Origin of the sequence: Aquamicrobium sp. NLF2-7 (assembly GCF_022359935.1) — a bacterium.
Classification (GTDB): Bacteria; Pseudomonadota; Alphaproteobacteria; order Rhizobiales; family Rhizobiaceae; genus Mesorhizobium; species Mesorhizobium lusatiense.
Genome location: NZ_JAKSED010000008.1, coordinates 1 through 46,743, shown reverse-complemented (window position 1 = coordinate 46,743; position 46,743 = coordinate 1). Strand labels below are relative to the sequence as shown.

The window sequence follows — 46,743 nt, the reverse complement described above, 5'->3', positions numbered from 1 at the left end:
TCGCCGGCGACGATGAAGACCGCATCCCGTTCTTCGTCAAGCCAAGACAGGGCGACCGCCGCGCGCCGATCTGTCTCGTCGCCTCCACAGCAACCTACCTCGCTTATGCCAACCTGAACCCGGTGCCGTTCCCGATCGCGGAGCTTCTCTCCAGCCGGGTGATCGTGCTGCACAAGGCTAATCTGCTGATCGATGAGCATCCCGAATGGGGTCCGTCGCTCTATGACGTCCATTCGGACGGCAGCGGGGTCTGCTATTCGTCGCGCCTGCGCCCCATTCTCAATTTCCGCCCCGGCTACATCAGTTCCTTCGGGGCGAAGGGCTCGAACCTGCGCGAATTCAATGCCGATACCCACATTACCGACTGGCTCGAAAGCCAGGGGCTCGACTACGACGTCGTCACCGACGATGATCTACATGCGGAAGGCTTCCGTCTTCTCAGCCAGTACGCCACGGTCGTCACCGGTTCCCATCCCGAATATTTCTCGGCCGAGATGTGGGAGGCGACCAAGAGTTATGTCGATGCCGGCGGACGGCTGGCCGTTCTCGGAGGCAACGGCTTCTACTGGCGCATCGCCTACCATCCGGTGCTGCCCGGGGTCATGGAAGTACGGCGCAATGGCCCGGCGATCCGCACCTGGGAGACGCAGCCCGGGGAGGAGTTCCATTCCTTCGACGGCAAGCGCGGCGGCCTGTGGAGGGCGCATGGACGGCCGCCGCAATCCATCGGCGGTGTCGGTTTCATCTCGGAAGGTTTCGACCTCTCCGCCTTTTATCGGCGGACCGCTGCCAGCGAAGACCCGCGCGCAGCCTTCATCTTCGACGGTGTCGACGACGAGATCATCGGCGATTTCGGCTTGCAGGGTGGCGGGGCGGCAGGCATCGAGATCGACCACGCCGACACCAGCCTTGGCACGCCGGTACATGCACTCATCCTCGCATCGTCCGAAGGCCACACCGAAGCCTTCCGCCTGGTCAACGAGGAAATGAGCATCACCGTTCCGACCGTTACGGCGCCTGTCGAAGCGCGGATTCAAGCCGACATGGTTTTTTTCGAAACGGCAGGCGGAGGCGCGGTCTTCAACGTCGGCTCGATCGCTTGGCCCGGCAGTTTAAGCCACAACAATTATGACAACAATATTTCGCGCATTACGGGCAACGTCCTGCGCCGGTTCGTCGACCCAACCCCCTTCGTCCACAATTGGCTAACTGCTGGAGATAACAAATGAAATCCGACATCGCCGAAGTCGAAGCCGTCGTCTGGCGCTACCTCCATGCCCTCCATGTGGGCGACGTCGATGCCCTGCGCCAGGCCTTTGCACCGGGTTCGGCGCTCTACGCGGCCATCAATGGAGAAGCGACCGCTCTTGCCGTCGAGCCTTGGCTCGAACGGGTTCAAAATCGCAAATCACCCGAGGCGAGCGGCTTCAAGAGCCAAAACCGAATCCTGTCGATCGAGGTGGAGGGCGACATGGCCATGGCGAAGGTGACGTCGGCCTTTCCGCCGAAAAGGTTCGTCGACTATCTGAGCCTGGTCAGAACCGTCTCCGCATGGCGCATTGCGGCCAAGACCTATCACGCCGAAGACATACCGGCCGCATAGAACACACGGCGGCCCCCGTCGAAATCTGCTTAAGACAAGGATACATGCGAATGTCACGAGCGGTTGGCCCGCGCCGATCCGTCCTCTATGTGCCGGCAGCCAATAAACGGGCCATGGCGAAGGCCGTGCGGCTTGCCTGCGATGTCGTCATTTACGACCTGGAGGATGCGGTCGCCGCGGATGCAAAAGCCGAGGCGAGAGCCAGTCTGCTGGCTCATTTCGGCGACACCGCGCGCCCACCGGCGCAGGAGCAGGTGATTCGGATCAATACGTTTTCCGGCAGGCCGGACGCGGAGGACATGCGCGCTGCGGTGCAATGCGAACCCGATGCGCTGCTTCTTCCCAAGGTGGAGGGGTCCGAGATATTGCTTGCCGCCCGGCGGTTTCTGGACGCTTCTGGAGGCCAGGACATACGCCTCTGGGCGATGGTCGAGACGCCCTTCGGCATCGTCAACCTGCGCGAAATCGCGCAGGTTGGAACAGCGGATGGAGTCGGACTTGATTGCCTCGTTGCCGGCGTCAACGACCTGGCGAAGGAGACAAACCTGCCTCTGCCGGACGGCCGCCCAACCATCGAGCACTGGCTGAGCCTGATCGTGATCCATGCGCGCGCTTTCGGCATGGATGTGCTCGACGGCGTCTACAATGACCTGCGCGACATGGACGGTTTTCTCGCCGAATGCCGGCAAGGCGTGCTGGGGGGCTTCGATGGCAAGACCCTTGTCCATCCCGACCAGATCGCTGCTGCAAATACCGCCTTTTCGCCGACGGAAGCCGCCCTTTCGGAAGCGCAGGCAATCGCCGCGGCCTTCGAGTGTCCCAGCAACGCCGGAAACGGGGTCTTGGTCGTCAACGGCAGAATGGTCGAGCGGCTTCACGCAGACATGGCGCGCAGGCTGATTGCGCGGGCGACGTGACGCGGGGGGGATGTTGTCACGGTATTGAAGCTTCCGATATATGACCCAGGAACTACAATATACTGGTTGACCAACATTAAGCGCCGAACGATGTCAGGCTCTGACGCTCCTGGCGGCCCGCCTTACCGCCGGCTCCGTCGATGAGGACATCGTTTCCAGTTCCACCATTTAGGAGACCTGTGCGGGGGACGCGTTTTGCGTTGATTTTGTTTGATGTTGTCGGCTATCGCGGCGATGGACGGGAAGATATCAGCGCCAACGTAGTTGGCTGTGGCTTTTAGCGCCCTTGTGTGAGCGCCGGTGGTGTTTTTGCCCGCTATCCAGCCATGGCGATGATCTTCAGACTGCGTTTCATATTGTAGGCGATGGCGGTGAGGCGAATTTGAACGCCTGCCTTGGCAAGCCCTCGCCATCGCATCCGACGAAGACCATAGCTTCGTTTCCATGTGCCGAAGATCTTCTCGATCCGACCACGAATGCGGTGGATCGGCCGGTTCCAGGCCTCAAGCCGCTTGAGCGTTTCAGCCTCGTTACGGCCCCACATGCCGGTGGCGACAATACGCGGCGTGCCGCCCTTGGCACGGACCGCATCGCCAAAATGATTACCGCGATGGGCGCTGTCGGCAAACACCTCGCCGGGATCGTCGGGCAGCGCATCAGGACCGGCCTTGCCATCGTTGATGTTGGCGGGCGTGATGGCAATCTCCTCAACCAGAGCCGTATCGGCGTCGGCACCCACATGGGCCTTGAAGCCATGAACCGCTGGTCGGCCCTTATGTTTGACCCAAGGGCCCTCTTCATCATCCTCACTGGCCGAAGCGATGATTGTCGCATCGACAAGCGTACCGGTCTTAACCTGGATCGCCTTGGCCTTAAGCTGACGGGTGACCTCGTCGAACAGGGTCTTGTCCATTCTATGTGCCACAAGGGCTTTTCGAAAACGCACGAAAGCCGTTCGCTCAGGTGTCGGCTCTGAAGCCGAGAAACCGCAGAACCGCCGGAACGATCCTCTGTCGTCCAGCGCTTCGGCAAGCTTCACGTCCGATAGGTCGTACCAGATCGACAGCAGCATTGCCTTGAACAAGGCCAGTGGCGGCCAGGCAGGCTCGCCCTTGGTTGCGCAGGAAATAACGGCCAGATGGCGCTCGATCGGTGCCCAGTCAATCAGTCCGGCAAGCTCGTCCAAAGACGAATGCTGGCCGCGATCAACGACAAAGCCAAACTTTTCCTGACCAATGCGCCAGCGTGACATCGCAGCCCTCTATCCATTGTCCAGATTGAGAGAATCACAGATCAACACGCTGGTCCAGGCACCCGCGCACACGTCTCTTTAGACCGGTTAGCATTTTGATTGAATCGGGATTGCCAACGGAAGGCAAATCAGATTCGATTCGCTGACCGTTGGAGGTCGAGCAGGATGTCGAAGCCGGGCTCTGAGTAGCAACGGAACAGAAAACTCACATAAGCGGCCGGGGTGAGCTTTCCGGCACGGCGTTAGCTCCAGCGATCCAACTCCTTGATCGTTGACCTGTGGCATTTGAGGTGATGCTTCATCAACCGGATATCGTGGGGGTAGTCCTGCTCCGGCCGGAATTCGTAATCCGGATCGATGTGGAAGTGGTTGCGGGTAAAGCAATCGATCAGATTGATGCCGTCCCAGGTGTCGATGACCTGTTCGAGGCTTTTCGCCAGATGATGCAAGGGTGAACCAGGCTCGTCCTCATCCCTCATCTTATGAAGGCGCATATGGATGTGCTGCAGCATGTCGGTTCGCATGTAGCTGTTCAGGAGCATGAGCGAGTGGGCCGGCGTCTTCGGCACGGCAAAGCCCATCTTGTCTTCCGGCGGCAGATCCGGAAAATTCGGGCAGTGGTCTGTGTCGATCATCGCAACAAACCTGAGTTTGATGTGAAAATGGGAGCACGTACCCGAACAACCGTTTTTGATCCAGAAAATTCACATAAACCCGTCCAACAATCTATCGACAGCTAACCCCCCGTGGGCAAACAAGCCTATGTGGGTTTTCTGTTCCGTTGCTACTCAAAGCCCGAAGATGAAGCGTTCGGGATTGGATTGGATGAAGATCTCGCCAGTGCGCTGGAATTCATCCAGGACATCAGTGACACCCGGTCCTTTGCAATCCTCGACGATCCAGATCGGGCGGGCGAATTTCGGGAGTTGCTTTCCCGCATCGACAGGCGAAACGCCCTTTTGGGCAGGACGTTCAAGCGGCAGAAGGTGAACGAGCGCCTGCGGCGAGATGAGACCAGCGAGCAGTTCCAGCGCCTGATGGAGAGCATGAGGATTTGTGTGGCGGTGCCGCCCTGGGGTAAAATCGGTATAGGGTGGGCGGTGATTTTCACCGAGGCCAGCCATCTTGAAACCACCGCGTCGATCGAGCCGGCGTTCGTCATCAAATTCCGAGGGTGCTCAGACGCCGGACACGATGCCGACGGTCCTGCAATTCCGCTTCTGGCTGAAGGGGCTGAGCCCGATGGTGTGGCGGCAGGTGCAGGTGCCGGCGACCATGACCTTGCGCGAGTTTCACGGCGTTCTTCAGGTCGCGATGGGCTGGGAAGGCATCCATCTCTACCAGTTTGTCGTGCACACGGTCCGCTATGGCTCATGGGAATTGAATGCTGAATCGCCGGACATCGGACTTGACGCATTGAAGCTGCGCACCGGAAGTCGGTTTCTGTATGAATACGATCTCAATGTTCCGTGGGACCATGAGGTACGGCTGGAAGAGCGGCGCGCTGCCAAACCGCAAATCCATTATCCCTGCTGCATCGGCGGTGCCGGCACTTGCCCGCCGGAGGATAGCGGCGGGCCTAATGCCTGGATCCGGCAGGAGGATGAAGCGTTCGGGATTGGATTGGATGAAGATCTCGCCAGTGCGCTGGAATTCATCCAGGACATCAATGACACCCGGTCCTTTGCAATCCTCGACGATCCGGATCGAGCGGACGAATTTCGGGAGCTGCTTTCCCGCATCGACAGGCGAAACGCCCTTTTGGGCAGGACGTTCAAGCGGCAGAAGGTGAACGAGTGCCTGCGGCGAGATGAGCATCTCACCCTCATGCATCAGCAGATGTGACTTCACCATTCGAACCGCGACCGCTTGCCAGCAAATCGGCGGCGAGAAGAGCGGCGGCTTCACCGCGGTCGTGCTGGATGCCGAAAAGCAACGATCGTGCCGCTGGTGCGGTAACCCGATCGAATTTCCGGCGCAGGGTCGCGGCAGTCGTTTCGGCGTAGTGCCGTGTCGTAGTGATGTTCTCGTGGCCGAGGAAGCGCTGCACGTCGGTAATATCCATGCCGAGCGCCAACAGTTTCGTCGCCATGGTATGGCGCAGCAGATGCGGATAGACCCGCTTGGTGATCCCGGCCTGATGGGCGACCTGCCGCACGATCTGGCCGATGCGCTGGCGACTGTAGGTATAGGGCAGCGGACCGTTGCCCCGTTCACGGCTCTGGAACAGGGGACCGGCACGTCTTGTGCCGATATGAAGCCTCAGCATCTGCGCCAGTTCCCGCCGGATCGGGACTTCGCGGCGTTTCGATCCCTTGCCGCGCATGACGATGATCACACGCTCCGCCAAGCTGACATCCTCGACGCGCAGGCGGGTGAATTCGGAAACGCGCAAGCCGGTTTCCAAAAGGGTCTGAAGCAGCAGGCCCGTCGCTCCACTCTCTTCGTAGGCATGGTCGATAAAGGTCAGTTCGTCCTCGATCGTCAGCCTGTTGATCGACGTTCGCTTTTCCGGCGGCGCCGACAGACCGGCTTGGGCGCGGGCGCGTTTGATGACCGCCTTGCTCTGCAGATAGTCGATCCCTTCACGGATCAGGATAGTGGCGATGGCATTGGCGGCACGATCGATCGAGGTCATGACGGTTTACCAGATGATTTCCGGATTGCTAACTGGTGAGAGTTATCACCGTTGCCGGCGAAAGCGGAGAGCAGAAATGCGCCGGTCGGGCGTGACGAGCTTTCCACTCCGCCCGTTCTGGAAAACCTGGCAAGGAGATGGCATGAAGGTTCGGATCATCATGGAAATCACCGGTGACGACGGCGAGGAGATCGGTCGGGAGATCATCGCCGACCTGACAAAGATCACAACGGGTGCGGAGGATCTCGGCCTGTCGCTCGCCGAGGGCAAAGCCCTGCTTGCCGGGCTTCAGCAGAAGATGGTGGAGACGCAGGTGGACCTATGGCTGACGGAAAACCGTGAGACGAACGGCCGCCGGTTGCGGCACAAGGGATACTATCCTGTCACCTTCCACACCCTGTTCGGCGACGTCCGGCTCAGAAGTCCGCGATACGCTCTGCCGGAAAGTGAAGGACGCAATGGGCCGGGCACGGTGTCGCCGTTGCGGCGACTGATCCCCGACCACATCGCGCCCGAGCGTCTGTATCTCGAAACGCGCTGGGCTTCGCTCGTGCCGTATGCAGCCGCGGCGGAGCTGCTGGCCGATGTGTTGCCGATCGCCTGCGGGATCAACGCCACAACGGTGCGGCAGCATGCGCTGAAAACGGCCGCCCGAATTGAGCAGGAGCTGACGGAAGAGCGCGTCTCTTTCATGCAGGATTCCTGTCCGCGCGACTGGATGAACCTGCCCATCCCCGACGGCCGCATCGTCATTGGTCTTGATGGCGGCTATATCCGGGATCGTGACGACCGGAAGAAGAATTTCGAGCTGATCGTCGGCCGCTCCCTGCCCGAGGACGGTGAGCCGCGCTATATCGGCTTCGTTCATGGTTACGACCGCAAGCCGCAGCGCCGAATCCTCGACCATCTTAAAAAGCAGGGCGTGCAGGCCAATCAGGATATCACCTTCATCACCGACGGCGGCGAGGAAGTTCGCTCGCTCGCCGAAATGATCGCCCCGGCCAGCGAGCATGTCCTGGACTGGTTCCACATCACAATGCGCATCACTGTGATTCGCCAGTTCGCCCAAGGCCTTCGCCATCATGACAAGGAAGCCGGCAACGGCCTGCTGGACATGCTGTCCCGGATCAAATGGTACCTGTGGCATGGCAACACCTACCGGGCGCGTGAGGAGATCGATTGGCTGCTCGACGATGCCGAAGCCACGGAAACCGACTACCCGAACATGAAAAAGTTTCTGACAGCGATCGGCGAATTCCGATTCTATATCGGATCAAACCACGCCAGCCTGATCAACTATGGCGAACGCTACCGGTCCGGAGAGCGGATATCATCCGCTTTCGTCGAGGCGACCGTCAACGCCGTCGTCAGCAAGCGTTTCGCCAAGAAGCAGCAAATGCAATGGAGCCGGACAGGCGCGCATCTTCTGCTGCAAACCCGAACGCAGACCCTCGACGGCTCACTGCGCTCGACCTTCGAGACGTGGTATCCGGGCATGGCAAACGATAATCACCGAAACACTGGCAACCAAGCAGCGGCGTAACTGCCACACGATTCCTCATGCTCTCCAAATCGCCCTCGCCGCCATCCTGCACCCGCTCCTTGCCAAGGTGTTTTATGACGGTTTCGCCTTCGGGCGCACGGAATCCGCCATCGAGGTCAGCGGGCAGCGCCGTGACCTTGCCCCCTCGATCAAGGAACCGGACGCCTGCCGCGCCCTTGTTGAATGGACCAACATCATGGAGACATGGGCCGATCATATCCCCGGCAATCCCGGCGATCTTTGGGAATGGCTGCTGGAACAGCCGACCGAACGGCTTACCGACCTTCTGGCCTTCGTCACGGCGGCGAACCTCAACGCGGTGCGGGCCAAGCACGACCATAGCCGCGAGCGGTTGCAACAGGCCGAGCAGATCGCCGTTGCCGTCAATCTCGACATGCGCCAGTTCTGGACCCCGGAAGCGGTGTTTCTCTCCCGGCTGTCCAAGGCGCAGATTGCCGAGGTGATGCAGGAGGCCGGTTGCTCGAAAGACGCTATCAAGGCGGTCGGGAAGGCACCGAAGGCCGAGGCGGTCGCACAGGCCGAGACTGCCTTGCAGGGAAAAACATGGCTCCCTGCCCTGCTGCGCGCGCAACATGACGATGAAGCCGACGACGCCGAGGCCATGGCGATCGCGGCGGAATAGACTGGAGCGGGCCGCAAGGTCCGCTCTCACCGATCGCTAGAAAACCCGGTGCGGTGACGCGCCGGGTTTTTTGCTGTTGATCGCGCTAACCTAGGATTCCGCCCCATGCTGCAATGGCCCTAGCTGGTTCCGGTCGGGATCGACCCACCCGAAACCAGACGAGGGGAGCCCCAGGCCCCTCCCCTCGAACTCCCCGCCCGCCCTGGCGCTGCGCGCTGGATCTCGCCGGAAATTGCAACACGGCATGGCCGATTCGTGGGTGAGTCGGAGCGATTTGCCTTCGCCGTTCCTGCAATGTGACAGGCAAAAGCACGATATTTCAGTGCCTTAACCATAAGGGGTTGCAGAATCGGACAAAACGCCGTTTCCTGTAACGATGACTCATGTAGAGAAAACAGCAACCCGCGACAGAGTTTCCGCTCATAGAGAGCGATTGCGAGCTGCTGGGCGTGTCTATGTGAATACGGATCTTCCTCACGATCTGATCGAGATGATTGATCAGACAAAGGAAGCAGAGGGAGTGCGGGGACGCACGCCCATCATCGAACAAGCCTTGAGGTTTTATTTCGAGAAGAAGCGCAAGGGCATAAAATGAAAAACCCCTAGCCGTTACCAGCGGCAAGGGGTTTTTGGATTTCGGAAACGACCGTGTTGGGCATCTCCCTAAAACTGATCCCAACATAGTCGAGTAGAGCCGGCCCCGCAAGAGTGAGTCTTGCGGGAAACGGCGAAGCTATGTCCGCCGTCCACAGGACATGCCCTCCCATGGACGGAGGACGAAAAGACCATGTTTGAATCTTTAGGGGCGGTGCTCGCAGGAGCGCCGACCGAACGGGAACGTACGCCCGTTCGAAGGCATAGCCGCGCCGCTGGACGGTGCGAAGGTGTATTCTGGCGGCGCACGGATCGAAAGCAGGTTCGCCAGATCGTGCTGGCGGCACGACGCTATGAACTGGCAAACAAACAACCAGGCGCTCGCAATGGACCTCTAGGCGGCGTGGCGATCGAGTTGGTCGAGCTGTTCGCCAACATGGTGAACTTCCGCACCGGACAACTCGACCCATCAATTGAAACCCTCATGCGCCATCTCAGGCGGTCGCGTGACGCAATCGTGCGCGCACTGAAGGCGTTACGGGCGCACGGCTTCCTCGACTGGCTCCGGCGCTATGTGCCGACCGGCAATGAGGGACGTGGCCCCCAGGTGCAGCAGACCAGTAATGCCTATCGCTTGTCCTTGCCGCAGCGGGCCTTGCAGTTTCTTGGCCGTTGGGGCGAAGCCCCTCCCCCACCGGATGATTACGCACAGGCCGAGGCCGAGCGCGTGGCCGAAGTGGAAGCGTATCGATCCAGCCTCCCCATGGACGAGCTGGCTTTGTTCGATGTTGGTGATAACCCGCTCGGACAGGCCCTCGCCAATCTTGCTCGTTCAATGAAACTACGTGAGTCCGCCAGACAGACTGAATCCCCATCTAGATCTCTTAAAGATAGAGAAAGATAACCGGACGTCGCCGTTCGGGCTGCTAACGCAGCCCTGCGACGGTGCCGGCCCGCGTAAAGTGCGGGCCGGTCCGGCACCCACAAAGAAAACCCCGCAACGTTCGCGCCCGCGGTCACCATCGCACGGCTTTTGAAAGAAAGCCTCGGCAAGAGCAGCACTAGAACTGATAGCAGATTACTAACATCTAGCTATTTATAAGCCGCTAGTAAGCGGATAATTAATGGCTTATAAAGCTCATGCAGCTAGCATGCTGCTGGTCATCAGATAAAAGGGGGGGACGTATGGCGGTCATATCATTTGTTTCGAGCAAAGGCGGGGTCGGGAAAACGACTTCGGCCGTTGTCCTCGCCGGCGAGTTGGTGGCAGCCGGCCGCAAGGTCGCGTTGATCGACGCGGACCCCAACAGGCCCCTTGAAGCCTGGTCGCGGCTTCGCCCGGTTCCCGAATTTCTGCGCCTCATTGTCGATGACTCAGCCGAAACCATCATAGACACGATCGAAGACGCCCGCGCCGAGGCGGATTTCGTCATTGTCGATCTGGAAGGGACTGCTACCGACCGCATCGGTTTCGCCGTTGCTAGGACGGATTTGGTCCTGATCCCGCTGCAAAGCTCAGTTCTGGACGCGGCCGAGGCCGCGAAATCGGTCAAGCTGGTGCGCCAAATGTGGAAGGTAGCGAACCGGGAAATCCCATATCGTGTGTTCTTTACCCGCGTACCGCCCGCGATCCGCGAGCGCACGGCGCGCGACATAGAACAGCAGTTTTCCGGCGCTGCGGTTCCGATGCTGCCGGCGACTTTGATCGATCGGGCGGCCTATCGGACTCTGTTTTCTCTGGGCGGCACACTGCACGAGCTGGAAAAAGCCGATGTGTCCGGGCTGGAAACCGCCAAGGAAAACGCCCGCGAATACGCGCAAGCCGTCATCAATGCCATCAGGGGAGGGGGTGCATGACCGCCGACGACAAGAAACGCGCCACGCTCGACTTTGGCGACGAGTTGGATAAGCCGCCAGTGCCGCCCGTCGATCCGAACGAGGTCAAGGCCGCCGCCCGCGCTGCGGGCTTCCGCGAGACGCCGAAAGCGCCTGAGCAGGTCCCGTCATCTCCTGGGCGGCCGGCTCGCCGTACACGGCGCAAGACAGGTCGCACGGAGCAGTTCGCAACCCGGCTGCGCGCCGACACCATCGAGGCGATCTATGCCTATGCCGACCGCCACGAGATCACCCTTGCCGAGACGATCGAGCGGGCAATAGCGGCTCTCGGGGGCGATGCGGAGTGAAACCCTTGAAGTGTAACGCTAGGTGTTATACATTGATAGGCGAGGAAGTCGCGTGAGGATTTTCAAAGCGAGCCGGTTTCACAAATTTGCCCGGAAAGAGAAAATCTCCGACGCGATGCTTTGTGAAGCTGTAGAGCGCGCCGAGCGTGGCCAGATAGATGCCGATCTAGGAGCCGGCCTCATCAAGCAGCGCGTGGCGCGGCCCGGCGCTGGCAAGTCTGGCGGGTTCCGAACGCTGGTTTTCTTCCGGACGCAGACGAGGGCGGTTTTCGCGTTTGGGTTCGCCAAGAGCGACATGGCGAACCTCGATGATACGGAAGAAGCCTACTTGAAGAAGGCTGCAAGGCTGGTGCTGGGATTTACAGATGCGCAGATGGACGCGGAAGTCTCTGCGGGTCGAATGCTAGAGGTGAATTGTGATGGCCAAGACTTACAAGAGTGAGGCTCTGGCAGCCGTCCATGAGATGATGGAAGGTTTCTATGAGTCCGGCGCGATCGACAAGCAGACGATGCGCGAATTTGACGAGGGGTGCCTGACAGCGGTTGAGCCGCTAACCCCCGAGGAAATCCGTTCCATTCGGGAGCGCGAGCATATCTCGCAGCCGGTTTTTGCCCGTTATCTCAACGTGAGCAAGGGGCTTGTGTCCGATTGGGAGCGGGGGGTGAAAAAGCCCGGAGGGCCGGCGCTGCGCCTACTGACCGTTGTTCAGAAAAGAGGGCTTGAGGCAATCGCTTGAGCCATTAGCTAGTAAAAAGATAGCTGCTTGTCAGCAGATTGTTTGCGCTCTGCATCCCGCCCCGGCCGGAAAATGGGCGCTCCATTGATGCCGTGGGCGCGGCGATCGCTGCGCCGGCCCAAAGGGGAACGCGCTCCCTCATTGCGCCGAAGTGAGCCGGAGGGCCGCCAGAGACAAAGCCCCGGCGCGTAGCGTCGGGACCGCCTTCATGTTGTGTGTAGTTCGCGGCCGTCGAGCCGTTCGGTGCTGATCGTGGCGACGGTTTCTTGCAGTACCTTCACGCGCTCGACCAGCCAAGCTAGTTCCTCGCCGGTGATTTCGTAATGGGGCGAGTAGCGCGCGCCGACATAGGCACGATCGAGGCGGGTAAAGGTCATCATCCACAATAGGCCCGCACGACGCGGCCGGTGGCCGGACTGGTTTCGATGGTGACGCGGGCGTCGGTGTAATCCTGCTGGACCGGCTGTCCCGGCGCGATCTGGCGCACGATGCTTGCGCCGGTCAGGCGCATGGCTTCGGCGTCGGTCATTTTCGCGTGGCCGGCCAGGCGCTCAGTGGCCGCCTGATCGCAGACGCCCGAGGCCGGCGCTTGCGCGGTTCCGCCTGTCGTGCAGCCGGCGAGTGCCAGCAGCGCGGCGAGCGCGGCGGCGGCAATGGTTAGGGTAGCAGATTTCTTAGGCTCATGGCGCATCGAAAAATCCTTTGAATTCCGGATCGGCATAATAGCGTAGCTTGCCGGCGACGATCGGGCGTTGTCCGGCGAGGAACAGAAGTTCGACGCCTTCGGGCAGGTTGCGGACCTCATCAGAGGTCATGAGGGGGCGGCCGACATGCTGTTCGCCGTAGGAGATCCCCGACTTGTCGGCATCGAGGGCGCGGCTCATGGTCTGGAACACAACGGTTTCCTGTCCGAGCAGATCGGAGACGAGGCGAGCGCTGTCGTGATCGTTGACGCCGAAGACCTGCAGGACGCCGGCATTCGACAGGAAGGTGCCGGCGCGCTGCCCGTAGGTGGCGCGGAGCTGGTGGACGTCCTGCAGGATCGGCCAGAGCTGGACGCCATAGCCGGCCATGAGGCCCATGGCGCGTTCGACGGGAGCCAGGTGGCCGAGGGCGGCGAATTCATCGAGCAGGTAGAGCACCGGCACGGCGGGTTTTTGTGGATCGCGGGCCATGTCTGTGAGGCTTTGGGAGACGAGCAGGCGCAGCCAGCGGGAATAGGCCGACAGCCGATCGGGCGGCAGGACGAGGAAGATGGAGACGTTGCGGCGCTTGAGATCGGCAAAGCGGAAATCGGAGCGACCGAGCACGGCGGTCATGCGGGGCGAGTCGAGGAAATGGGTATGGCGCTGCGCGGCCGACAAGACGCCGGCCGCCTCACGGTCGGATTTGCCGAGGTGGCGGTTTGCAGCGCGGGCGATCAGGCCGGAGGCGGCTGTTGACGCCTGCATGTCCTTCAGCAGCGCGGCGAAGGCTTCCGGGGCGAGCGTCAGGTTCTCGCGCAGGGTAGCGAGGTTTCGCCTGTCGCGCGGTTCCACGGCGGCGATATAGAGGATCAGGCCGCCAATCAGCGCCTTGGCTTCCTCGTTCCAATGGGCCTCGCCGGCCATGCCCGGTTCATCGAACACGAGAGCGTCGGCCAGGGTGCTTGCATCTTCCGCGATATCGAGGCCGGCCGGGTCGAGCTGGTCGAGCGGATTGAAGGCGGCCGAAGGCAGGCCGGTGACGCCGAAGGGATCGAGCACATAGACCGGCCCGAACTTTTCGCGGGCGCGGCCGGCGATTTTTGCATTCTCGCCTTTGGGGTCGATGCAGATCACGGAGCGGTCGGCGGTGAGCAGATTGGGGATGATGGTTCCCACGCCCTTGCCGGTTCTGGTCGGTGCCATCGTCAGCAGATGGGCCGGGCCGTCATAGCGCAGCAGCTTTTTTGACAGGCCGTCGCGACCGATCAGCAGGCCGGTATCGGCGCGGGTAAGGGGAGCCACTTCCTTCTTCGTAGCGAAACGGGCCGAGCCGTGGGTTTCGCCATCCATGTCCCCGAAATGGATAATCAGCGGATTGGTGATGAAGCGGAAGGCGAGCGCTGCCAGCACCAACAGCGTGACGAGATCGAGCGTGATGAACGGAATGCTGCCGGGGCCGAAGCCTTGTTGTTCAAGAAAAAAGCGGCCGCCGAACCCGATTAGGTAGAGCACGATAATGAGGATGAACAGAACTTTCAGTAGCGTTTGCCAGATGCGGAAGGGTAAGCCGATCAGGGCAACAATGGCCCATAGCGGATCGCGGGCGGCAGCGCGCAGCATGTTCTTGAAGGCGGCCCATGCAAGTGTCGCCTGGTTCACGATCCAGCCTCCCCGGTGCTCCCTTGCGTTTCTCCGGTTGCCGTCGCGCCGAGCAGATCGGCAAACAGTTCCTTGTCGCCGTCGCGTGTAAGGAAGCCGGGCAGTTCGCGCTTGAGCCATTCGCTCAGGCGTCGGGAAAATTCCTCATCCTTGCCATTTTCCAACCGATGGAGAACGAGCGCGCCAAGCAGCACCTTACGACGTGTATCGTTGGCGCGTTCTTGTTTTCCTAATCTAGCCTTGAGCGTGGCCCGCTGCGCATCCAGTTGGGCCAGCCGCTGTTCAATCGTTTTGCGCGCCATTGCTCAAATCCTCATTCCGGTTGCCGTAAAACTATCAGTTCAGGATGCTTTTGCCAGTTGTTTGCCTGCTTCGGTTGAAAACTCGCCCGATCTGTGCGCAAATATCGAAGCTCCTATTTGGCTTGAACAGCTCCACAAGCGCCACACCGAACGACGAAAGAGCGAAGCGATTGAGTTGTGAAGGGCGCACTTACGAGTTGCTGCGCAACTCAGCGCGTAATCGGCTGATAGGCCGGATGGATTTGCCGAAACGGTATCGGAGCAATTGCGTTGGCGATTTACCATTTGAGCATGAAGCCAGTTTCGCGGGCGAGCGGCCGTAGCGCTGTCGCCTCAATGGCTTATCGTGCCGGGGAGAGGCTGACCAACGAGCGCGACGGGATCACGCACGACTACACGGCCAAGCAGGGCGTGGAACATGCGGAGATCGTCTTGCCCAAAGGCGTTTCCGCCGATTGGGCGAGCGATCGTTCAACCTTGTGGAATGCAGCAGAGTTTGCCGAGAAGCGGAAAGACGCCCGCGTTGCCCGCGAATTCGAAATCGCCTTGCCGCATGAGCTTTCGGCCGAGCAGCGCCTAGAGGCAACGCGAGAGTTCGCGCAGGATGTGGCGAACCGCTATGGCGCTGCGGTGGACTTCGCCATTCATGCGCCGCACTCCGCCACTGGTGCGACCAGCCCGGGCGACGTTCGAAATCACCATACTCATGTGATGATGACGACGCGGCAGGTTGGCGAGAGCGGGCTAGGGGAGAAGACCTATCTTGAGCGCGAAAACAAATGGCTGTTGTCGAATGGGCTTGCGACGACCGACATGCAACTTCGCGACCTTCGCCAGAGGTGGGAGGGGATTGCCAACGAGCGCCTGGCAATGGCCGGGCTTGATATTCGGATCGACCATCGTTCGCACCTTGAGCGCGGGCTTGAGCTGACACCGACCGAGCATATGGGCGTCCATGCCACGCAGATGGACAGGCGCGGCCTCGACGTGTCGCGGGTACGGCTGGACGAGGACGCGGCGCGGCGCAATGCCAAGCTGATCCGCGAGAAGCCGGAGCAGGTGCTGACGCTCATCACCGGGGAAAAGAGCGTGTTCGATCGGCGCGATGTTGCGCGGACGCTGCATCGCTATATCAACGACGACCCGCAAGAGTTCCGGAACGCCTTTGCGACCGTGATGGCGTCGCCGGCCCTGGTCGAGTTGCAGCCCGAGCGCGCCCACGTAGTGGGGGACCAGGCCACGGGTGAGATCGAGCTTGCCCGGTATTCGACCCGCGAAATGGTCGAGATCGAATCCGGCATGGTCGAGTCAGCGCAGCGGATGCATGCGGCGTACAATCATGGTGTTGATCGGCGGCATGTCGAGCGGGCCATCGGCGCGCAGGATGCTGCCATTCAGCGGAGCAACGGCGATGTGTCTGCCGGATTATCGGCCGAGCAACGCAGCGCGATCGAGCATATCACCGGGCCGGAGCGGATCGCGGCCGTTGTCGGTTTCGCCGGCGCAGGCAAGAGCACGATGCTGGCGGCCGCGCGCGAGGCATGGGAGGCTGAAGGCTACACGGTCCACGGCGCGGCCTTGTCGGGCAAGGCGGCCGAGGGGTTGGAGGAAAGTTCCGGCATCCAGAGCCGCACGCTGGCGTCATGGTCCCGCAGTTGGGAAAACCCACGTAGTGGGGACCGCTACAAGCTCAACCGCGGCGACGTGTTCGTGATCGACGAGGCGGGCATGGTCGGGAGCCGGCAGCTCGCCCGCTTCGTTGGCGAGGCCGAGGCGCGCGGGGCGAAGATCGTGCTTGTCGGCGATCATGAGCAGCTACAGGCGATCGGGGCCGGTGCTCCGTTCCGAGCGATCACGGAGGAAATCGGCCATGCCGAGCTGTCCGAAATCCGCCGGCAGCGCGTGGACTGGCAGCGGGAGGCTTCCGTCGCGTTCGCCACGCACCGGACGGCCGAAGGCCTGGCCGCCTATCACGAGCATGGCGATATTCGGTTCAGCGAACGCCGGGAGGATGCGCGCGGCGAGATCGTGCGCGATTACCTTGCCGATCGTGACGAGCGGCCGGACGGCACGCGCGTTGCGATGGCGCATCGCCGGGCCGATGTTCGCGCCATCAATGACGCGATCCGGGCCGAGCTACAGGACCGGGGTGAGCTGGCGCGCGTCAAGGAAGCCGGCGACGTCGCCCCCGAGGTCGATCATTGGCGGGAAGGGCCGGGCCGAGCGCTGACCTTCCAAACCAATGACGGCAAGCGGGAGTTCGCCCCCGGCGACCGCATCGTGTTTTTGGAGAACAATCGCGACCTTGGCGTGAAAAACGGGATGCTCGCGACGGTCGATCATGTCGAGCCGGGGCGGATCGTCGCCACGCTCGACGGCCGAGGCGACAGCGTTTCCGTGTCGATGGGCGACTATCAGGCGATCGACCACGGCTATGCTACTACCATCCATAAAAATCAGGGAGCGACGGTCGATCGGAGTTTCGTGCTGGCGTCGGGCACGATGGACCGGCATCTGACCTATGTCGCTATGACGCGGCATCGGGACGGTGCGCAGCTCTATGCCGACAGGCAAGAGTTCGGCAATTCCGGTCCTGGCCGTCAAGCCGGCCAAACGTTGGCTTCGGGCCGCCTGGTCGAGCATGGGGCCGCGCCCTACGAGCATAGGGAAGGGAACAGCCAGAGCTATTTCGTGACGCTGGAAACCGACAAGGGGCAGCGGAGTACCATTTGGGGGGGCGATCTTGAGCGTGCCATAAAGGAGCGCGCGCCGGAGATCGGGCAGAAGATCGGCCTTGAGCATACCGGGTCGGAGCCGGTTCGGCTTCCGGACTGCCAGACGGTCGAGCGCCATTCGTGGAAGGTGCAGGACGCTGGCGAGCTGGCCTACGCTCAGCTTGAAAATCGGCTGTCGCGGTCGGGCGCGAAGGAAACGACGCTGGATTACCCGCGCGATTTTGCCGAGCGGCGCGGAATTGCCGAGCAGATGGGCATCCGCAGCGAGATCGAGCTGCGCCCGGAGCGGGAGGCGGTGCGCGAAAGTGTATCGCTTGGCGAAAGATCAGTCCCGGCCGCCGGGGGGACGTTGGGTGATGGCGACCGGGACCATGTTCATGCCCCCATGAACCTTGCCAAGGTGCGTCACGACGTAGCTGAAAACAAGGGCGAGGATCTCGCGCAGGATCTCCGTGTAGATCTTCGCAAGGATCTCGCCGCCGATCATGGTGAACGGCGCGTTAGCGAGCGTCAGCGTCGCAATCCATTCGAGGGCCTGAAACTGTCGCGGAGCGCGGCGGCCGAGGGGCCGCAGCAGGACCGCGCCGCCGAAAATGGTTCGCAGATCGAGCAGAAGCCGCCAGAGAAGGCCGAGCGCCAGGTTACCCGCAAAATGGGGCGCAGCATGTTCGACGGCTTGAAGCTCAACGCTGGTTCCGGGGCACGTCCCGAGCCTTCCCAGGATCGGGGCGAGGCATCGCGGATGCAGCGCCAGCCGGAAAGGGAAGGGAGCTTACGGCCGGCGCCGATGCAAGACCGGCTGACCGAGCGGGTGCGGCGTCAGTCGCCGCTTGAGATGGCCGTTGACCGCTATGCACGGGCCTATCAGTCGGCGGATCAGCACCAGCGCGGGGGCTTGCCGGTCCTCGACATGCAGCGGCAGGAAATGCGTGCGGCCGGGCAGCAGCTCGACCAGGTGCAGCCCGGCATGAAAGACCTGATGCGCTCGACGCTGCAAAACGATCCGGAGACAGCGCGCGCCATGACCGAGCTTACCGGCCGGGAGCGTGTCGCGCAGGTCATCGGAGGGATGAAGCACGAGAACGCGGCGCTGCAAGACCCCAATGTCAGGGCCGAGCGCTTCGTTGAACAGTGGCAGGATTTGAAAGCGCAGCGCCAGCAGCTACGCGGCTGGCAGCACGACGAGGCGCGCGGCAAGGTCGAAAGCCAGATGAATGGCCTCGCCAAGAGCCTCGAACGCGACCCGCAGGCGGGTTCCATCTTGCGCAACCGCCGTCAGGAACTCGGGATAGGCGAACATTTGCGCAAGGGGCAGAGCATCGCCCACGAGCTGCAAGAGGAATTGACACGCGGACAGCGCCTTAGCCGGGGCATCGGTATGGAAAGGTAGGCAGGGAGATCATGACGGAACTGGACGACGACAGGGAAGAATTCGCGCGGCAAGTATCGGCTGACGAGGCCGGCGATCCGGCCGCTGCCTTCGACGCGCTACGGCAGACGGTCGAAGGTCTTGCCAGCGACCTCGCGCGGGAAATGACCACGATCCGCAAGGGCGTGGAAGCCGCATTCGAGGAATTTGACCGGCAGGGACCGCCACAGGACTACAAGCCCGAACTGGCGCAACTCGTGCAGCAGCTCGCCCATGTCGGAGAGCGCCTGCAAGGGGTGGAGCAGTCGCCCATTCTCCGGCAGGGGGCGGAGCATTACGCACGCGCGCTCGAGCGGAGCGGCGAGAGCCTGGTGAGGACCGCCGCGCAGCAGTTCGAAAACGAGAGCCGGGATTTCCAGAGGGTCGCGCGCGATCTCGCCGAACACGTCGCCGGTGCACGCCAGCGTCATGTTCAGAACCGGTTCTTGTGGATCGTCGGCGGGGCCGGCGTCCTGGCCGGCATCATATTGACGCTGTTCCTGCCGGCGCTGCTGCCGTTTTCGGTTGCGCCCCGTGTTGCCAGCTTCATCATGGCGGAAAGGCCGTGGCAGGCCGGCATGATCTTGATGGAGTTCGCCGACCCGAAAGCCTGGAACCGGGTTGCTGATGCCGACCGGCTCATTGAGATCAACGCGGCCGAGGTGGCAGCCTGCCGTGAGGCAGCGGGCAGGACCAGCGAGGCGCAGAACTGCACGATCACCGTGGTAGCACCGGCGCAGCCGCCGCAATGATTGTTATTCGCTCCGGCCGATCACCCGGCAATGGATTCGACAAGGGCAACGATCTTTCTCCGCACGGTTAGGGAGCTGATCCGGGCAAAGGCAATGTTCAGGTCGCGACCTTCATCGCTAGCGCATTTCGCAATTAGGTTGACTTGTATCCGGCGTTTTCGACGTAGTTCCTGCGCTCTTTGGGGGACGGCGTGGAGGCCGTTTGCGGTGCTGTCAGATTGTTTAGCGATAGGGCGCAGAAGGATCGAGCTTTCAGGTTCAGGCAAGGAGCAAGGCCATGGCGTTCCATTCAGCCATGACTTTGCGTCGATGGGCTCGGATCTGGGCAGCGGACCTGATGGAATGGGCTGGAACAAAGAGGTTTCGGACGGCGGAGAAGATTGACACGAAATGCTGGAGTGAACCGGCAGAGCGGAATCCCTGGCGCGTTCGCTCCGCTTTCGAAACGGCAGGTGGGAATTCTCCGCCCGGTTGTTCAAGCCCTTATGCGAGCGGTGCTCGACACCTGGCATGACCTGGCGCTTGGCCACCCCATAGGAACGCAGCTTGTCGGTGACCATGCGCTTCGGCGCAAGCCCCCGCTTCTTCAGCAACCGGGTCTGCAAACGTCTGGCGGCCTTGGTGTTGCGGCGCGTCTGGACGATCTCATCATCGGAGCCGTATGTCCGGCACCAGCGGCGGATAGCCCCATAGTCTCGTGGGAAACGACGATGCCGCGTTCGAGCATCATTTCCTCGACCTCACGCAGGCTTACATTGAACCGAAAATAGAGCCAGACGGACCGAGCAACAATCTCGATTGGAAAGCGATGGTTCTTGTAGGGCGCAGCTGTGCCAGTCATGACGCCCTACTACCGCAAATCAATCGATAAAAACAATGTGACAGCACCTGAAGGATGCCTCCTTCTCATAGGTGTTTCTAACACCTACCTTGGCACGTAAATGCCGCCGGGGCGCGTCCACCCCATCAGACGACGGACACTCTTTTCAGGAGGACGGTACGGGCTGGCAAGATTGAATCAACGACGCTTTGCGTGATGCCGCGAATAAATAATCGGCAGAATTCGCACCTACCGCTGCGAAAGCGGGCGCGGATGACGCAAGCATTTAGATCATTGGGAAACCTCCGATGTTTCCCTCGGCTTTTTCGCAGTCCGTCATCCGATTGCGGCTCTACGTCCAGTGCGCGCTGGCCAAAGCCGTTTCTGCAAAGGCCATAGAGAAAATGGATGGCCTAGTCACATCTCTCTATTTCCAACATTACCCTTTGCCATTGTAAGCCGGTGGAACGAAAAGGTTGATCACATGACACAAACCGGCATTCTCATTGACAATCAATGGCGGGGTTCGCAGAGCGGTCGAATGATCGACGTTCTTGCGCCGGCCACCGGCCAGGTGTTCACGCGCATTGCAGCCGGCGTCGACGTCGATGTGGATGCGGCCGTGGCGGCAGCCAGGCGGGCAGTCGAGACCGGCGCCTGGGGGCGAATGAACGCCGCCGAGCGCGGCCGTCTCCTGTCGCGCATGGCCATCGTCGTAGCAGACAATGCCGAAGAGCTTGCCCAACTCGAGGCGTTGGATACCGGAAAGCCTATCAAGCAGGCGCGCAACGACATCGTGGCGGCGGCCCGCTACTTCGAATTCTACGGCGGCGGCGCCGACAAGGTCCACGGCCACACGGTTCCCTTCCTCAACGGGCATTTCGCGACGACGGAGCGGGTGGCGCACGGGGTAACCGCGCACATCATCCCGTGGAACTACCCGGCGCAGATGTTCCCCCGGTCCGTCGGCCCCGCCCTGGCGATGGGCAATGCCGTGGTCATGAAGCCGGCCGAGGACGCCTGCCAGACGCCGCTGCGCATGGCGGAGCTGATGGTGGAGAACGGCTTTCCCGAAGGGGCGATCAACATGGTCACCGGCTATGGCCACGAGGCCGGCGCCGCGCTCAGCAGCCATCCGGACATCGATTTCATCTCCTTCATCGGCAGCAATCAGACCGGCGTGCAGATCCAGACCGCCGCCGCCCGCAACCATATCGGCTGCACGCTCGAGCTCGGCGGCAAGTCCGCCCAGATCGTGTTCGCGGATGCCGATCTCGACGCGGCGCTGCCCTCCCTGGTCAACGCCATCGTCCAACATGCCGGCCAGACCTGCTCGGCCGGTTCCCGGCTGCTCGTCGAACGCTCGGCCTATGAGCGCATCGTGGAAAGGGTCGCCGAACGTTTCTCGACCGTCCGTGTGGGCACCCCGGAGATGGACCTCGACCTCGGTCCGGTCGTGAACAGCAAGCAACGGGACCGCGTGATCGGCTTTTGCGACCGCGCCGCAGCGGACGGCCTGCCGTTGATCGCCGAGGGTCGGATGGCTGCCGATCTTCCGGAAGGCGGCTTCTTCGTCCAGCCCAAGCTGTACGGACCTGTTCCGCGCACCAACAGCCTTGCCCATGACGAGGTCTTCGGGCCGGTCATGGCGGTGCTGCCGTTCGAGGACGAGGCTGATGCGATCGCGCTCGCCAACGGCACCGCCTATGGCCTGGTCGCCGGCATATGGACGCGCGACGGCAGCCGGGCGGTCCGGGTGGGTCGCAAGATGCAAGTCGGCCAGGTTTTCGTGAACTGCTACGGCGCCGGCGGCGGAATTGAACTGCCTTTCGGCGGCATGAAGAAATCCGGCCATGGCCGCGAAAAAGGCTTTGAGGCGCTCTACGAGTTCTCCGCCGTGCGCACGATGGTGATCAAGCACGACTGAGCGGCCGGTCCCTCGGCGCGCTCGCACAAGAAAAAGGCCCGGCCAGCTTCTTTCGGCGTTCAGCGCGCCACGGAAGCCTGCCGCGCCTCGATCATATCGGCCAGTTCGACGAGTTCCCGCACGCCGCGCACCGAGGCAATGTCGATCATGTTTCCCTCGAAATTGATGGCGCCTTCACCACGCTCGCGGGCCGCCGCATAGGCGTCGGCCATGGCGCGCGCCCTCACCACCGTGGCCGGGTCCGGGGAGAAGATCGTTTCCGCTAGCTCGATCTGCGAGGGATGTATCGCCCATTTGCCGGCGAATCCCAGAAGTGCCGCGCGGCGGGCTTCCTTCCGATATTTGGCCGGATTGCGGAAATCCGCATAGGGGCCGTCGACGGCGACGAGACCGTTTATCCGCGCCGCGATCGCCACGCGGTTTCGATGATAATGGAAGAGGTCGCCCGGATAGTCGTCGGTTTCGCCCACGCCGGACACGCGCATGCCCTGGCTGGCCGCGTAATCCCCCATGCCGAAGATGAGGCCCTCCAGCCGCGCCGATGCGCCTGCGATCGCCTCGACGCTGGCGATGGCCTCCACCTCCTCGATCAGCACCTCGATGCCGATGCGCCGGCCGATTTGGTGGCGGGCCTCCAACATGCCGAGCAAGCGGTCCACGAACTCGACATCCCGCGGTCCCATGACCTTGGGAACCACGATGACGTCAAGCGCCGCGCCACAGCCCTCCACGAGTGCGGTGAGGTCGTCATAGGCCCACGGGCTCGACAGGTCGTTGATGCGCACGGCGATCGTCGGCGCGCGGAAGCGGGTATGGCGGATCGCCTCTATCACGTTGGTGCGGGCTTCCGCCTTGCGATTCGGCGCAACCGCATCCTCGAGATCGAGGAAAATATAGTCGACCTCTATCGTGGCCGCCTTGGCCAGCATCTTGTCGCTGGAGCCCGGCACTGAAAGCTGGCAGCGGCGAAGGCGTTTTGGTTTCACCGGACCTCTCCTGTCGTTATTGCACTTTTCTTGGCGGTGCGGCGGGCGCTCTTGAATTGCGCGGCGACGAATTCCGGGATGCCTGCCAGCCCGCGCGGGAAGAAACGCAGGATGAGGACGATGAGGACAGCCGTCACGAGGTAGCGGCCCGGACCGAGCGGCGCCATCAGTTCCGACAGAACGGTGAACACGAAGGCGCCCGCGATCGGCCCCCAGATCGTGCCGGTGCCGCCCAGCAGCAACATCGACAGGGCAAGCGTCAGGAACGAGAAGCCGAACATGTCCGGGCTGGCGGAGCGGACATACTGCGCATAGACCGCGCCGATCGCGCCGGGGAAGATGGCGCTGAAGGCGAATGTGGCGAGGCGGGTCCTGGCAAGGGGCACGCCGCGGCTGACGGCATAGGGCTCGTTGTCGCGCAAGGCGAGCACTCGCCAGCCGAACCGCGAGCGCGCGAACCAGGAGACGGCGGCGACCGTGACCGCCAGGATCGCCAGCGCCAGGTAGTAATAGCCGGCGTTCTGGTAATCCCTGAAGGAGAACCCCCCGATCTCCAGCGGCGGGATCGAGACCAATCCGAAATTGCCGCCGGTCAGTTCACGCTGATTAAGCACGATTTGCAGGCACAACTGGCCGAAGGCGAAGGTGACGAGGATCACATAGATCCCCTTGAGCCTCAGCACCGGCAGACAGACGAGCACGCTGGCCGCCACCGATGCCGCAATGCCGATCGGCATGCCCCACCAGGCAGAGAAGCCGAATGTCTTGGTCAGGATGCCGGTAGCGTAGGCCCCGACGGCGAAGAAGGCCATGTGGGCAAAATTGAATACGCCGCCATAACCCAGCGAGATGTTCCAACTGGAAACCAGCACCGCGTACATAATGGCGATGATGCTGATATGGCGCACATAGGAATCGCCGTTGACCAGCGGCAACAGCAGCAGGACAAGGAAGAATAGGGTAACCGAGCCGTTTTTCATAGATCGCTCCATCGTCACTGCTTTCCCATCAATCCGTTGGGTCGCAGGACAAGGAATGCGATGAAAACCAGGAACAGGATCGTCTGCGTCCAATAAGCGCCAAGAAAATAAGTCGTGGTCGCCTCACCGAAGCCCACCACATAGGCCCCGAGCACGGTTCCGGGCATGCTGCCCAACCCGCCGAGAATGACGACGATCAGCGCCTTCAGCAGAGGCTCGCCGCCCAGGCCCGGCGTGATGAAGCGGATCGCACCCAGCATGATCCCGGCGAAGCCCGCCAGAGCGGCCGAGATGGCAAAGGCGATCGAGTACATGCGCTTGACGCGGATGCCGTTCAATTCGGCAAACTCCCGATTCTGCGCAACGGCGCGTATGGCGCTGCCGGTCCAGGTGAAGCGCAGGAAGGTCCACAGCCCGATCATCAGAAGGGGTGCGACGACGATGATGATCGCCTCGTGGCCTGAAATCGCAGTGCCTGCGATCCTGACATTGCCCTCGACGAACTTGTCCAACTGCTTGATGCGCGGCCCCCATAGCAGCAGCGCCGAGTTCTCGATGAAAAAAGCTCCCGAAAGCGTCGTCATCACCGCCAGGAGAACGATCTGCTTCTGGCCGAGGAAAGGCGTCACCAGCAACACGTTGATTAGATAGCCGATGGCGGCGGCGGCAAGCACCGCCACAACCACGCCGACGGCGAGCCCCAGGCCCAAGCCGCGCGGGTCGGCCACCGTCCATGCGATGTAGGCTGCGGCGGCCATCAGCGCGCCATGAGTGAAGTTGAAGATGCCGAGCGTGTTCCACACGAGTGCCAGGCCGGCGGCCATCAACACGTACAAGGAAGCCAGAACGAGCCCGCTGGCGAAGATTGCCTGGAAGGCAATGAGGAAAGAATCAAGCGTGGCCAAAATACATTTCCACGATACGTTGATGTTCAAGGCCGCCACTGTCGGCGATCTCGGCGCGAACGACGCCCTCGCTGACAAGGAGTAGGCGGGTCGTCAGTGTCTGCAAAAACTCCGGGTCCTGCTCCACGATCACCGTCTGGACGCCCGAGGCGACGATGGTCTCGATTGCGTCGCGCAACTCGGCCTTGAGCTTCGGTGACAGCCCCAGCGTCGGCTCGTCGAGTATGAGCATCTTCGGCAGCCCCATCAATCCGCAGCCTATCGTTACCATCTGGCGCTCGCCGCCACTTAGCGTACTGCAGCGCTGGCCGCGTCGCTCGGCGAGCCGGGGAAAGATCGAGAACACCTGCTCGATCGTCCGCTTGCGTTGCGCACGCGGCCCCTTCACGAAAGCGCCGAGCCACAGATTTTCCAGCACGGTAAAGTCGGGAAACAGCTTGTTGCCCTGAGGAGCATGGATCAGCCCGCGCTCGACGATCGAGGCCGGGGATTTTCTCGTTATATCCTCGCCGAGGAACCGTACCGAACCCGACCAGGCCGGGACCAGGCCGGACAGAGTCCGAAACAGCGTGGTCTTGCCGTGGCCATTGGGACCGATCAGACCGATATTTTCGCGCTCGGCGATGCTGAACGTGATGTCGTGCAGGACGGGGACACGACCATAACCCGATCTTAGCGCGGTGACGTCGAGAATGGGATCAGACATGGGCGGCCGCCGATCCTAGATACGCTTCGATGACGCGGCGATCGCGAATGACGTCCTGCGGCGTGCCTTCGCATAGCATTTCTCCGAAATTCAGCACCAGCAGGCGGTTCGAGACGGAGACGAGCAGCGAAATGATATGCTCGATGACGACGATCGACACGCCGCCTGCGTTGATGCGCCGGATCAATTCGATCATTTCCGCCACCTCGGGGCGGGACAGGCCAGCCGCCGGTTCATCGAGAAGGAGTACTTTCGGCCGGGATGCGAGCGCTGTTGCAATCATCAGTTTCTTGCGGTCGTAGACGGTGATTTCCGAGGCGATCCGATCGCCCTGGCCTTGCAGGTCGACGGAAGCGAGCAGTTCCATGGCATGCGTTTCGGCCGCCTGCCTGCCGTCGCGGAAATCCCCATCCGGCATCGATACGAGGAGGTTTTCCAGTACAGTCAACGTTTCGAAGTCCGTCTCCGTCTGGAAGGTACGGGCCAGGCCGGCCTGGACGATCTGGCGGGGACTGGAACGGTCGAGCGACTGGCCATCCAGTGACATCTCTCCACGGTCCGGCCCGAACGGTATCCTTGTCAGGATGTTGAACAAGGTACTCTTGCCGCTGCCATTAGGGCCAGCGATCCCGAGAATTTCCCCGCTCCCCAGCGAGAAAGAAAGATCACGAATGGCGCGAAGAGCGCCGAAGCTCTTGCTCATCCCTTTGACGACCAAAATGTCTGCCATGCGTTTGTCCAGGAAAGTATGGGGCCGACCTCAAGCCGGCCCCTCCTCGATTTACTTGATCCAGGGCGGTGTTTGGCTTTTGCCAGTAGCGAATTCCTTCGGATAGACGGTAATCCGCTCGCCGTCCCAGATCTGGTAGAACTGGATCGGCAGATAGCCGTCTCCCTGTATGGAAAGGTGCGTGGCAGGGTCGAATTTGACGCGACCATGAACCATTTCCTTGTCGGTCGCGGCAAGTTCCGCCGAAGCCTTGGCGTAGTCCTTCGGGTCACCTGTCTTCTTCAGGATATCCGCATAGAGGTAGACCATCTCGTAGCAGATATAGCCGTAGATGCTCGAATCGTAGCCGTACTCAGCCTTGTATTTGTCACCGACTTCCTTGGTGCGCGGCCGCACCGCAGCGCTGATCGGACCACCGAGCATGTTGTAAAGAACCCCCGTCGAGTTCTTCTTCGACAGTTCCACGAATTCCGGCACCGACGGCGCGTATTGGATGAAAAGCAGCGAGTTGGTCGGATCTTCCATGAACTGGTTCATGAAGCTCGCGGCATTCGAGGAGGATGCCTCGGTATTGATGATGACCGCCGGCGGTTTCTGCCGGATCTTGTTGAGGATGACGCGCCAGTCGTTGATCTCGACAGCAGGGACAACGTCGTCGAACGTCATCGTCCAGCCCTTGGCGTCCATCGCCTCCTTCAATCCCGCATATATCGGCATGCTGTAGGGATTGTCGGATCCGATGATCGCGTAGGTCTTTTCGGCAGGCGTGAACGAGCCGTCAGCGATCATCTGGTCGATTACCACCGGCAATTCCGTCTTGTAGGCGTCATAGGAGGGAGCCAGCGACCAGACATTCTTGAACTTGTCGGGGTCGGGCTGGATGATGGAGCGATACTGGTTCGAGTTCGCGGCCACCATGTAGGGCACGCCGATATCGGCGACGTAGTCCATTTCGAAACCGGAGAGGCTGCCGAAAGGCGTCACGATCGCGCCGAGGTCGGGGGTTGCTTTAAGACGCTCCACCGCCGCCAGCACGGCGTCCGGCGTCATTTCCTTGGTGTCGAACTGCTCGACGTTGAACTTATATCCGTCAATCCCGCCGGCGGCGTTGATCTCCTTGGCGGCGAGCATGGCGCCGTTGTAACCCTCGACGGCGTCCGCCGCGAAAGGTCCTGCGAACGCGCCGAGTACGCCAAGCGTTACCGTCTTGTCCTGTGCGCTGGCCGACGTCGCGACAAGCGGCGTCAGGGCGATGCCGAGCGCCGCCGAAGCGGCCGTCAGCAAGCTGATTGTTGATCGCATGGGTCACCCTCTTTGTGCATTCTGAGCTTGTTTGTGGCATGAACACGCAATTCCACCACACGAAACCTACTGACCCAAGACGATGCGACAAGCGTCCAAATAAGCATAGCGCGATAAGTTTGCTTTATATCCCACTTTCCTTCAGGAGCTCTCCCCGCCAGCGGTCGTCAGCGACGAGCCCGCCGGCGACCTCGAAAAGCAACCCGGAGATAATTTCGGCAGCGCGCGAGCGGGGCCAGCCCCGGGCGGAAGCGAGATAGACCTTGCGCTTGATCTTCGGCTTCTCGATCCGAACCGCATGGAGGACGCCGGCTGCGCACTCACCCTGTATCGCGCCCCAGGGCAGGATGGAGTGGCCGTAGCCTGATGCGACCAGTTGTTTGATTGCCACCAGCGAGTCAATCTCCGTCTTCACGTCGAAGGCAATACCATTCTCATGACGGTCGATAGCATGCCTCAAGCCGTGGCTCGCGCCGGTCAATATCAGCGGCGTGCCGCTTATTTCATTCAGTTCGATGGATTCGCGTCCGTCGATGAAGCTTCCCGGCGCGGCAACAAAATAGAGATGCTCTTCCATCAGCGGCTTTAAATCGAATGGGGATGCCGGATCGATATCGAACAGAACCCCCATGTCCAGGCGCCCGGCAAGAATCCACTCCGACAGAAATCCGCTGTGGTTCTCAATGATCTTCAGAGTGATGGCCGGATAGCGTGCTTCCACCGCGTGCAACAGCGGTACGGTCAGGCCGATCGAAATGCTGGTCGGCAGGCCGATCGACACGGTGCCCGAGGGCTGCGCCGACGTTATTTTGACGTCGATAGCGGCCTTCGTCACCTGGCGGAGGATCGTTTCGGCATGACGCATGAGCGTTTCGCCGCATTCGGTCGGTGTCACCCCCTTGGTACTTCGCTCGAACAGCTTGACCCCGAGTTCAGCCTCGAGATTCGCAACATGGTGGCTCAGTGCGGGCTGAGCAATGTTCAGCTCGACGCCGGCGCGCGAGAAGCTCCGGCACTTGGCCACCGACAAGAAGTATCTCAACTGCCGTACGTCCATCCTACCCCTCCCGATGTCGTCGTTATCATACACCCTTAGCGCGGCATCCATAACTTTCCTGTCTAACTATAGAATAAGGTTGTTTTTGCTTCATCCGGGACCACCTGCGAGACTTTCGAAGGTAATCACACAGAAAGCAGACGATGCCAGATCACAAGCGTCCCCTCGAAGGACTCCGCGTTCTAGATATTGCGACCTTCATCGCTGCGCCGCTCGCCGCTTCCATTCTGGGCGAATTCGGCGCCGAGGTGATCAAGATCGAGCAGCCCCGCGAAGGAGATCCCCTTCGGCGTTTCGGCGTCGCCAGTGTTGAGACCCCCGATACATTTTGCTGGCTCAGCGAGGCCCGTAACAAGAAATCCGTGACGCTCGACCTGCGCAGCCCCGAGGGAGCAGGCATCCTGCGTGAGCTGGCGGCTCAGTCCGACATCATCTGCGAGAATTTTCGACCGGGGACGCTGGAGAAGTGGGGGCTCGGTTTCGACGAGCTTTGCAAGCTGAACCCTCGCCTCATCATGCTACGCATTTCAGGCTACGGTCAGAGCGGCCCCTACAAGGATCGCCCGGGCTTCGCCCGCATCGCCCACGCGTTCGGAGGACTGGCCCATCTGACCGGAATGGCCGACGGCCCGCCACTGACGCCGGGATCGACATCACTGGCGGACTACGCATCCGGCGTCTACGGGGCACTGGGCGTCATGCTTGCGTTGCGCGCGCGGGAGCGCGACGGGGTCGGCCAGTATATCGATCTGGCGCTCTACGAACCGATTATGCGGATGCTGGATGATCTCGTGCCCGCTTACGCGGCGCGCGGAATCGTGCGCGGACGGCAGGGCCTCGGCACGTCGAACGCCTGTCCTCACGGCCACTTCCAGACAACGGACGGCTGGATCGCCATTGCCTGCACGAACGACCGCATGTTTACGCGCCTCGCCAAGACGATGGGGCGTCCAGAATTGGCGTTGCCGGATAGATACGCCACCACCGCCGCGCGCCTGAGGGATTCAGCGATCGTCGACGGCATCGTCCAGGCATGGGTCGGAGAGATGACGACCAACGAAGCCGTGACGACCTGCGCCGAGAACGACGTCCCATGCGCGGCCGTCAACACGATCGCCGGCATCTTCGCGGACCCTCATATCGCCGAGCGACAGAATCAGATCGCCTTGCATCACGAGAGTCTGGGCGACGTTTTCATTCCTGCGGTCGTGCCGAAACTGTCGCGAACGCCCGGTCATGTCGATAGCCTCGGCCCGTCTCTCGGCGCATCCAACGCGGAGATTCTGGGTGGCCTTCTCGGCATGGATGAGGCCAAGATGCGCCAACTCAAGAACGCCGGCATTATCTGAGGAATGATCCACGTCCAATGACCGAATTCCATACCCTTCCTGATCTTCGCAGCCCGACGCGGGCCGTATGGGACGACATCCTCGCGCGCGGCGAGGAATTGTACCGGGAATATTGTCAAACCCCGATCGGCGCCCATAGTCCGAACCTCCAGTTCGTTCTCCAACATTTCCGAAAAGCGCCCTGCGCCGGAAAATACGTGCTGGTCGCGATCGAGCCGCATCGACGCTGGAAACTGGCGAAACTGACCGGCGTGCGCGGCGATCCCGTGCGCCTGGAAGACGTCGAATTCGATGATCTGGCGCAAGCCGAGCGAGAAGTGTTCCGCCTGCGCTGGAAAGCGTTTTTCGGCAAAGACCTCGGAGGCAAGTAACCGGATGGCGCTCCCCTACATCACCGGCTATCTCGACAAGATCAGCGTCACGCGCGGCGAGCAGCTGAAGGTCATGGTGAGTTGCACCGCCGCGTCGCAATTCCGTGCCAGCCTGGTGCGGACCATCTGCGGCGACCTCAATCCCGAAGGCCCCGGTTTCCGCGAAATCGAGATCCCGTCGGATGCCGACGGCGTCTATCCGGCGCGCGAGCAAGTCTGCAACGCCGGCTCCTGTGTTGTCGTAGCGCCCAACGAACGCTTCGACGCGTTGTCCAGCTTCTCGGTGCAGATGCATATATGGCCAACAACCCCCTTGAAGGGAGAGCAGGCGCTGCTTTGTATCTGGGATGAAGCCTCGAAAAGCGGTTTCCGCCTGGTCATCGATGCAAATGGCGCGCTGGCCGCGCATTGCAGCAAAGCGGGTGGCGACAGTGTTTCCATCGCAACCGACATGCCCCTCATGGAGCGCCAGTGGCATCTCGTCGCCGCATCCTATGATGCGCAGGAGGCGATCCTGTCGATCCGGCAGGAACCTTACTCCCGCACGGGAGCCGGCGAGCGTCCCGTCTTGGCGAGAACACCCGTCAGCTTCGATTTTGGCCTGCCGAAGGCCGCCGCCCTCACTCTTGCCGCCCGTATGACCGGCGGCACCCCGGATGCGCCGCGGACCGCCGACCATTTCAACGGCAAGATCGAGAAACCGCGCCTGCTGGACGGCGTCGCGTCGCGGCTGGACATGGAGAAATTTCGGGGCGAGGCGCTGCCGGCCGACGTGGCGGCGCAATGCGTCGCCTTCTGGGATTTTTCGGTCGGCATCGACGGCGAACGCGTCACCGACCGCTCTCGCCACCGCCTGCACGGAACCACGATAAACCTGCCGGCCCGTGGTATGACAGGCTCGAACTGGACCGGCGAAGACGTTTCCTGGCGGGCCGCGCCGGCACACTATGGCGCCATCCATTTCCACGACGACGACATCTACGACGCACGCTGGGAAGCCGACATCGCGTTCGATCTGCCTTCGGACATCAAGAGCGGCTTCTATGCGATCCGGCTCATCGCCGGCGACGATGAAGACCGCATCCCGTTCTTCGTCAAGCCAAGACAGGGCGACCGCCGCGCGCCGATCTGTCTCGTCGCCTCCACAGCAACCTACCTCGCTTATGCCAACCTGAACCCGGTGCCGTTCCCGATCGCGGAGCTTCTCTCCAGCCGGGTGATCGTGCTGCACAAGGCTAATCTGCTGATCGATGAGCATCCCGAATGGGGTCCGTCGCTCTATGACGTCCATTCGGACGGCAGCGGGGTCTGCTATTCGTCGCGCCTGCGCCCCATTCTCAATTTCCGCCCCGGCTACATCAGTTCCTTCGGGGCGAAGGGCTCGAACCTGCGCGAATTCAATGCCGATACCCACATTACCGACTGGCTCGAAAGCCAGGGGCTCGACTACGACGTCGTCACCGACGATGATCTACATGCGGAAGGCTTCCGTCTTCTCAGCCAGTACGCCACGGTCGTCACCGGTTCCCATCCCGAATATTTCTCGGCCGAGATGTGGGAGGCGACCAAGAGTTATGTCGATGCCGGCGGACGGCTGGCCGTTCTCGGAGGCAACGGCTTCTACTGGCGCATCGCCTACCATCCGGTGCTGCCCGGGGTCATGGAAGTACGGCGCAATGGCCCGGCGATCCGCACCTGGGAGACGCAGCCCGGGGAGGAGTTCCATTCCTTCGACGGCAAGCGCGGCGGCCTGTGGAGGGCGCATGGACGGCCGCCGCAATCCATCGGCGGTGTCGGTTTCATCTCGGAAGGTTTCGACCTCTCCGCCTTTTATCGGCGGACCGCTGCCAGCGAAGACCCGCGCGCAGCCTTCATCTTCGACGGTGTCGACGACGAGATCATCGGCGATTTCGGCTTGCAGGGTGGCGGGGCGGCAGGCATCGAGATCGACCACGCCGACACCAGCCTTGGCACGCCGGTACATGCACTCATCCTCGCATCGTCCGAAGGCCACACCGAAGCCTTCCGCCTGGTCAACGAGGAAATGAGCATCACCGTTCCGACCGTTACGGCGCCTGTCGAAGCGCGGATTCAAGCCGACATGGTTTTTTTCGAAACGGCAGGCGGAGGCGCGGTCTTCAACGTCGGCTCGATCGCTTGGCCCGGCAGTTTAAGCCACAACAATTATGACAACAATATTTCGCGCATTACGGGCAACGTCCTGCGCCGGTTCGTCGACCCAACCCCCTTCGTCCACAATTGGCTAACTGCTGGAGATAACAAATGAAATCCGACATCGCCGAAGTCGAAGCCGTCGTCTGGCGCTACCTCCATGCCCTCCATGTGGGCGACGTCGATGCCCTGCGCCAGGCCTTTGCACCGGGTTCGGCGCTCTACGCGGCCATCAATGGAGAAGCGACCGCTCTTGCCGTCGAGCCTTGGCTCGAACGGGTTCAAAATCGCAAATCACCCGAGGCGAGCGGCTTCAAGAGCCAAAACCGAATCCTGTCGATCGAGGTGGAGGGCGACATGGCCATGGCGAAGGTGACGTCGGCCTTTCCGCCGAAAAGGTTCGTCGACTATCTGAGCCTGGTCAGAACCGTCTCCGCATGGCGCATTGCGGCCAAGACCTATCACGCCGAAGACATACCGGCCGCATAGAACACACGGCGGCCCCCGTCGAAATCTGCTTAAGACAAGGATACATGCGAATGTCACGAGCGGTTGGCCCGCGCCGATCCGTCCTCTATGTGCCGGCAGCCAATAAACGGGCCATGGCGAAGGCCGTGCGGCTTGCCTGCGATGTCGTCATTTACGACCTGGAGGATGCGGTCGCCGCGGATGCAAAAGCCGAGGCGAGAGCCAGTCTGCTGGCTCATTTCGGCGACACCGCGCGCCCACCGGCGCAGGAGCAGGTGATTCGGATCAATACGTTTTCCGGCAGGCCGGACGCGGAGGACATGCGCGCTGCGGTGCAATGCGAACCCGATGCGCTGCTTCTTCCCAAGGTGGAGGGGTCCGAGATATTGCTTGCCGCCCGGCGGTTTCTGGACGCTTCTGGAGGCCAGGACATACGCCTCTGGGCGATGGTCGAGACGCCCTTCGGCATCGTCAACCTGCGCGAAATCGCGCAGGTTGGAACAGCGGATGGAGTCGGACTTGATTGCCTCGTTGCCGGCGTCAACGACCTGGCGAAGGAGACAAACCTGCCTCTGCCGGACGGCCGCCCAACCATCGAGCACTGGCTGAGCCTGATCGTGATCCATGCGCGCGCTTTCGGCATGGATGTGCTCGACGGCGTCTACAATGACCTGCGCGACATGGACGGTTTTCTCGCCGAATGCCGGCAAGGCGTGCTGGGGGGCTTCGATGGCAAGACCCTTGTCCATCCCGACCAGATCGCTGCTGCAAATACCGCCTTTTCGCCGACGGAAGCCGCCCTTTCGGAAGCGCAGGCAATCGCCGCGGCCTTCGAGTGTCCCAGCAACGCCGGAAACGGGGTCTTGGTCGTCAACGGCAGAATGGTCGAGCGGCTTCACGCAGACATGGCGCGCAGGCTGATTGCGCGGGCGACGTGACGCGGGGGGGATGTTGTCACGGTATTGAAGCTTCCGATATATGACCCAGGAACTACAATATACTGGTTGACCAACATTAAGCGCCGAACGATGTCAGGCTCTGACGCTCCTGGCGGCCCGCCTTACCGCCGGCTCCGTCGATGAGGACATCGTTTCCAGTTCCACCATTTAGGAGACCTGTGCGGGGGACGCGTTTTGCGTTGATTTTGTTTGATGTTGTCGGCTATCGCGGCGATGGACGGGAAGATATCAGCGCCAACGTAGTTGGCTGTGGCTTTTAGCGCCCTTGTGTGAGCGCCGGTGGTGTTTTTGCCCGCTATCCAGCCATGGCGATGATCTTCAGACTGCGTTTCATATTGTAGGCGATGGCGGTGAGGCGAATTTGAACGCCTGCCTTGGCAAGCCCTCGCCATCGCATCCGACGAAGACCATAGCTTCGTTTCCATGTGCCGAAGATCTTCTCGATCCGACCACGAATGCGGTGGATCGGCCGGTTCCAGGCCTCAAGCCGCTTGAGCGTTTCAGCCTCGTTACGGCCCCACATGCCGGTGGCGACAATACGCGGCGTGCCGCCCTTGGCACGGACCGCATCGCCAAAATGATTACCGCGATGGGCGCTGTCGGCAAACACCTCGCCGGGATCGTCGGGCAGCGCATCAGGACCGGCCTTGCCATCGTTGATGTTGGCGGGCGTGATGGCAATCTCCTCAACCAGAGCCGTATCGGCGTCGGCACCCACATGGGCCTTGAAGCCATGAACCGCTGGTCGGCCCTTATGTTTGACCCAAGGGCCCTCTTCATCATCCTCACTGGCCGAAGCGATGATTGTCGCATCGACAAGCGTACCGGTCTTAACCTGGATCGCCTTGGCCTTAAGCTGACGGGTGACCTCGTCGAACAGGGTCTTGTCCATTCTATGTGCCACAAGGGCTTTTCGAAAACGCACGAAAGCCGTTCGCTCAGGTGTCGGCTCTGAAGCCGAGAAACCGCAGAACCGCCGGAACGATCCTCTGTCGTCCAGCGCTTCGGCAAGCTTCACGTCCGATAGGTCGTACCAGATCGACAGCAGCATTGCCTTGAACAAGGCCAGTGGCGGCCAGGCAGGCTCGCCCTTGGTTGCGCAGGAAATAACGGCCAGATGGCGCTCGATCGGTGCCCAGTCAATCAGTCCGGCAAGCTCGTCCAAAGACGAATGCTGGCCGCGATCAACGACAAAGCCAAACTTTTCCTGACCAATGCGCCAGCGTGACATCGCAGCCCTCTATCCATTGTCCAGATTGAGAGAATCACAGATCAACACGCTGGTCCAGGCACCCGCGCACACGTCTCTTTAGACCGGTTAGCATTTTGATTGAATCGGGATTGCCAACGGAAGGCAAATCAGATTCGATTCGCTGACCGTTGGAGGTCGAGCAGGATGTCGAAGCCGGGCTCTGAGTAGCAACGGAACAGAAAACTCACATAAGCGGCCGGGGTGAGCTTTCCGGCACGGCGTTAGCTCCAGCGATCCAACTCCTTGATCGTTGACCTGTGGCATTTGAGGTGATGCTTCATCAACCGGATATCGTGGGGGTAGTCCTGCTCCGGCCGGAATTCGTAATCCGGATCGATGTGGAAGTGGTTGCGGGTAAAGCAATCGATCAGATTGATGCCGTCCCAGGTGTCGATGACCTGTTCGAGGCTTTTCGCCAGATGATGCAAGGGTGAACCAGGCTCGTCCTCATCCCTCATCTTATGAAGGCGCATATGGATGTGCTGCAGCATGTCGGTTCGCATGTAGCTGTTCAGGAGCATGAGCGAGTGGGCCGGCGTCTTCGGCACGGCAAAGCCCATCTTGTCTTCCGGCGGCAGATCCGGAAAATTCGGGCAGTGGTCTGTGTCGATCATCGCAACAAACCTGAGTTTGATGTGAAAATGGGAGCACGTACCCGAACAACCGTTTTTGATCCAGAAAATTCACATAAACCCGTCCAACAATCTATCGACAGCTAACCCCCCGTGGGCAAACAAGCCTATGTGGGTTTTCTGTTCCGTTGCTACTCAAAGCCCGAAGATGAAGCGTTCGGGATTGGATTGGATGAAGATCTCGCCAGTGCGCTGGAATTCATCCAGGACATCAGTGACACCCGGTCCTTTGCAATCCTCGACGATCCAGATCGGGCGGGCGAATTTCGGGAGTTGCTTTCCCGCATCGACAGGCGAAACGCCCTTTTGGGCAGGACGTTCAAGCGGCAGAAGGTGAACGAGCGCCTGCGGCGAGATGAGACCAGCGAGCAGTTCCAGCGCCTGATGGAGAGCATGAGGATTTGTGTGGCGGTGCCGCCCTGGGGTAAAATCGGTATAGGGTGGGCGGTGATTTTCACCGAGGCCAGCCATCTTGAAACCACCGCGTCGATCGAGCCGGCGTTCGTCATCAAATTCCGAGGGTGCTCAGACGCCGGACACGATGCCGACGGTCCTGCAATTCCGCTTCTGGCTGAAGGGGCTGAGCCCGATGGTGTGGCGGCAGGTGCAGGTGCCGGCGACCATGACCTTGCGCGAGTTTCACGGCGTTCTTCAGGTCGCGATGGGCTGGGAAGGCATCCATCTCTACCAGTTTGTCGTGCACACGGTCCGCTATGGCTCATGGGAATTGAATGCTGAATCGCCGGACATCGGACTTGACGCATTGAAGCTGCGCACCGGAAGTCGGTTTCTGTATGAATACGATCTCAATGTTCCGTGGGACCATGAGGTACGGCTGGAAGAGCGGCGCGCTGCCAAACCGCAAATCCATTATCCCTGCTGCATCGGCGGTGCCGGCACTTGCCCGCCGGAGGATAGCGGCGGGCCTAATGCCTGGATCCGGCAGGAGGATGAAGCGTTCGGGATTGGATTGGATGAAGATCTCGCCAGTGCGCTGGAATTCATCCAGGACATCAATGACACCCGGTCCTTTGCAATCCTCGACGATCCGGATCGAGCGGACGAATTTCGGGAGCTGCTTTCCCGCATCGACAGGCGAAACGCCCTTTTGGGCAGGACGTTCAAGCGGCAGAAGGTGAACGAGTGCCTGCGGCGAGATGAGCATCTCACCCTCATGCATCAGCAGATGTGACTTCACCATTCGAACCGCGACCGCTTGCCAGCAAATCGGCGGCGAGAAGAGCGGCGGCTTCACCGCGGTCGTGCTGGATGCCGAAAAGCAACGATCGTGCCGCTGGTGCGGTAACCCGATCGAATTTCCGGCGCAGGGTCGCGGCAGTCGTTTCGGCGTAGTGCCGTGTCGTAGTGATGTTCTCGTGGCCGAGGAAGCGCTGCACGTCGGTAATATCCATGCCGAGCGCCAACAGTTTCGTCGCCATGGTATGGCGCAGCAGATGCGGATAGACCCGCTTGGTGATCCCGGCCTGATGGGCGACCTGCCGCACGATCTGGCCGATGCGCTGGCGACTGTAGGTATAGGGCAGCGGACCGTTGCCCCGTTCACGGCTCTGGAACAGGGGACCGGCACGTCTTGTGCCGATATGAAGCCTCAGCATCTGCGCCAGTTCCCGCCGGATCGGGACTTCGCGGCGTTTCGATCCCTTGCCGCGCATGACGATGATCACACGCTCCGCCAAGCTGACATCCTCGACGCGCAGGCGGGTGAATTCGGAAACGCGCAAGCCGGTTTCCAAAAGGGTCTGAAGCAGCAGGCCCGTCGCTCCACTCTCTTCGTAGGCATGGTCGATAAAGGTCAGTTCGTCCTCGATCGTCAGCCTGTTGATCGACGTTCGCTTTTCCGGCGGCGCCGACAGACCGGCTTGGGCGCGGGCGCGTTTGATGACCGCCTTGCTCTGCAGATAGTCGATCCCTTCACGGATCAGGATAGTGGCGATGGCATTGGCGGCACGATCGATCGAGGTCATGACGGTTTACCAGATGATTTCCGGATTGCTAACTGGTGAGAGTTATCACCGTTGCCGGCGAAAGCGGAGAGCAGAAATGCGCCGGTCGGGCGTGACGAGCTTTCCACTCCGCCCGTTCTGGAAAACCTGGCAAGGAGATGGCATGAAGGTTCGGATCATCATGGAAATCACCGGTGACGACGGCGAGGAGATCGGTCGGGAGATCATCGCCGACCTGACAAAGATCACAACGGGTGCGGAGGATCTCGGCCTGTCGCTCGCCGAGGGCAAAGCCCTGCTTGCCGGGCTTCAGCAGAAGATGGTGGAGACGCAGGTGGACCTATGGCTGACGGAAAACCGTGAGACGAACGGCCGCCGGTTGCGGCACAAGGGATACTATCCTGTCACCTTCCACACCCTGTTCGGCGACGTCCGGCTCAGAAGTCCGCGATACGCTCTGCCGGAAAGTGAAGGACGCAATGGGCCGGGCACGGTGTCGCCGTTGCGGCGACTGATCCCCGACCACATCGCGCCCGAGCGTCTGTATCTCGAAACGCGCTGGGCTTCGCTCGTGCCGTATGCAGCCGCGGCGGAGCTGCTGGCCGATGTGTTGCCGATCGCCTGCGGGATCAACGCCACAACGGTGCGGCAGCATGCGCTGAAAACGGCCGCCCGAATTGAGCAGGAGCTGACGGAAGAGCGCGTCTCTTTCATGCAGGATTCCTGTCCGCGCGACTGGATGAACCTGCCCATCCCCGACGGCCGCATCGTCATTGGTCTTGATGGCGGCTATATCCGGGATCGTGACGACCGGAAGAAGAATTTCGAGCTGATCGTCGGCCGCTCCCTGCCCGAGGACGGTGAGCCGCGCTATATCGGCTTCGTTCATGGTTACGACCGCAAGCCGCAGCGCCGAATCCTCGACCATCTTAAAAAGCAGGGCGTGCAGGCCAATCAGGATATCACCTTCATCACCGACGGCGGCGAGGAAGTTCGCTCGCTCGCCGAAATGATCGCCCCGGCCAGCGAGCATGTCCTGGACTGGTTCCACATCACAATGCGCATCACTGTGATTCGCCAGTTCGCCCAAGGCCTTCGCCATCATGACAAGGAAGCCGGCAACGGCCTGCTGGACATGCTGTCCCGGATCAAATGGTACCTGTGGCATGGCAACACCTACCGGGCGCGTGAGGAGATCGATTGGCTGCTCGACGATGCCGAAGCCACGGAAACCGACTACCCGAACATGAAAAAGTTTCTGACAGCGATCGGCGAATTCCGATTCTATATCGGATCAAACCACGCCAGCCTGATCAACTATGGCGAACGCTACCGGTCCGGAGAGCGGATATCATCCGCTTTCGTCGAGGCGACCGTCAACGCCGTCGTCAGCAAGCGTTTCGCCAAGAAGCAGCAAATGCAATGGAGCCGGACAGGCGCGCATCTTCTGCTGCAAACCCGAACGCAGACCCTCGACGGCTCACTGCGCTCGACCTTCGAGACGTGGTATCCGGGCATGGCAAACGATAATCACCGAAACACTGGCAACCAAGCAGCGGCGTAACTGCCACACGATTCCTCATGCTCTCCAAATCGCCCTCGCCGCCATCCTGCACCCGCTCCTTGCCAAGGTGTTTTATGACGGTTTCGCCTTCGGGCGCACGGAATCCGCCATCGAGGTCAGCGGGCAGCGCCGTGACCTTGCCCCCTCGATCAAGGAACCGGACGCCTGCCGCGCCCTTGTTGAATGGACCAACATCATGGAGACATGGGCCGATCATATCCCCGGCAATCCCGGCGATCTTTGGGAATGGCTGCTGGAACAGCCGACCGAACGGCTTACCGACCTTCTGGCCTTCGTCACGGCGGCGAACCTCAACGCGGTGCGGGCCAAGCACGACCATAGCCGCGAGCGGTTGCAACAGGCCGAGCAGATCGCCGTTGCCGTCAATCTCGACATGCGCCAGTTCTGGACCCCGGAAGCGGTGTTTCTCTCCCGGCTGTCCAAGGCGCAGATTGCCGAGGTGATGCAGGAGGCCGGTTGCTCGAAAGACGCTATCAAGGCGGTCGGGAAGGCACCGAAGGCCGAGGCGGTCGCACAGGCCGAGACTGCCTTGCAGGGAAAAACATGGCTCCCTGCCCTGCTGCGCGCGCAACATGACGATGAAGCCGACGACGCCGAGGCCATGGCGATCGCGGCGGAATAGACTGGAGCGGGCCGCAAGGTCCGCTCTCACCGATCGCTAGAAAACCCGGTGCGGTGACGCGCCGGGTTTTTTGCTGTTGATCGCGCTAACCTAGGATTCCGCCCCATGCTGCAATGGCCCTAGCTGGTTCCGGTCGGGATCGACCCACCCGAAACCAGACGAGGGGAGCCCCAGGCCCCTCCCCTCGAACTCCCCGCCCGCCCTGGCGCTGCGCGCTGGATCTCGCCGGAAATTGCAACACGGCATGGCCGATTCGTGGGTGAGTCGGAGCGATTTGCCTTCGCCGTTCCTGCAATGTGACAGGCAAAAGCACGATATTTCAGTGCCTTAACCATAAGGGGTTGCAGAATCGGACAAAACGCCGTTTCCTGTAACGATGACTCATGTAGAGAAAACAGCAACCCGCGACAGAGTTTCCGCTCATAGAGAGCGATTGCGAGCTGCTGGGCGTGTCTATGTGAATACGGATCTTCCTCACGATCTGATCGAGATGATTGATCAGACAAAGGAAGCAGAGGGAGTGCGGGGACGCACGCCCATCATCGAACAAGCCTTGAGGTTTTATTTCGAGAAGAAGCGCAAGGGCATAAAATGAAAAACCCCTAGCCGTTACCAGCGGCAAGGGGTTTTTGGATTTCGGAAACGACCGTGTTGGGCATCTCCCTAAAACTGATCCCAACATAGTCGAGTAGAGCCGGCCCCGCAAGAGTGAGTCTTGCGGGAAACGGCGAAGCTATGTCCGCCGTCCACAGGACATGCCCTCCCATGGACGGAGGACGAAAAGACCATGTTTGAATCTTTAGGGGCGGTGCTCGCAGGAGCGCCGACCGAACGGGAACGTACGCCCGTTCGAAGGCATAGCCGCGCCGCTGGACGGTGCGAAGGTGTATTCTGGCGGCGCACGGATCGAAAGCAGGTTCGCCAGATCGTGCTGGCGGCACGACGCTATGAACTGGCAAACAAACAACCAGGCGCTCGCAATGGACCTCTAGGCGGCGTGGCGATCGAGTTGGTCGAGCTGTTCGCCAACATGGTGAACTTCCGCACCGGACAACTCGACCCATCAATTGAAACCCTCATGCGCCATCTCAGGCGGTCGCGTGACGCAATCGTGCGCGCACTGAAGGCGTTACGGGCGCACGGCTTCCTCGACTGGCTCCGGCGCTATGTGCCGACCGGCAATGAGGGACGTGGCCCCCAGGTGCAGCAGACCAGTAATGCCTATCGCTTGTCCTTGCCGCAGCGGGCCTTGCAGTTTCTTGGCCGTTGGGGCGAAGCCCCTCCCCCACCGGATGATTACGCACAGGCCGAGGCCGAGCGCGTGGCCGAAGTGGAAGCGTATCGATCCAGCCTCCCCATGGACGAGCTGGCTTTGTTCGATGTTGGTGATAACCCGCTCGGACAGGCCCTCGCCAATCTTGCTCGTTCAATGAAACTACGTGAGTCCGCCAGACAGACTGAATCCCCATCTAGATCTCTTAAAGATAGAGAAAGATAACCGGACGTCGCCGTTCGGGCTGCTAACGCAGCCCTGCGACGGTGCCGGCCCGCGTAAAGTGCGGGCCGGTCCGGCACCCACAAAGAAAACCCCGCAACGTTCGCGCCCGCGGTCACCATCGCACGGCTTTTGAAAGAAAGCCTCGGCAAGAGCAGCACTAGAACTGATAGCAGATTACTAACATCTAGCTATTTATAAGCCGCTAGTAAGCGGATAATTAATGGCTTATAAAGCTCATGCAGCTAGCATGCTGCTGGTCATCAGATAAAAGGGGGGGACGTATGGCGGTCATATCATTTGTTTCGAGCAAAGGCGGGGTCGGGAAAACGACTTCGGCCGTTGTCCTCGCCGGCGAGTTGGTGGCAGCCGGCCGCAAGGTCGCGTTGATCGACGCGGACCCCAACAGGCCCCTTGAAGCCTGGTCGCGGCTTCGCCCGGTTCCCGAATTTCTGCGCCTCATTGTCGATGACTCAGCCGAAACCATCATAGACACGATCGAAGACGCCCGCGCCGAGGCGGATTTCGTCATTGTCGATCTGGAAGGGACTGCTACCGACCGCATCGGTTTCGCCGTTGCTAGGACGGATTTGGTCCTGATCCCGCTGCAAAGCTCAGTTCTGGACGCGGCCGAGGCCGCGAAATCGGTCAAGCTGGTGCGCCAAATGTGGAAGGTAGCGAACCGGGAAATCCCATATCGTGTGTTCTTTACCCGCGTACCGCCCGCGATCCGCGAGCGCACGGCGCGCGACATAGAACAGCAGTTTTCCGGCGCTGCGGTTCCGATGCTGCCGGCGACTTTGATCGATCGGGCGGCCTATCGGACTCTGTTTTCTCTGGGCGGCACACTGCACGAGCTGGAAAAAGCCGATGTGTCCGGGCTGGAAACCGCCAAGGAAAACGCCCGCGAATACGCGCAAGCCGTCATCAATGCCATCAGGGGAGGGGGTGCATGACCGCCGACGACAAGAAACGCGCCACGCTCGACTTTGGCGACGAGTTGGATAAGCCGCCAGTGCCGCCCGTCGATCCGAACGAGGTCAAGGCCGCCGCCCGCGCTGCGGGCTTCCGCGAGACGCCGAAAGCGCCTGAGCAGGTCCCGTCATCTCCTGGGCGGCCGGCTCGCCGTACACGGCGCAAGACAGGTCGCACGGAGCAGTTCGCAACCCGGCTGCGCGCCGACACCATCGAGGCGATCTATGCCTATGCCGACCGCCACGAGATCACCCTTGCCGAGACGATCGAGCGGGCAATAGCGGCTCTCGGGGGCGATGCGGAGTGAAACCCTTGAAGTGTAACGCTAGGTGTTATACATTGATAGGCGAGGAAGTCGCGTGAGGATTTTCAAAGCGAGCCGGTTTCACAAATTTGCCCGGAAAGAGAAAATCTCCGACGCGATGCTTTGTGAAGCTGTAGAGCGCGCCGAGCGTGGCCAGATAGATGCCGATCTAGGAGCCGGCCTCATCAAGCAGCGCGTGGCGCGGCCCGGCGCTGGCAAGTCTGGCGGGTTCCGAACGCTGGTTTTCTTCCGGACGCAGACGAGGGCGGTTTTCGCGTTTGGGTTCGCCAAGAGCGACATGGCGAACCTCGATGATACGGAAGAAGCCTACTTGAAGAAGGCTGCAAGGCTGGTGCTGGGATTTACAGATGCGCAGATGGACGCGGAAGTCTCTGCGGGTCGAATGCTAGAGGTGAATTGTGATGGCCAAGACTTACAAGAGTGAGGCTCTGGCAGCCGTCCATGAGATGATGGAAGGTTTCTATGAGTCCGGCGCGATCGACAAGCAGACGATGCGCGAATTTGACGAGGGGTGCCTGACAGCGGTTGAGCCGCTAACCCCCGAGGAAATCCGTTCCATTCGGGAGCGCGAGCATATCTCGCAGCCGGTTTTTGCCCGTTATCTCAACGTGAGCAAGGGGCTTGTGTCCGATTGGGAGCGGGGGGTGAAAAAGCCCGGAGGGCCGGCGCTGCGCCTACTGACCGTTGTTCAGAAAAGAGGGCTTGAGGCAATCGCTTGAGCCATTAGCTAGTAAAAAGATAGCTGCTTGTCAGCAGATTGTTTGCGCTCTGCATCCCGCCCCGGCCGGAAAATGGGCGCTCCATTGATGCCGTGGGCGCGGCGATCGCTGCGCCGGCCCAAAGGGGAACGCGCTCCCTCATTGCGCCGAAGTGAGCCGGAGGGCCGCCAGAGACAAAGCCCCGGCGCGTAGCGTCGGGACCGCCTTCATGTTGTGTGTAGTTCGCGGCCGTCGAGCCGTTCGGTGCTGATCGTGGCGACGGTTTCTTGCAGTACCTTCACGCGCTCGACCAGCCAAGCTAGTTCCTCGCCGGTGATTTCGTAATGGGGCGAGTAGCGCGCGCCGACATAGGCACGATCGAGGCGGGTAAAGGTCATCATCCACAATAGGCCCGCACGACGCGGCCGGTGGCCGGACTGGTTTCGATGGTGACGCGGGCGTCGGTGTAATCCTGCTGGACCGGCTGTCCCGGCGCGATCTGGCGCACGATGCTTGCGCCGGTCAGGCGCATGGCTTCGGCGTCGGTCATTTTCGCGTGGCCGGCCAGGCGCTCAGTGGCCGCCTGATCGCAGACGCCCGAGGCCGGCGCTTGCGCGGTTCCGCCTGTCGTGCAGCCGGCGAGTGCCAGCAGCGCGGCGAGCGCGGCGGCGGCAATGGTTAGGGTAGCAGATTTCTTAGGCTCATGGCGCATCGAAAAATCCTTTGAATTCCGGATCGGCATAATAGCGTAGCTTGCCGGCGACGATCGGGCGTTGTCCGGCGAGGAACAGAAGTTCGACGCCTTCGGGCAGGTTGCGGACCTCATCAGAGGTCATGAGGGGGCGGCCGACATGCTGTTCGCCGTAGGAGATCCCCGACTTGTCGGCATCGAGGGCGCGGCTCATGGTCTGGAACACAACGGTTTCCTGTCCGAGCAGATCGGAGACGAGGCGAGCGCTGTCGTGATCGTTGACGCCGAAGACCTGCAGGACGCCGGCATTCGACAGGAAGGTGCCGGCGCGCTGCCCGTAGGTGGCGCGGAGCTGGTGGACGTCCTGCAGGATCGGCCAGAGCTGGACGCCATAGCCGGCCATGAGGCCCATGGCGCGTTCGACGGGAGCCAGGTGGCCGAGGGCGGCGAATTCATCGAGCAGGTAGAGCACCGGCACGGCGGGTTTTTGTGGATCGCGGGCCATGTCTGTGAGGCTTTGGGAGACGAGCAGGCGCAGCCAGCGGGAATAGGCCGACAGCCGATCGGGCGGCAGGACGAGGAAGATGGAGACGTTGCGGCGCTTGAGATCGGCAAAGCGGAAATCGGAGCGACCGAGCACGGCGGTCATGCGGGGCGAGTCGAGGAAATGGGTATGGCGCTGCGCGGCCGACAAGACGCCGGCCGCCTCACGGTCGGATTTGCCGAGGTGGCGGTTTGCAGCGCGGGCGATCAGGCCGGAGGCGGCTGTTGACGCCTGCATGTCCTTCAGCAGCGCGGCGAAGGCTTCCGGGGCGAGCGTCAGGTTCTCGCGCAGGGTAGCGAGGTTTCGCCTGTCGCGCGGTTCCACGGCGGCGATATAGAGGATCAGGCCGCCAATCAGCGCCTTGGCTTCCTCGTTCCAATGGGCCTCGCCGGCCATGCCCGGTTCATCGAACACGAGAGCGTCGGCCAGGGTGCTTGCATCTTCCGCGATATCGAGGCCGGCCGGGTCGAGCTGGTCGAGCGGATTGAAGGCGGCCGAAGGCAGGCCGGTGACGCCGAAGGGATCGAGCACATAGACCGGCCCGAACTTTTCGCGGGCGCGGCCGGCGATTTTTGCATTCTCGCCTTTGGGGTCGATGCAGATCACGGAGCGGTCGGCGGTGAGCAGATTGGGGATGATGGTTCCCACGCCCTTGCCGGTTCTGGTCGGTGCCATCGTCAGCAGATGGGCCGGGCCGTCATAGCGCAGCAGCTTTTTTGACAGGCCGTCGCGACCGATCAGCAGGCCGGTATCGGCGCGGGTAAGGGGAGCCACTTCCTTCTTCGTAGCGAAACGGGCCGAGCCGTGGGTTTCGCCATCCATGTCCCCGAAATGGATAATCAGCGGATTGGTGATGAAGCGGAAGGCGAGCGCTGCCAGCACCAACAGCGTGACGAGATCGAGCGTGATGAACGGAATGCTGCCGGGGCCGAAGCCTTGTTGTTCAAGAAAAAAGCGGCCGCCGAACCCGATTAGGTAGAGCACGATAATGAGGATGAACAGAACTTTCAGTAGCGTTTGCCAGATGCGGAAGGGTAAGCCGATCAGGGCAACAATGGCCCATAGCGGATCGCGGGCGGCAGCGCGCAGCATGTTCTTGAAGGCGGCCCATGCAAGTGTCGCCTGGTTCACGATCCAGCCTCCCCGGTGCTCCCTTGCGTTTCTCCGGTTGCCGTCGCGCCGAGCAGATCGGCAAACAGTTCCTTGTCGCCGTCGCGTGTAAGGAAGCCGGGCAGTTCGCGCTTGAGCCATTCGCTCAGGCGTCGGGAAAATTCCTCATCCTTGCCATTTTCCAACCGATGGAGAACGAGCGCGCCAAGCAGCACCTTACGACGTGTATCGTTGGCGCGTTCTTGTTTTCCTAATCTAGCCTTGAGCGTGGCCCGCTGCGCATCCAGTTGGGCCAGCCGCTGTTCAATCGTTTTGCGCGCCATTGCTCAAATCCTCATTCCGGTTGCCGTAAAACTATCAGTTCAGGATGCTTTTGCCAGTTGTTTGCCTGCTTCGGTTGAAAACTCGCCCGATCTGTGCGCAAATATCGAAGCTCCTATTTGGCTTGAACAGCTCCACAAGCGCC

The 46,743-nt window shown here is 61.2% G+C and carries 50 protein-coding genes and 4 pseudogenes; 30 read left to right on the top strand and 24 right to left on the bottom strand.

What is annotated here, in order from left to right; genetic code table 11:
- The 3 genes from MIC97_RS24275 to MIC97_RS24265 all read left to right on the top strand — a co-directional run.
- A partial coding sequence (locus tag MIC97_RS24275; RefSeq protein ID WP_345773580.1) for a N,N-dimethylformamidase beta subunit family domain-containing protein occupies positions 1 to 1,229 on the top strand: 1,229 nt, incomplete at its 5' end.
- Positions 1,226 to 1,603 carry a nuclear transport factor 2 family protein gene (locus MIC97_RS24270; protein WP_239802442.1) on the top strand — a complete coding sequence of 126 codons (378 nt, stop codon included), beginning with the start codon at positions 1,226 to 1,228 and terminating at the stop codon, positions 1,601 to 1,603. The genes MIC97_RS24275 and MIC97_RS24270, both read left to right, overlap by 4 nt.
- Before the next feature lie 50 nt (positions 1,604 to 1,653).
- Positions 1,654 to 2,520, top strand: a complete 867-nt coding sequence (locus MIC97_RS24265) for a CoA ester lyase (RefSeq protein WP_239802441.1) — start codon at positions 1,654 to 1,656, stop codon at positions 2,518 to 2,520.
- Positions 2,521 to 2,836: 316 nt separating this feature from the next.
- Here the strand turns inward: MIC97_RS24265 and MIC97_RS24260 are convergent, their stop codons facing one another.
- From MIC97_RS24260 to MIC97_RS24250, 3 genes are all read right to left on the bottom strand, one after another.
- Positions 2,837 to 3,772 carry an IS5 family transposase gene (locus MIC97_RS24260; RefSeq protein WP_239802440.1) on the bottom strand — a complete coding sequence of 312 codons (936 nt, stop codon included), beginning with the start codon at positions 3,770 to 3,772 and terminating at the stop codon, positions 2,837 to 2,839.
- A 242-nt stretch (positions 3,773 to 4,014) separates the two neighbouring features.
- A complete protein-coding gene (locus MIC97_RS24255; protein ID WP_239802439.1) occupies positions 4,015 to 4,407 on the bottom strand; it encodes a hypothetical protein in 393 nt (130 codons plus the stop codon).
- A 153-nt stretch (positions 4,408 to 4,560) separates the two neighbouring features.
- A complete protein-coding gene (locus MIC97_RS24250) occupies positions 4,561 to 4,896 on the bottom strand; it encodes a hypothetical protein (RefSeq protein ID WP_239802438.1) in 336 nt (111 codons plus the stop codon).
- 70 nt (positions 4,897 to 4,966) lie between these two features.
- Between MIC97_RS24250 and MIC97_RS24245 the strand changes: the two genes are divergently transcribed.
- Positions 4,967 to 5,617, top strand: coding sequence for a plasmid pRiA4b ORF-3 family protein (locus MIC97_RS24245; RefSeq protein WP_275592588.1), 651 nt, complete (start codon positions 4,967 to 4,969; stop codon positions 5,615 to 5,617).
- On the opposite strand, the gene MIC97_RS24240 is transcribed toward MIC97_RS24245, so the two are convergent.
- Complete coding sequence (locus MIC97_RS24240; protein ID WP_239802436.1) at positions 5,598 to 6,410, bottom strand: tyrosine-type recombinase/integrase; 813 nt, start codon at positions 6,408 to 6,410, stop codon at positions 5,598 to 5,600. The two genes, MIC97_RS24245 and MIC97_RS24240, sit on opposite strands and share 20 nt — an antisense overlap.
- A 142-nt stretch (positions 6,411 to 6,552) precedes the next feature.
- On the opposite strand from MIC97_RS24240, the gene MIC97_RS24235 reads away from it, so the two are divergent.
- The 8 genes from MIC97_RS24235 to MIC97_RS24200 all read left to right on the top strand — a co-directional run bounded on the left by MIC97_RS24235 (position 6,553) and on the right by MIC97_RS24200 (position 12,110).
- Positions 6,553 to 7,953 carry an ISKra4 family transposase gene (locus MIC97_RS24235; RefSeq protein WP_239802435.1) on the top strand — a complete coding sequence of 467 codons (1,401 nt, stop codon included), beginning with the start codon at positions 6,553 to 6,555 and terminating at the stop codon, positions 7,951 to 7,953.
- Between the two features lie 67 nt (positions 7,954 to 8,020).
- Complete coding sequence (locus tag MIC97_RS24230; RefSeq protein WP_239802434.1) at positions 8,021 to 8,596, top strand: hypothetical protein; 576 nt, start codon at positions 8,021 to 8,023, stop codon at positions 8,594 to 8,596.
- Positions 8,597 to 9,053: 457 nt separating this feature from the next.
- The gene (locus tag MIC97_RS24225; RefSeq protein WP_239802433.1) at positions 9,054 to 9,191 is read left to right on the top strand and encodes a ribbon-helix-helix protein, CopG family; all 138 of its coding nucleotides are present in this window, start codon (positions 9,054 to 9,056) and stop codon (positions 9,189 to 9,191) included.
- Positions 9,192 to 9,383: 192 nt separating this feature from the next.
- On the top strand, positions 9,384 to 10,094 hold the full coding sequence (locus MIC97_RS24220) for a helix-turn-helix domain-containing protein (protein WP_239802432.1): 711 nt from the start codon (positions 9,384 to 9,386) through the stop codon (positions 10,092 to 10,094).
- Positions 10,095 to 10,375: 281 nt separating this feature from the next.
- On the top strand, positions 10,376 to 11,047 hold the full coding sequence (locus MIC97_RS24215; RefSeq protein ID WP_239802431.1) for a ParA family protein: 672 nt from the start codon (positions 10,376 to 10,378) through the stop codon (positions 11,045 to 11,047).
- Positions 11,044 to 11,373 carry a stability/partitioning determinant gene (locus tag MIC97_RS24210; RefSeq protein WP_239802430.1) on the top strand — a complete coding sequence of 110 codons (330 nt, stop codon included), beginning with the start codon at positions 11,044 to 11,046 and terminating at the stop codon, positions 11,371 to 11,373. The genes MIC97_RS24215 and MIC97_RS24210 overlap by 4 nt, the downstream gene beginning before the upstream one ends.
- A gap of 52 nt (positions 11,374 to 11,425) precedes the next feature.
- On the top strand, positions 11,426 to 11,815 hold the full coding sequence (locus MIC97_RS24205; protein WP_239802429.1) for a type II toxin-antitoxin system RelE/ParE family toxin: 390 nt from the start codon (positions 11,426 to 11,428) through the stop codon (positions 11,813 to 11,815).
- Positions 11,793 to 12,110: a DNA-binding transcriptional regulator gene (locus MIC97_RS24200; RefSeq protein ID WP_239802428.1), complete on the top strand. Its 318-nt coding sequence runs from the start codon at positions 11,793 to 11,795 to the stop codon at positions 12,108 to 12,110. Before MIC97_RS24205 ends, MIC97_RS24200 begins: the two co-directional genes overlap by 23 nt.
- A 206-nt stretch (positions 12,111 to 12,316) precedes the next feature.
- On the opposite strand, the pseudogene MIC97_RS24195 reads toward MIC97_RS24200, so the two are convergent.
- The 4 genes and pseudogenes from MIC97_RS24195 to MIC97_RS24180 form a co-directional block, all read right to left on the bottom strand.
- Positions 12,317 to 12,472, bottom strand: a pseudogene (locus MIC97_RS24195) (nucleotidyltransferase); the annotation flags it as partial.
- A gap of 14 nt (positions 12,473 to 12,486) precedes the next feature.
- Positions 12,487 to 12,801 carry an I78 family peptidase inhibitor gene (locus MIC97_RS24190; protein WP_239802427.1) on the bottom strand — a complete coding sequence of 105 codons (315 nt, stop codon included), beginning with the start codon at positions 12,799 to 12,801 and terminating at the stop codon, positions 12,487 to 12,489.
- The gene (locus tag MIC97_RS24185) at positions 12,791 to 14,455 is read right to left on the bottom strand and encodes a type IV secretory system conjugative DNA transfer family protein (protein WP_239802426.1); all 1,665 of its coding nucleotides are present in this window, start codon (positions 14,453 to 14,455) and stop codon (positions 12,791 to 12,793) included. The genes MIC97_RS24190 and MIC97_RS24185 overlap by 11 nt, the downstream gene beginning before the upstream one ends.
- The gene (locus tag MIC97_RS24180; RefSeq protein ID WP_239802425.1) at positions 14,452 to 14,757 is read right to left on the bottom strand and encodes a mobilization protein; all 306 of its coding nucleotides are present in this window, start codon (positions 14,755 to 14,757) and stop codon (positions 14,452 to 14,454) included. Before MIC97_RS24180 ends, MIC97_RS24185 begins: the two co-directional genes overlap by 4 nt.
- A gap of 270 nt (positions 14,758 to 15,027) precedes the next feature.
- Between MIC97_RS24180 and traA the strand changes: the two genes are divergently transcribed.
- Together traA and MIC97_RS24170 are read left to right on the top strand one after the other, a co-directional pair.
- Positions 15,028 to 18,882: a Ti-type conjugative transfer relaxase TraA gene (gene traA / locus MIC97_RS24175; RefSeq protein WP_239802455.1), complete on the top strand. Its 3,855-nt coding sequence runs from the start codon at positions 15,028 to 15,030 to the stop codon at positions 18,880 to 18,882.
- Positions 18,883 to 18,893: 11 nt separating this feature from the next.
- The gene (locus MIC97_RS24170; RefSeq protein WP_239802454.1) at positions 18,894 to 19,652 is read left to right on the top strand and encodes a DUF6118 family protein; all 759 of its coding nucleotides are present in this window, start codon (positions 18,894 to 18,896) and stop codon (positions 19,650 to 19,652) included.
- A 258-nt stretch (positions 19,653 to 19,910) separates the two neighbouring features.
- On the opposite strand, the pseudogene MIC97_RS24165 reads toward MIC97_RS24170, so the two are convergent.
- Positions 19,911 to 20,493, bottom strand: a pseudogene (locus MIC97_RS24165) (DDE-type integrase/transposase/recombinase).
- Positions 20,494 to 20,700: 207 nt separating this feature from the next.
- On the opposite strand from MIC97_RS24165, the pseudogene MIC97_RS24160 reads away from it, so the two are divergent.
- Positions 20,701 to 20,799, top strand: a pseudogene (locus MIC97_RS24160) (IS6 family transposase); the annotation flags it as partial.
- Between the two features lie 157 nt (positions 20,800 to 20,956).
- Entirely contained in the window at positions 20,957 to 22,399 is a 1,443-nt protein-coding gene (locus tag MIC97_RS24155; RefSeq protein WP_275592591.1) for an aldehyde dehydrogenase family protein, read from the top strand.
- Between the two features lie 59 nt (positions 22,400 to 22,458).
- On the opposite strand, the gene MIC97_RS24150 is transcribed toward MIC97_RS24155, so the two are convergent.
- The 7 genes from MIC97_RS24150 to MIC97_RS24120 form a co-directional block, all read right to left on the bottom strand.
- On the bottom strand, positions 22,459 to 23,385 hold the full coding sequence (locus MIC97_RS24150; protein ID WP_239802452.1) for a CoA ester lyase: 927 nt from the start codon (positions 23,383 to 23,385) through the stop codon (positions 22,459 to 22,461).
- Positions 23,382 to 24,458 (bottom strand): branched-chain amino acid ABC transporter permease, encoded by a 1,077-nt coding sequence (locus MIC97_RS24145; protein WP_239802451.1) that lies wholly within the window; start codon positions 24,456 to 24,458, stop codon positions 23,382 to 23,384. The genes MIC97_RS24150 and MIC97_RS24145 overlap by 4 nt, the downstream gene beginning before the upstream one ends.
- Positions 24,380 to 25,270 carry a branched-chain amino acid ABC transporter permease gene (locus tag MIC97_RS24140; RefSeq protein ID WP_239802450.1) on the bottom strand — a complete coding sequence of 297 codons (891 nt, stop codon included), beginning with the start codon at positions 25,268 to 25,270 and terminating at the stop codon, positions 24,380 to 24,382. Before MIC97_RS24140 ends, MIC97_RS24145 begins: the two co-directional genes overlap by 79 nt.
- The gene (locus tag MIC97_RS24135) at positions 25,257 to 25,976 is read right to left on the bottom strand and encodes an ABC transporter ATP-binding protein (RefSeq protein WP_239802449.1); all 720 of its coding nucleotides are present in this window, start codon (positions 25,974 to 25,976) and stop codon (positions 25,257 to 25,259) included. Before MIC97_RS24135 ends, MIC97_RS24140 begins: the two co-directional genes overlap by 14 nt.
- The gene (locus MIC97_RS24130; protein WP_239802448.1) at positions 25,969 to 26,679 is read right to left on the bottom strand and encodes an ATP-binding cassette domain-containing protein; all 711 of its coding nucleotides are present in this window, start codon (positions 26,677 to 26,679) and stop codon (positions 25,969 to 25,971) included. Before MIC97_RS24130 ends, MIC97_RS24135 begins: the two co-directional genes overlap by 8 nt.
- A gap of 78 nt (positions 26,680 to 26,757) precedes the next feature.
- Complete coding sequence (locus tag MIC97_RS24125) at positions 26,758 to 28,008, bottom strand: ABC transporter substrate-binding protein (RefSeq protein ID WP_239802447.1); 1,251 nt, start codon at positions 28,006 to 28,008, stop codon at positions 26,758 to 26,760.
- Between the two features lie 124 nt (positions 28,009 to 28,132).
- Positions 28,133 to 29,065, bottom strand: coding sequence for a LysR substrate-binding domain-containing protein (locus tag MIC97_RS24120; protein ID WP_239802446.1), 933 nt, complete (start codon positions 29,063 to 29,065; stop codon positions 28,133 to 28,135).
- A 143-nt stretch (positions 29,066 to 29,208) separates the two neighbouring features.
- On the opposite strand from MIC97_RS24120, the gene MIC97_RS24115 reads away from it, so the two are divergent.
- The 5 genes from MIC97_RS24115 to MIC97_RS24095 are packed head-to-tail and all read left to right on the top strand — an operon-like array spanning position 29,209 to position 34,363.
- The gene (locus MIC97_RS24115) at positions 29,209 to 30,414 is read left to right on the top strand and encodes a CoA transferase (RefSeq protein WP_239802445.1); all 1,206 of its coding nucleotides are present in this window, start codon (positions 29,209 to 29,211) and stop codon (positions 30,412 to 30,414) included.
- A gap of 17 nt (positions 30,415 to 30,431) precedes the next feature.
- The gene (locus tag MIC97_RS24110) at positions 30,432 to 30,785 is read left to right on the top strand and encodes a hypothetical protein (RefSeq protein WP_239802444.1); all 354 of its coding nucleotides are present in this window, start codon (positions 30,432 to 30,434) and stop codon (positions 30,783 to 30,785) included.
- 4 nt (positions 30,786 to 30,789) lie between these two features.
- Positions 30,790 to 33,072, top strand: coding sequence for a LamG domain-containing protein (locus MIC97_RS24105; RefSeq protein ID WP_239802443.1), 2,283 nt, complete (start codon positions 30,790 to 30,792; stop codon positions 33,070 to 33,072).
- Positions 33,069 to 33,446 carry a nuclear transport factor 2 family protein gene (locus MIC97_RS24100; protein ID WP_239802442.1) on the top strand — a complete coding sequence of 126 codons (378 nt, stop codon included), beginning with the start codon at positions 33,069 to 33,071 and terminating at the stop codon, positions 33,444 to 33,446. The genes MIC97_RS24105 and MIC97_RS24100 overlap by 4 nt, the downstream gene beginning before the upstream one ends.
- A gap of 50 nt (positions 33,447 to 33,496) precedes the next feature.
- A complete protein-coding gene (locus MIC97_RS24095) occupies positions 33,497 to 34,363 on the top strand; it encodes a CoA ester lyase (protein ID WP_239802441.1) in 867 nt (288 codons plus the stop codon).
- Positions 34,364 to 34,679: 316 nt separating this feature from the next.
- On the opposite strand, the gene MIC97_RS24090 is transcribed toward MIC97_RS24095, so the two are convergent.
- The 3 genes from MIC97_RS24090 to MIC97_RS24080 form a co-directional block, all read right to left on the bottom strand.
- Complete coding sequence (locus MIC97_RS24090) at positions 34,680 to 35,615, bottom strand: IS5 family transposase (protein ID WP_239802440.1); 936 nt, start codon at positions 35,613 to 35,615, stop codon at positions 34,680 to 34,682.
- A gap of 242 nt (positions 35,616 to 35,857) precedes the next feature.
- Entirely contained in the window at positions 35,858 to 36,250 is a 393-nt protein-coding gene (locus MIC97_RS24085) for a hypothetical protein (protein WP_239802439.1), read from the bottom strand.
- Positions 36,251 to 36,403: 153 nt separating this feature from the next.
- The gene (locus MIC97_RS24080) at positions 36,404 to 36,739 is read right to left on the bottom strand and encodes a hypothetical protein (RefSeq protein ID WP_239802438.1); all 336 of its coding nucleotides are present in this window, start codon (positions 36,737 to 36,739) and stop codon (positions 36,404 to 36,406) included.
- Positions 36,740 to 36,809: 70 nt separating this feature from the next.
- Here MIC97_RS24080 and MIC97_RS24075 point away from each other — a divergent pair, with 70 nt between their 5' ends.
- The gene (locus tag MIC97_RS24075; protein WP_275592588.1) at positions 36,810 to 37,460 is read left to right on the top strand and encodes a plasmid pRiA4b ORF-3 family protein; all 651 of its coding nucleotides are present in this window, start codon (positions 36,810 to 36,812) and stop codon (positions 37,458 to 37,460) included.
- On the opposite strand, the gene MIC97_RS24070 is transcribed toward MIC97_RS24075, so the two are convergent.
- On the bottom strand, positions 37,441 to 38,253 hold the full coding sequence (locus tag MIC97_RS24070; RefSeq protein WP_239802436.1) for a tyrosine-type recombinase/integrase: 813 nt from the start codon (positions 38,251 to 38,253) through the stop codon (positions 37,441 to 37,443). The two genes, MIC97_RS24075 and MIC97_RS24070, sit on opposite strands and share 20 nt — an antisense overlap.
- A gap of 142 nt (positions 38,254 to 38,395) precedes the next feature.
- On the opposite strand from MIC97_RS24070, the gene MIC97_RS24065 reads away from it, so the two are divergent.
- The 8 genes from MIC97_RS24065 to MIC97_RS24030 all read left to right on the top strand — a co-directional run bounded on the left by MIC97_RS24065 (position 38,396) and on the right by MIC97_RS24030 (position 43,953).
- Positions 38,396 to 39,796 (top strand): ISKra4 family transposase, encoded by a 1,401-nt coding sequence (locus MIC97_RS24065; protein WP_239802435.1) that lies wholly within the window; start codon positions 38,396 to 38,398, stop codon positions 39,794 to 39,796.
- A 67-nt stretch (positions 39,797 to 39,863) separates the two neighbouring features.
- Entirely contained in the window at positions 39,864 to 40,439 is a 576-nt protein-coding gene (locus tag MIC97_RS24060; protein WP_239802434.1) for a hypothetical protein, read from the top strand.
- A gap of 457 nt (positions 40,440 to 40,896) precedes the next feature.
- Positions 40,897 to 41,034: a ribbon-helix-helix protein, CopG family gene (locus tag MIC97_RS24055; RefSeq protein ID WP_239802433.1), complete on the top strand. Its 138-nt coding sequence runs from the start codon at positions 40,897 to 40,899 to the stop codon at positions 41,032 to 41,034.
- A gap of 192 nt (positions 41,035 to 41,226) precedes the next feature.
- Complete coding sequence (locus MIC97_RS24050; RefSeq protein ID WP_239802432.1) at positions 41,227 to 41,937, top strand: helix-turn-helix domain-containing protein; 711 nt, start codon at positions 41,227 to 41,229, stop codon at positions 41,935 to 41,937.
- Positions 41,938 to 42,218: 281 nt separating this feature from the next.
- Entirely contained in the window at positions 42,219 to 42,890 is a 672-nt protein-coding gene (locus tag MIC97_RS24045; RefSeq protein ID WP_239802431.1) for a ParA family protein, read from the top strand.
- Positions 42,887 to 43,216, top strand: a complete 330-nt coding sequence (locus tag MIC97_RS24040) for a stability/partitioning determinant (RefSeq protein ID WP_239802430.1) — start codon at positions 42,887 to 42,889, stop codon at positions 43,214 to 43,216. The genes MIC97_RS24045 and MIC97_RS24040 overlap by 4 nt, the downstream gene beginning before the upstream one ends.
- 52 nt (positions 43,217 to 43,268) lie before the next feature.
- Positions 43,269 to 43,658, top strand: a complete 390-nt coding sequence (locus tag MIC97_RS24035) for a type II toxin-antitoxin system RelE/ParE family toxin (RefSeq protein ID WP_239802429.1) — start codon at positions 43,269 to 43,271, stop codon at positions 43,656 to 43,658.
- Entirely contained in the window at positions 43,636 to 43,953 is a 318-nt protein-coding gene (locus MIC97_RS24030; protein WP_239802428.1) for a DNA-binding transcriptional regulator, read from the top strand. Before MIC97_RS24035 ends, MIC97_RS24030 begins: the two co-directional genes overlap by 23 nt.
- A 206-nt stretch (positions 43,954 to 44,159) precedes the next feature.
- Here MIC97_RS24030 and MIC97_RS24025 read toward each other — a convergent pair.
- From MIC97_RS24025 to MIC97_RS24010, 4 genes and pseudogenes are all read right to left on the bottom strand, one after another.
- Positions 44,160 to 44,315: pseudogene (locus MIC97_RS24025) on the bottom strand (nucleotidyltransferase); the annotation flags it as partial.
- A 14-nt stretch (positions 44,316 to 44,329) separates the two neighbouring features.
- On the bottom strand, positions 44,330 to 44,644 hold the full coding sequence (locus MIC97_RS24020) for an I78 family peptidase inhibitor (protein WP_239802427.1): 315 nt from the start codon (positions 44,642 to 44,644) through the stop codon (positions 44,330 to 44,332).
- Positions 44,634 to 46,298 (bottom strand): type IV secretory system conjugative DNA transfer family protein, encoded by a 1,665-nt coding sequence (locus MIC97_RS24015; protein WP_239802426.1) that lies wholly within the window; start codon positions 46,296 to 46,298, stop codon positions 44,634 to 44,636. The genes MIC97_RS24020 and MIC97_RS24015 overlap by 11 nt, the downstream gene beginning before the upstream one ends.
- On the bottom strand, positions 46,295 to 46,600 hold the full coding sequence (locus tag MIC97_RS24010) for a mobilization protein (RefSeq protein ID WP_239802425.1): 306 nt from the start codon (positions 46,598 to 46,600) through the stop codon (positions 46,295 to 46,297). The genes MIC97_RS24015 and MIC97_RS24010 overlap by 4 nt, the downstream gene beginning before the upstream one ends.
- Positions 46,601 to 46,743: the final 143 nt, after the last annotated feature.

Excerpts from the sequence above, each read along its gene's own strand:
- MIC97_RS24270 (WP_239802442.1), top strand. The coding sequence starts at position 1,226 with ATGAAATCCGACATCGCCGAAGTCGAAGCCGTCGTCTGGCGCTACCTC.
- MIC97_RS24265 (WP_239802441.1), top strand. The coding sequence starts at position 1,654 with ATGTCACGAGCGGTTGGCCCGCGCCGATCCGTCCTCTATGTGCCGGCA.
- MIC97_RS24260 (WP_239802440.1), bottom strand. The coding sequence starts at position 3,772 with ATGTCACGCTGGCGCATTGGTCAGGAAAAGTTTGGCTTTGTCGTTGAT.
- MIC97_RS24255 (WP_239802439.1), bottom strand. The coding sequence starts at position 4,407 with ATGATCGACACAGACCACTGCCCGAATTTTCCGGATCTGCCGCCGGAA.
- MIC97_RS24250 (WP_239802438.1), bottom strand. The coding sequence starts at position 4,896 with ATGGCTGGCCTCGGTGAAAATCACCGCCCACCCTATACCGATTTTACC.
- MIC97_RS24245 (WP_275592588.1), top strand. The coding sequence starts at position 4,967 with ATGCCGACGGTCCTGCAATTCCGCTTCTGGCTGAAGGGGCTGAGCCCG.
- MIC97_RS24240 (WP_239802436.1), bottom strand. The coding sequence starts at position 6,410 with ATGACCTCGATCGATCGTGCCGCCAATGCCATCGCCACTATCCTGATC.
- MIC97_RS24235 (WP_239802435.1), top strand. The coding sequence starts at position 6,553 with ATGAAGGTTCGGATCATCATGGAAATCACCGGTGACGACGGCGAGGAG.
- MIC97_RS24220 (WP_239802432.1), top strand. The coding sequence starts at position 9,384 with ATGTTTGAATCTTTAGGGGCGGTGCTCGCAGGAGCGCCGACCGAACGG.
- MIC97_RS24215 (WP_239802431.1), top strand. The coding sequence starts at position 10,376 with ATGGCGGTCATATCATTTGTTTCGAGCAAAGGCGGGGTCGGGAAAACG.
- MIC97_RS24210 (WP_239802430.1), top strand. The coding sequence starts at position 11,044 with ATGACCGCCGACGACAAGAAACGCGCCACGCTCGACTTTGGCGACGAG.
- MIC97_RS24200 (WP_239802428.1), top strand. The coding sequence starts at position 11,793 with ATGGCCAAGACTTACAAGAGTGAGGCTCTGGCAGCCGTCCATGAGATG.
- MIC97_RS24190 (WP_239802427.1), bottom strand. The coding sequence starts at position 12,801 with ATGCGCCATGAGCCTAAGAAATCTGCTACCCTAACCATTGCCGCCGCC.
- MIC97_RS24180 (WP_239802425.1), bottom strand. The coding sequence starts at position 14,757 with ATGGCGCGCAAAACGATTGAACAGCGGCTGGCCCAACTGGATGCGCAG.
- MIC97_RS24170 (WP_239802454.1), top strand. The coding sequence starts at position 18,894 with ATGACGGAACTGGACGACGACAGGGAAGAATTCGCGCGGCAAGTATCG.
- MIC97_RS24155 (WP_275592591.1), top strand. The coding sequence starts at position 20,957 with ATGACACAAACCGGCATTCTCATTGACAATCAATGGCGGGGTTCGCAG.
- MIC97_RS24135 (WP_239802449.1), bottom strand. The coding sequence starts at position 25,976 with ATGTCTGATCCCATTCTCGACGTCACCGCGCTAAGATCGGGTTATGGT.
- MIC97_RS24130 (WP_239802448.1), bottom strand. The coding sequence starts at position 26,679 with ATGAGCAAGAGCTTCGGCGCTCTTCGCGCCATTCGTGATCTTTCTTTC.
- MIC97_RS24125 (WP_239802447.1), bottom strand. The coding sequence starts at position 28,008 with ATGCGATCAACAATCAGCTTGCTGACGGCCGCTTCGGCGGCGCTCGGC.
- MIC97_RS24120 (WP_239802446.1), bottom strand. The coding sequence starts at position 29,065 with ATGGACGTACGGCAGTTGAGATACTTCTTGTCGGTGGCCAAGTGCCGG.
- MIC97_RS24115 (WP_239802445.1), top strand. The coding sequence starts at position 29,209 with ATGCCAGATCACAAGCGTCCCCTCGAAGGACTCCGCGTTCTAGATATT.
- MIC97_RS24110 (WP_239802444.1), top strand. The coding sequence starts at position 30,432 with ATGACCGAATTCCATACCCTTCCTGATCTTCGCAGCCCGACGCGGGCC.
- MIC97_RS24105 (WP_239802443.1), top strand. The coding sequence starts at position 30,790 with ATGGCGCTCCCCTACATCACCGGCTATCTCGACAAGATCAGCGTCACG.
- MIC97_RS24100 (WP_239802442.1), top strand. The coding sequence starts at position 33,069 with ATGAAATCCGACATCGCCGAAGTCGAAGCCGTCGTCTGGCGCTACCTC.
- MIC97_RS24095 (WP_239802441.1), top strand. The coding sequence starts at position 33,497 with ATGTCACGAGCGGTTGGCCCGCGCCGATCCGTCCTCTATGTGCCGGCA.
- MIC97_RS24090 (WP_239802440.1), bottom strand. The coding sequence starts at position 35,615 with ATGTCACGCTGGCGCATTGGTCAGGAAAAGTTTGGCTTTGTCGTTGAT.
- MIC97_RS24085 (WP_239802439.1), bottom strand. The coding sequence starts at position 36,250 with ATGATCGACACAGACCACTGCCCGAATTTTCCGGATCTGCCGCCGGAA.
- MIC97_RS24080 (WP_239802438.1), bottom strand. The coding sequence starts at position 36,739 with ATGGCTGGCCTCGGTGAAAATCACCGCCCACCCTATACCGATTTTACC.
- MIC97_RS24075 (WP_275592588.1), top strand. The coding sequence starts at position 36,810 with ATGCCGACGGTCCTGCAATTCCGCTTCTGGCTGAAGGGGCTGAGCCCG.
- MIC97_RS24070 (WP_239802436.1), bottom strand. The coding sequence starts at position 38,253 with ATGACCTCGATCGATCGTGCCGCCAATGCCATCGCCACTATCCTGATC.
- MIC97_RS24065 (WP_239802435.1), top strand. The coding sequence starts at position 38,396 with ATGAAGGTTCGGATCATCATGGAAATCACCGGTGACGACGGCGAGGAG.
- MIC97_RS24050 (WP_239802432.1), top strand. The coding sequence starts at position 41,227 with ATGTTTGAATCTTTAGGGGCGGTGCTCGCAGGAGCGCCGACCGAACGG.
- MIC97_RS24045 (WP_239802431.1), top strand. The coding sequence starts at position 42,219 with ATGGCGGTCATATCATTTGTTTCGAGCAAAGGCGGGGTCGGGAAAACG.
- MIC97_RS24040 (WP_239802430.1), top strand. The coding sequence starts at position 42,887 with ATGACCGCCGACGACAAGAAACGCGCCACGCTCGACTTTGGCGACGAG.
- MIC97_RS24030 (WP_239802428.1), top strand. The coding sequence starts at position 43,636 with ATGGCCAAGACTTACAAGAGTGAGGCTCTGGCAGCCGTCCATGAGATG.
- MIC97_RS24020 (WP_239802427.1), bottom strand. The coding sequence starts at position 44,644 with ATGCGCCATGAGCCTAAGAAATCTGCTACCCTAACCATTGCCGCCGCC.
- MIC97_RS24010 (WP_239802425.1), bottom strand. The coding sequence starts at position 46,600 with ATGGCGCGCAAAACGATTGAACAGCGGCTGGCCCAACTGGATGCGCAG.